Annotated in this window: 48 protein-coding genes, 1 pseudogene and 2 riboswitches (2 of these 51 running past the window's edge); of the genes and pseudogenes, 33 read left to right on the top strand and 16 right to left on the bottom strand. The window is 67.4% G+C overall.

Annotated elements, in window-relative coordinates; all coding sequences use genetic code 11:
• The 4 genes in view from argE to HQN78_RS09405 are tightly spaced (at most 11 nt apart) and all read right to left on the bottom strand, a layout consistent with a single transcriptional unit that may run on beyond the window.
• Positions 1 to 108, bottom strand: the start of a protein-coding gene (argE, locus tag HQN78_RS09420) for an acetylornithine deacetylase (RefSeq protein ID WP_235089165.1). The gene continues 1,074 nt to the left of window position 1, outside the view; the window shows 108 of its 1,182 coding nt (coding positions 1-108); it begins with the start codon at positions 106 to 108; its stop codon lies off the left edge, out of view.
• Positions 105 to 779, bottom strand: a complete 675-nt coding sequence (locus HQN78_RS09415) for a DUF1028 domain-containing protein (RefSeq protein ID WP_235089164.1) — start codon at positions 777 to 779, stop codon at positions 105 to 107. Before HQN78_RS09415 ends, argE begins: the two co-directional genes overlap by 4 nt.
• Positions 776 to 1,198 carry a RidA family protein gene (locus HQN78_RS09410; protein ID WP_107799515.1) on the bottom strand — a complete coding sequence of 141 codons (423 nt, stop codon included), beginning with the start codon at positions 1,196 to 1,198 and terminating at the stop codon, positions 776 to 778. The genes HQN78_RS09415 and HQN78_RS09410 overlap by 4 nt, the downstream gene beginning before the upstream one ends.
• 11 nt (positions 1,199 to 1,209) lie before the next feature.
• Complete coding sequence (locus HQN78_RS09405) at positions 1,210 to 2,478, bottom strand: NAD(P)/FAD-dependent oxidoreductase (protein ID WP_235089163.1); 1,269 nt, start codon at positions 2,476 to 2,478, stop codon at positions 1,210 to 1,212.
• Between the two features lie 97 nt (positions 2,479 to 2,575).
• Here HQN78_RS09405 and HQN78_RS09400 point away from each other — a divergent pair, with 97 nt between their 5' ends.
• Complete coding sequence (locus HQN78_RS09400) at positions 2,576 to 3,478, top strand: LysR family transcriptional regulator (RefSeq protein WP_235089162.1); 903 nt, start codon at positions 2,576 to 2,578, stop codon at positions 3,476 to 3,478.
• Between the two features lie 29 nt (positions 3,479 to 3,507).
• Here HQN78_RS09400 and HQN78_RS09395 read toward each other — a convergent pair whose 3' ends face one another.
• Genes HQN78_RS09395 through HQN78_RS09385 form a run of 3 tightly spaced genes read right to left on the bottom strand, consistent with a single transcriptional unit; the run spans position 3,508 to position 7,895 of the window.
• Positions 3,508 to 4,890: an aspartate aminotransferase family protein gene (locus HQN78_RS09395; protein ID WP_235089161.1), complete on the bottom strand. Its 1,383-nt coding sequence runs from the start codon at positions 4,888 to 4,890 to the stop codon at positions 3,508 to 3,510.
• 54 nt (positions 4,891 to 4,944) lie between these two features.
• Positions 4,945 to 6,351, bottom strand: coding sequence for an APC family permease (locus HQN78_RS09390; protein WP_235089159.1), 1,407 nt, complete (start codon positions 6,349 to 6,351; stop codon positions 4,945 to 4,947).
• Positions 6,352 to 6,395: 44 nt separating this feature from the next.
• Positions 6,396 to 7,895 carry an aldehyde dehydrogenase gene (locus HQN78_RS09385; protein ID WP_235089157.1) on the bottom strand — a complete coding sequence of 500 codons (1,500 nt, stop codon included), beginning with the start codon at positions 7,893 to 7,895 and terminating at the stop codon, positions 6,396 to 6,398.
• Between the two features lie 165 nt (positions 7,896 to 8,060).
• Here HQN78_RS09385 and HQN78_RS09380 point away from each other — a divergent pair, with 165 nt between their 5' ends.
• Positions 8,061 to 8,846, top strand: a complete 786-nt coding sequence (locus HQN78_RS09380) for a LuxR C-terminal-related transcriptional regulator (RefSeq protein ID WP_235089155.1) — start codon at positions 8,061 to 8,063, stop codon at positions 8,844 to 8,846.
• Positions 8,847 to 8,880: 34 nt separating this feature from the next.
• On the opposite strand, the gene HQN78_RS09375 is transcribed toward HQN78_RS09380, so the two are convergent.
• Positions 8,881 to 9,495: a trimeric intracellular cation channel family protein gene (locus HQN78_RS09375; protein ID WP_107801818.1), complete on the bottom strand. Its 615-nt coding sequence runs from the start codon at positions 9,493 to 9,495 to the stop codon at positions 8,881 to 8,883.
• Positions 9,496 to 9,504: 9 nt separating this feature from the next.
• Here HQN78_RS09375 and HQN78_RS09370 point away from each other — a divergent pair, with 9 nt between their 5' ends.
• On the top strand, positions 9,505 to 9,771 hold the full coding sequence (locus HQN78_RS09370) for a hypothetical protein (RefSeq protein WP_235089154.1): 267 nt from the start codon (positions 9,505 to 9,507) through the stop codon (positions 9,769 to 9,771).
• Positions 9,772 to 9,814: 43 nt separating this feature from the next.
• A riboswitch (glycine riboswitch) is annotated at positions 9,815 to 9,997 on the bottom strand.
• 1 nt (position 9,998) lies between these two features.
• A riboswitch (glycine riboswitch) is annotated at positions 9,999 to 10,085 on the bottom strand.
• Positions 10,086 to 10,221: 136 nt separating this feature from the next.
• On the opposite strand, the gene HQN78_RS09365 is transcribed toward HQN78_RS09370, so the two are convergent.
• Positions 10,222 to 12,765, bottom strand: a complete 2,544-nt coding sequence (locus HQN78_RS09365) for a DUF3141 domain-containing protein (RefSeq protein WP_255701226.1) — start codon at positions 12,763 to 12,765, stop codon at positions 10,222 to 10,224.
• Positions 12,766 to 12,859: 94 nt separating this feature from the next.
• Complete coding sequence (gene purU, locus HQN78_RS09360) at positions 12,860 to 13,726, bottom strand: formyltetrahydrofolate deformylase (protein WP_235089152.1); 867 nt, start codon at positions 13,724 to 13,726, stop codon at positions 12,860 to 12,862.
• Between the two features lie 229 nt (positions 13,727 to 13,955).
• Between purU and HQN78_RS09355 the strand changes: the two genes are divergently transcribed.
• The 25 genes and pseudogenes from HQN78_RS09355 (at position 13,956) to fmdA (ending at position 45,343) form a co-directional block, all read left to right on the top strand.
• On the top strand, positions 13,956 to 15,209 hold the full coding sequence (locus tag HQN78_RS09355; RefSeq protein WP_235089150.1) for a sarcosine oxidase subunit beta family protein: 1,254 nt from the start codon (positions 13,956 to 13,958) through the stop codon (positions 15,207 to 15,209).
• 11 nt (positions 15,210 to 15,220) lie between these two features.
• The gene (locus tag HQN78_RS09350) at positions 15,221 to 15,517 is read left to right on the top strand and encodes a sarcosine oxidase subunit delta (protein ID WP_235089148.1); all 297 of its coding nucleotides are present in this window, start codon (positions 15,221 to 15,223) and stop codon (positions 15,515 to 15,517) included.
• Complete coding sequence (locus HQN78_RS09345) at positions 15,514 to 18,531, top strand: sarcosine oxidase subunit alpha family protein (protein ID WP_235089145.1); 3,018 nt, start codon at positions 15,514 to 15,516, stop codon at positions 18,529 to 18,531. Before HQN78_RS09350 ends, HQN78_RS09345 begins: the two co-directional genes overlap by 4 nt.
• Positions 18,524 to 19,216, top strand: coding sequence for a sarcosine oxidase subunit gamma (locus HQN78_RS09340; RefSeq protein ID WP_235089144.1), 693 nt, complete (start codon positions 18,524 to 18,526; stop codon positions 19,214 to 19,216). The genes HQN78_RS09345 and HQN78_RS09340 overlap by 8 nt, the downstream gene beginning before the upstream one ends.
• A gap of 74 nt (positions 19,217 to 19,290) precedes the next feature.
• Entirely contained in the window at positions 19,291 to 20,259 is a 969-nt protein-coding gene (locus HQN78_RS09335) for a dipeptidase (RefSeq protein WP_235089143.1), read from the top strand.
• Positions 20,260 to 20,509: 250 nt separating this feature from the next.
• Positions 20,510 to 21,571 (top strand): haloacid dehalogenase-like hydrolase, encoded by a 1,062-nt coding sequence (locus HQN78_RS09330; protein WP_235089142.1) that lies wholly within the window; start codon positions 20,510 to 20,512, stop codon positions 21,569 to 21,571.
• Between the two features lie 196 nt (positions 21,572 to 21,767).
• Entirely contained in the window at positions 21,768 to 22,616 is an 849-nt protein-coding gene (locus HQN78_RS09325; RefSeq protein ID WP_235089141.1) for a glycine betaine ABC transporter substrate-binding protein, read from the top strand.
• A 326-nt stretch (positions 22,617 to 22,942) separates the two neighbouring features.
• Positions 22,943 to 23,476: a DUF5943 domain-containing protein gene (locus tag HQN78_RS09320; protein WP_107799497.1), complete on the top strand. Its 534-nt coding sequence runs from the start codon at positions 22,943 to 22,945 to the stop codon at positions 23,474 to 23,476.
• A 239-nt stretch (positions 23,477 to 23,715) separates the two neighbouring features.
• Positions 23,716 to 25,775, top strand: a pseudogene (locus HQN78_RS09315) (FAD-dependent oxidoreductase).
• Between the two features lies 1 nt (position 25,776).
• Positions 25,777 to 27,732 (top strand): DUF3483 domain-containing protein, encoded by a 1,956-nt coding sequence (locus HQN78_RS09310; protein WP_235089140.1) that lies wholly within the window; start codon positions 25,777 to 25,779, stop codon positions 27,730 to 27,732.
• Positions 27,729 to 28,826, top strand: a complete 1,098-nt coding sequence (locus HQN78_RS09305) for an electron transfer flavoprotein subunit alpha/FixB family protein (protein ID WP_235089139.1) — start codon at positions 27,729 to 27,731, stop codon at positions 28,824 to 28,826. The genes HQN78_RS09310 and HQN78_RS09305 overlap by 4 nt, the downstream gene beginning before the upstream one ends.
• Complete coding sequence (locus HQN78_RS09300) at positions 28,823 to 29,596, top strand: electron transfer flavoprotein subunit beta (protein WP_235089138.1); 774 nt, start codon at positions 28,823 to 28,825, stop codon at positions 29,594 to 29,596. The genes HQN78_RS09305 and HQN78_RS09300 overlap by 4 nt, the downstream gene beginning before the upstream one ends.
• Positions 29,597 to 29,622: 26 nt before the next feature.
• Positions 29,623 to 30,909 carry an aromatic ring-hydroxylating dioxygenase subunit alpha gene (locus HQN78_RS09295; RefSeq protein WP_235089136.1) on the top strand — a complete coding sequence of 429 codons (1,287 nt, stop codon included), beginning with the start codon at positions 29,623 to 29,625 and terminating at the stop codon, positions 30,907 to 30,909.
• Positions 30,902 to 32,017, top strand: coding sequence for an FAD-binding oxidoreductase (locus tag HQN78_RS09290; RefSeq protein WP_107799493.1), 1,116 nt, complete (start codon positions 30,902 to 30,904; stop codon positions 32,015 to 32,017). Before HQN78_RS09295 ends, HQN78_RS09290 begins: the two co-directional genes overlap by 8 nt.
• Positions 32,018 to 32,460: 443 nt before the next feature.
• On the top strand, positions 32,461 to 33,507 hold the full coding sequence (locus tag HQN78_RS09285; RefSeq protein WP_107799492.1) for a glycine betaine/L-proline ABC transporter ATP-binding protein: 1,047 nt from the start codon (positions 32,461 to 32,463) through the stop codon (positions 33,505 to 33,507).
• 80 nt (positions 33,508 to 33,587) lie between these two features.
• Positions 33,588 to 34,451, top strand: coding sequence for a proline/glycine betaine ABC transporter permease (locus tag HQN78_RS09280; RefSeq protein WP_235089133.1), 864 nt, complete (start codon positions 33,588 to 33,590; stop codon positions 34,449 to 34,451).
• A gap of 118 nt (positions 34,452 to 34,569) precedes the next feature.
• The gene (locus HQN78_RS09275; protein WP_107799490.1) at positions 34,570 to 35,556 is read left to right on the top strand and encodes a GlxA family transcriptional regulator; all 987 of its coding nucleotides are present in this window, start codon (positions 34,570 to 34,572) and stop codon (positions 35,554 to 35,556) included.
• A gap of 134 nt (positions 35,557 to 35,690) precedes the next feature.
• Positions 35,691 to 36,629, top strand: a complete 939-nt coding sequence (locus tag HQN78_RS09270) for a choline ABC transporter substrate-binding protein (protein ID WP_107801816.1) — start codon at positions 35,691 to 35,693, stop codon at positions 36,627 to 36,629.
• A 131-nt stretch (positions 36,630 to 36,760) separates the two neighbouring features.
• A complete protein-coding gene (gene fdhA / locus HQN78_RS09265) occupies positions 36,761 to 37,954 on the top strand; it encodes a formaldehyde dehydrogenase, glutathione-independent (protein ID WP_107799489.1) in 1,194 nt (397 codons plus the stop codon).
• Positions 37,938 to 38,645, top strand: a complete 708-nt coding sequence (locus tag HQN78_RS09260) for a hypothetical protein (RefSeq protein WP_235089131.1) — start codon at positions 37,938 to 37,940, stop codon at positions 38,643 to 38,645. Before fdhA ends, HQN78_RS09260 begins: the two co-directional genes overlap by 17 nt.
• On the top strand, positions 38,636 to 39,121 hold the full coding sequence (locus HQN78_RS09255; RefSeq protein WP_235089128.1) for a formate dehydrogenase subunit gamma: 486 nt from the start codon (positions 38,636 to 38,638) through the stop codon (positions 39,119 to 39,121). The genes HQN78_RS09260 and HQN78_RS09255 overlap by 10 nt, the downstream gene beginning before the upstream one ends.
• Complete coding sequence (locus HQN78_RS09250; RefSeq protein WP_235089126.1) at positions 39,115 to 40,683, top strand: NADH-quinone oxidoreductase subunit NuoF; 1,569 nt, start codon at positions 39,115 to 39,117, stop codon at positions 40,681 to 40,683. The genes HQN78_RS09255 and HQN78_RS09250 overlap by 7 nt, the downstream gene beginning before the upstream one ends.
• Positions 40,680 to 43,553: a formate dehydrogenase subunit alpha gene (gene fdhF / locus HQN78_RS09245; protein ID WP_235089125.1), complete on the top strand. Its 2,874-nt coding sequence runs from the start codon at positions 40,680 to 40,682 to the stop codon at positions 43,551 to 43,553. The genes HQN78_RS09250 and fdhF overlap by 4 nt, the downstream gene beginning before the upstream one ends.
• Complete coding sequence (locus HQN78_RS09240; protein WP_235089124.1) at positions 43,550 to 43,786, top strand: formate dehydrogenase subunit delta; 237 nt, start codon at positions 43,550 to 43,552, stop codon at positions 43,784 to 43,786. The genes fdhF and HQN78_RS09240 overlap by 4 nt, the downstream gene beginning before the upstream one ends.
• A gap of 336 nt (positions 43,787 to 44,122) precedes the next feature.
• On the top strand, positions 44,123 to 45,343 hold the full coding sequence (fmdA, locus tag HQN78_RS09235) for a formamidase (RefSeq protein ID WP_235089123.1): 1,221 nt from the start codon (positions 44,123 to 44,125) through the stop codon (positions 45,341 to 45,343).
• A 114-nt stretch (positions 45,344 to 45,457) separates the two neighbouring features.
• On the opposite strand, the gene HQN78_RS09230 is transcribed toward fmdA, so the two are convergent.
• Complete coding sequence (locus HQN78_RS09230; protein WP_107799482.1) at positions 45,458 to 46,384, bottom strand: LysR substrate-binding domain-containing protein; 927 nt, start codon at positions 46,382 to 46,384, stop codon at positions 45,458 to 45,460.
• A 109-nt stretch (positions 46,385 to 46,493) separates the two neighbouring features.
• Here HQN78_RS09230 and HQN78_RS09225 point away from each other — a divergent pair, with 109 nt between their 5' ends.
• Positions 46,494 to 47,102, top strand: coding sequence for an FMN-dependent NADH-azoreductase (locus HQN78_RS09225; RefSeq protein WP_227103750.1), 609 nt, complete (start codon positions 46,494 to 46,496; stop codon positions 47,100 to 47,102).
• A gap of 128 nt (positions 47,103 to 47,230) precedes the next feature.
• On the opposite strand, the gene HQN78_RS09220 is transcribed toward HQN78_RS09225, so the two are convergent.
• From HQN78_RS09220 to HQN78_RS09200, 5 genes are all read right to left on the bottom strand, one after another.
• On the bottom strand, positions 47,231 to 47,848 hold the full coding sequence (locus HQN78_RS09220; protein ID WP_233246681.1) for a hypothetical protein: 618 nt from the start codon (positions 47,846 to 47,848) through the stop codon (positions 47,231 to 47,233).
• Between the two features lie 72 nt (positions 47,849 to 47,920).
• On the bottom strand, positions 47,921 to 48,709 hold the full coding sequence (locus HQN78_RS09215; protein ID WP_107799480.1) for an ABC transporter substrate-binding protein: 789 nt from the start codon (positions 48,707 to 48,709) through the stop codon (positions 47,921 to 47,923).
• 70 nt (positions 48,710 to 48,779) lie between these two features.
• Positions 48,780 to 49,565, bottom strand: coding sequence for an ABC transporter substrate-binding protein (locus tag HQN78_RS09210; protein WP_235089122.1), 786 nt, complete (start codon positions 49,563 to 49,565; stop codon positions 48,780 to 48,782).
• Positions 49,566 to 49,645: 80 nt separating this feature from the next.
• Positions 49,646 to 51,133, bottom strand: a complete 1,488-nt coding sequence (locus HQN78_RS09205; RefSeq protein WP_235089121.1) for an aldehyde dehydrogenase — start codon at positions 51,131 to 51,133, stop codon at positions 49,646 to 49,648.
• Positions 51,134 to 51,463: 330 nt separating this feature from the next.
• The gene (locus tag HQN78_RS09200) at positions 51,464 to 52,009 is read right to left on the bottom strand and encodes a cupin domain-containing protein (protein ID WP_048412316.1); all 546 of its coding nucleotides are present in this window, start codon (positions 52,007 to 52,009) and stop codon (positions 51,464 to 51,466) included.
• A 211-nt stretch (positions 52,010 to 52,220) separates the two neighbouring features.
• Between HQN78_RS09200 and ald the strand changes: the two genes are divergently transcribed.
• The 4 genes from ald to HQN78_RS09180 form a co-directional block, all read left to right on the top strand.
• On the top strand, positions 52,221 to 53,345 hold the full coding sequence (gene ald / locus HQN78_RS09195; RefSeq protein ID WP_107799477.1) for an alanine dehydrogenase: 1,125 nt from the start codon (positions 52,221 to 52,223) through the stop codon (positions 53,343 to 53,345).
• 19 nt (positions 53,346 to 53,364) lie between these two features.
• Entirely contained in the window at positions 53,365 to 54,159 is a 795-nt protein-coding gene (locus HQN78_RS09190; RefSeq protein ID WP_107799476.1) for a gamma-glutamyl-gamma-aminobutyrate hydrolase family protein, read from the top strand.
• Positions 54,160 to 54,182: 23 nt separating this feature from the next.
• Entirely contained in the window at positions 54,183 to 55,517 is a 1,335-nt protein-coding gene (locus HQN78_RS09185) for a glutamine synthetase family protein (protein ID WP_107799475.1), read from the top strand.
• A gap of 138 nt (positions 55,518 to 55,655) precedes the next feature.
• On the top strand, positions 55,656 to 56,614 hold the 5' portion of the coding sequence (locus tag HQN78_RS09180) for an aspartate aminotransferase family protein (protein ID WP_235089119.1). It continues 424 nt past the right edge of the window; 959 of the gene's 1,383 nt are visible here — the first part of the coding sequence; its start codon is at positions 55,656 to 55,658; its stop codon lies off the right edge, out of view.

The following is a 56,614-nucleotide window of genomic DNA, read 5'->3' as shown; positions in this document are numbered from 1 at the left end:
CAGGTAGTCGCGCACGAAGCGGATCAGCTCCAGGTTGGAGCGGTGGCTGACGGTGTCGAAGCCGACCAGCCGCTCCAGCATGGCCAGCGAGCTGTAGCGTTGCATCATGGATCTCCCGCCACGCCGTAGCTGGGCGCATGCTGCGGGGTCAGCGCCCGGGCAAGGTAGGCGTCCATCTGTGGCTGGTAGCGGCGCCATAGCTCGGCCAGTTCCGCCACCGGCTGGCCCTCGCTCCAATCTATGCGCAGATTGATGGCTGGCCATGCGGTATCGGCTGTGGCGAGCAGGCCGGCGGAATGGATGGGGCCGGCCTCTCCGCCGGCGTCCACCGCGGCTTGCAGCGCCGCCAGCAGGCGTTCCGGCAGGCCGCCGCCGGCTGCCTCGTAGGCGGCCACCATGGCTTGGGGCAGTTCGGCCGTGGCCAGCAGGTTGCCGCCGGCGGCGCAGTCTCGGCCGGTGGCGGCGCCATGCAGGCCCAGCGCGTGCCGGCCGGTGATGACTTGCGGCCGGCCTTGAAGCGGGGCCAGCACCAGTTGCCGCCACTCCAGGTGAGGGTCCGCCGCCAGCAGGCCGGCGCGCAGCGCGTCGTCCGCGCCGCCGGCCGCCATCCGTTCCAGCGCCAGCGGGCCCAGCAGCGGGTTGCTGACGTTCTGGCTCAGCGCGGCGCCCACGCCGGCGCGCACATGGGCGCAACGGCTGGCCACGCAGATGCTGGAGGAGGCGATGGCGACGCCCACCATGCCGCTGTCCCGGCAGCGGGCCGCGATGGAGAAGGTCATCGGCGGCGCTCCTCGGGGATGACGGCGGTGACGTCGATTTCCACCAGCCATTCCGGGCGCGCCAGCGCCGACACCACCAGGCCGGTGGACACCGGGTAGACGCCTTTCAGCCATCGGCCCACCACTAGATAAACGGCTTCGCGGTAGCGCGGGTCGGTGAGGTAGATCACGATTTTGCAGATGTCGCCCAGCTCGCTGCCGGCTTCTTCCAGCAGCAGTTTCACATTGGCCATCGCTTGTTCGGCCTGGGCGGCCACGTCGCCTATGCCTACGGATTCGCGGCTGTCCAGGTCCTGGCCGATCTGGCCGCGCAGGAAGACGAGATTGCCGGCCACCACGGCCTGACACAGATCGTTGTCCAGATTTTGCTCCGGATAGGTTTGCCGGGTGTTGAACGGGCGGATGCGGGTGTGGGTCATGGCGGGCTCTGTTAGGGTTGTGCGCGCTGGTCGGCGTCGCGGTAGGCGGCGTATTGGCGCTGGGTGGCGATGTGATCGGCAATGAAGCGGGCGTCGTGCCATACCCCCCAGAGGAAGGAGGAGCCGCGGTGAGACAGCCAGGGCAGGCCCAGGAAGTAGACGCCGGGTTCGCTGGACACGCCGCGCTGGTGTTGCGGCTGGCCTTGTTCGTTGAAGGCCGGGACTTGCAGCCAGCTGTAGTCCGCGGCGTAGCCGGTGGCCCAGACGATGCTGGCGACGCCGGCCGTGGCCAGGTCCAGTTCCAGGATGGGGCGGGTCACGCATTCCGGGTCAGGCGGTATCTGGCGCGCGGCCGGCTCCTCCGGCAGGTCCAGCCGGTTGCGTTGGATATAGGCGTCCGCCGCCGCCAGCAGGGCGAGGTAGTTGGCGTCGCCGCGGGCGAGGTTGTCGGCCAGGTCCGGGGCGAAACGGGCCATGCCGTGTTCAAACGCTTGGGCGCTGCCCAGCAGGGTGAGGCCTTTATGCGCCAGCGCGCGAAAGTCCACGGTGTGGCCGCCGCGCGCGCCGCTGACGGCGATGGTGACGTGGGCGGCGTCCGGTTTGGGGGCGCTGGCGGTCCATTCGCCCAATACGCCCAGCCACCAGCAGAAGTCGCGCTGGCGGTAGGCCCGCGGCGGGCGGTTGTGCGCGCCCACGGAGAGATAGACGCGCTTGCCGGCGCGCTGTAGTTCGTCGGCGATCTGCACGCCGGAGGAGCCGGCGCCCACCACCAGCACCGCGCCCTCCGGCAGTTGTTCCGGCGCGCGGTAGTGGGCGGAGTGGATTTGCAACAGCGCGTCGTTCTTGGGCGCGATGGCCGGGATGACGGGCTGTTGGAAGGGGCCGGTGGCGGCCACCACGCGTTCGGCCTGGAAGGCGCCGGCCGAAGTTTCTACGATGAAGCCGGACCGGTCCGGGTGGCGGCTGACTTTCAGCACTTCCACCCCGGTGCGGATGGGCGCGTTGATTTTTTGGGCGTAGGCGGCCAGGTAGTCCGCCACGCGTTCCTTGGGCGCGAAGGCGTCCGGGTCCAGGCCGGCGAATTCCAGTCCGGGAAAGCGGTCATGCCAGGCCGGGCCGTTGCAGACCAGTGAATCCCAGCGCTGGCTGCGCCAGCGTTCGGCGATGCGGTGGCGCTCCAGCACGATGTGGGGCACATCGTGGCGGCTCAGGTGTTCGCTGATGGCGATGCCGGCCTGGCCGCCGCCGATGATCAGCGTGTCTGTCTTGTCGATTGCCATCTTGACGCCTCCTGTTGCGTGCTTGACAAGGGCAGTCTACGAAGCCAGTCTGGATACGGAAAATAGTTATATCTTCTGCATTGGATAATTTTTAATTATGCAATACACCCTGAGGCAGTTGGCTTATCTGGTCGCCGTGGCGGATCACGGCAGCGTCACTGAGGCGGCCAAGGCGCTGCACACGTCGCAGCCCGGCGTGTCCAGCGCCATCGCCCAGCTGGAGGAGGTGTTCGGCCTGCAGTTGTTCATGCGTCACCACGCGCGCGGGGTGTCGCTGACGCCGGCCGGGCGCAGCTTCATCGCCGCCGCGCGTCAGTTGCTGAAGCAGGCGGAGGATTTGACGCCGCAGGCGCAGGAGATCAGCCAGTCCTTGCGCGGCCGGGTGACGCTGGGCTGTTTCACCACCATCGCGCCCATCTTGCTGCCGCGGCTGTTGTCCGCTTTGCGCGACGCTCACCCGGAGCTGGAGGTGGATTTGCTGGAGGGCGACGCCCGGCAGCTGCGGGAGGCGCTGGCGGACGGGCGGATCGAGCTGGCTTTGGCCTACGACCTGGGCCTGCCGGAGAGCTTGCACAAGCTGCCGCTGTCCGGCGCGCGTCCTTATGCCTTGGTGGCGGCGGATCATCCGCTGTCCGGGCGCGGCAAGGTGTCGCTGGCGGAGCTGGCGGCGGAGCCCTTGGTGCTGCTGGACCTGCCGCACAGCCGCGAGTATTTCCTGTCCTTGTTCCGGCAGCAGCGGCTGGAGCCGAAAGTGGGGCTGCGCACCATCAATTTCGAGCTGGCGCGCGGGCTGGTGGCGGCGGGCTTCGGCTACGCCTTGCTCAATTTGCGGCCGGAGGTGGACCTGGCTTACGGCGGCGGCAAGCTGGCCTGCCTGGACATTGCCGACGAGGTGCCGCGGCTGCCCATCATGCTGGCCTGGCCGCAGGCCTTGAGGCTGACGCGCAAGGCGGAGGTGGTGCGTGAGCTGTGTTTACGCTTGTTGGGCGACGACGGTTGACCGCCGCGCCCGCGTGTTTATCCATCCCTCTAGCGCAGGCCCATCTCCTCCGCGGTGCGGTCCACGGCGATGCGGGTCTTGTCTATGAGTTCGTCGATCTCGCTCCGGCTGATCACCAGCGCCGGCGCCATGATCATGCGGCCAAGCGTGGAGCGTAGGATCACGCCCTCATCAAAGCCTATGCTGCGGCAGCGCCAGCTGATGTCGGTTTCGTCGGCGAAGCGCTGCCGCGTGGCTTTGTCGCGGCAGAACTGCAAGGCCGCCACCAGGCCGGCGCCCTGGATTTCGCCCACCAGCGGGTGCTGGCCAAACACCTCGCGCAGGCAGGTTTGCAGATAGGGGCCGGTGTCCGTCCTGGCGCGCTCGACCAGTCCTTCGTCTTGCAGCACGCCCAGGTTGGCCAGGGCCACGGCGGCGGCCACCGGGTGGCCGGAGTAGGTCAGGCCGTGGGCGAAGACGCCGCCTTGCTCCACCAGCGTTTCGCCGATGCGGCGCGACAGCACCAGGCCGCCCATGGGGATGTAGCCGGAGGTCAGGCCCTTGGCGATGCTGAGCGTGTCCGGTTGAAAGTTGAAATGCTGGTGGGCGAACCATTCCCCGGTGCGGCCAAAGCCGCCTATCACTTCGTCGGCGCATAGCAGCACCTCGTATTGGCGGCAGATGCGCTGGATTTCCGGCCAATAGCTGTCCGGCGGGAAGATCATGCCGCCGGCGCCCTGGAAGGGTTCGGCCACGAAGGCGGCCACCTTGTCGGCGCCCAGCGCCAGGATCTTGTCTTCCAGTTCTTGCGCGCATTGACGGCCAAACGCTTCCGGGCTCAGCCCGCCGCCGTGGGCGAACCAGTAGGGCTCGCCGATGTGCTCCACGCCGGGGATGGGCAGGTCTCCCATCTCGTGCATGAACTTCATGCCGCCCAGGCTGGCGCTGCCCACGGTGGAGCCGTGGTAGCCGTTGTGGCGGCCAATGAAGATTTTCTTGTCCGGCTTGCCCATCACGTCCCAATAACGGCGCACGCAGCGGATCAGCAGCTCGTTGGATTCGGAGCCGGAGTTGGTGTAGATCACGTGACGGTAGTCGCCGGGCAGCAGGGAGAACAGTCGTTCGGAGAGTTCGTTCACCGCCGGGTGGGTGGTGTGGAAGAACACATTGTAGTAGCTGAGTTGTTGCAGCTGCCGGGCGGCGGCGGCAATCAGCTCCTGCCGGCCGTAGCCCACCTGGGTGCACCATAGGCCGGACATGCCATCCAGATAGCGCTTGCCGTCGGTGTCCCACAGATAGACGCCTCGGCCCTCGGCCATCACCCGCGGGCCTTCCTGGTTCAGGGCTTTCTGATCTAGAAAGGCGTTGATGTGGTGGGCGGCGTCCAGTTGCTGGTAGTCGCGGGTGCTGCGGTGGGGCGCGGAAGCGGTCATGAAGGTCTCCTGCTTGGGGGTGGGGCCGGGCCAGGCCCGGCGTTAGGCGTTTGGCTAGTGCCGGGTCAGCGCCTGGTCCAATGGTTCCGGGCGGAACAGCGGCTTGCGCATCACCAGCTTGATCCACAGGACGGCGATCAAGGACACCAGACCCAGCACGATGCCGGCGCTGGCGAAGATGGCTGCGCTCATGTCCGGGCTGGGCGACACGTGGTAGATGGCGATCAGCATGCCGACGATGCCCAGGCATTGCGGCAGCGGGTAGAACGGGGTTTTGAAGGGGCGGTCCAGCGTGGGGTAGCGGCGGCGCAGGGCGATCACGTCCAGGTGGCAGATGATGTAGGCCAGCAGCCAGGCGATGGCCGCCGCCAGCAACAGCAGGCCTATGGTGTCGGGGTCGTCCCCCATCAGCAGCACCGGCGCGCCGGTGATCAGCGCGACGAAGAGCACCGCCACCCATGGGGTGCGGTAGCGCCGGCTCAGCTGTTTGAACTGAGGAAAGACCTGGCCGTTGCACGCCATGCCGTACAGCATGCGCGGCACCGCCGCCAGGGAGCTGTTGAGCGTGCTGCAGGTGGCGGTGAAGGCGATCACCACCACGGTCAGCTTGCCGGCCTGGCCCAGCAGCGCGGTGGCGTATTGCAGGTGCGGCAGCGGCGCGGCGGTCAGGGCGGCGCGCGGCAGGTGGTAGAGCGCGCCCATGCAGTAGAGGGCGATGGTGATGAAGATCACGCTGAGGCCCAGCATCATCGCCAGCGGGATATCGCGTTGCGGGCGGCGGCTTTCCTCCACCAGCGGGCAGGTGAACTCCGCGCCGACAAAGCCCCAGATCGCCAGCGCTCCCAGCGTCAGCACGCCGGCGCCCAGCGGGTTCCAGTCGCTGTTGGCGGCCTGGGCCAGCGCCGGCGGGCCGCCGCCGCTCAGTGCGGTGCTGCCCAGCGCCAGCAGCGCGACGATCATCACCAGGGCCAGCGCCGATTGCAGGCGGGCGAACACATCGATGCCCAGCAGATTGAGCAGGGTGAAGATCAGCAACACGCCGTAGGCGACGCCGTTGAGGGGAAAGACGCCGGGGTAGACCTGGTTGACGATGCGGTCGAGCAGCAGGAGTTCGGCCGACAGCGCGAACATCGCCACCACCACATAGCCGGAAAAGGTGGCCAGGATGGCGGGGAACTGGCCCAGGGCCACCTCGGTGTAGCTGCTGAGGCTGCCGGCGCGGGGAATCATCAGCGCCAGTTCGGAGAAGGATACGGCGTAGCAGAGCGCCAGCAGGAAGGCCAGGCTCAGCGGGATCAGAAAGCCGATGCCGGCCATGCCGGCGCCTTGCAGCATCAGCACCATCACGCCTTGGGATACGACGAGGCCGATGGCGACGGCGAGCAGCGGGGCGAGGCCCAGGCTGGCGCGAAAAGGGGCGGGGGCCGGCGGCGGAGCAAGGTGGGCTTGCGGTGTGCGCATGGTGGGTCTCCTACTATCTTGTTGTGCCGACTGCGGGGCGGCGCTTATTCGTCTTGCCATTGCACCCAGGTGGTTTTGAGGTGGGTGTAGTGGTCGATGGCGTGCAGCGACAGATCGCGGCCAAAGCCGGATTGCTTGCAGCCGCCAAACGGCAGGCCGGGGTCCAGCGCGTCCACGGTGTTGACCGAGACGGTGCCGGCGCGTAGCCGGCGCGCCACGCGGTGGGCGCGCGACAGGTCCCGGGTCCACACCGAGGCGGCCAAGCCGTAGGGGCTGTCGTTGGCGATGGCCACGGCCTCGGCTTCGCTGTCGAAGGGCATCACCGCCAACACCGGGCCGAAGACTTCCTCGCGCGCCAGCGCCATGTCCGGGCGGACATCGGTGAAGACGGTGGGGCGGATGTAGCAGTCGCCACCGTCCAGGCTGAAGCGCTCGCCGCCGCACAGCAGGCGGGCGCCTTGGCGGCGGGCTTGGTCGATGTGGGCCATGATGCGCTCCGCCTGGCGGGCGTCGACGATGCAGCCGCTGCGGGTGGCCGGGTCCAGCGGGTTGCCCGGTTGCAGCGCGGCCGCCTCGCGCAGCAGGCGTTCCAGGAAGACGTCTTGAATGGAGCGCTGCAGCAAGAGCCGCGAGTTGGCCGAGCACACCTGGCCCTGATTGAAGAAAACGCCGAAGGCGGCGCGCCGGGCGGCGGCGTCCAGGTCGCAGTCGTCGAACACCAGATTGGGGCTTTTGCCGCCGCACTCCAGCGCCACTCTTTTCATATTGGAGTCCGCCGCGTAGCGCAGAAAGGCTTTGCCCACTTCGCTGGAGCCGGTGAAGCTCAGGCAATCCACGTCCGGGTGCAGGCCCAGCGGCCGCCCCACCTCGTCGCCGTAGCCCGGCAAGACGTTGAGCACGCCGTCCGGCAGGCCGGCCTCCTGGGCCAGTTGGGCCAGGCGCAAGGCCGACAGCGGCGATTGCTCGGCCGGCTTCAGGATCACGCTATTGCCGGCCATCAGCGCCGGCGCCAGCTTCCACGCGGCCATGTCCAGCGGGAAATTCCACGGGATCACCGCCGCCGCCACGCCCAGCGGTTCCCGGGTGATCAGGGCCAGCGCGTCGTCGGCGCCGGGGGCGGCCTCGCCGTACAGCTTGTCGGCGGCTTCGGCGTACCAGTCGAACACGCCGGCGGCGCCCGGCACATCGATATGGAGCGCATCGGCAATGGGCTTGCCGATGTCCAGGCAGTCCAGCAGCGCCAGTTCGTCGCCATGCCGGCGGATCAGCGCCGCCAGTTTTTGCAGCACGGTCTTGCGCTGGCGCGGGTGACAGCGCGACCAGACGCCGGATTCGAAGCTGGCGCGGGCGGCCCGCGCCGCCCGTTCGACATCGGCCTCGCCGCAGCGGGCGATCTCGGCCAGGGGCCGGCCGTGGATGGGGCTGATGTCGGTGAAGGTGCGCCGGTCGGCGGCGGGCACGAAGCGGCCGTTGATGAAGGCGAGGCAAGGCGAGCGCAAATCGGCGGCGCGGTCTTGCCAGTAGGACAGATCCTGCGTGGGCATGGCGATCACTCCTGTTCAGGCGGCGCGACGGGGTGGGGGAAGCGCTCACATCACGGCTGGTCTTGTCGCGCAGGCTGGAGCCATACTAGTCAGTCCCCTTGGCGGCGGACATCACGCGAAAGCGTTAGAGCGGAAGGCGGGACTAACCTGATCGGGGTAGCTGGCATGCAGCTGAATGTGGCGGATCTGGTGTTTCACCAGCAATTGGGGCGCTTGTTGGACGGCGTCGACAACGCGGCCTTTTGGCAAGGGTTGGCCGCGTTTCTACGGGAACGCCTGAGTTTCGATACCTGGGTGGCGGTGCTGTTTCGCCAGGAGGCGCCGCCGTGGGTGCTGGCGGATCACGCGGCCAATTACGCCGCCGACGATTTGTTCGCCGACTACCGGCGCGGCCTGTATCTGCTGGACCCGTTTTACGGTTTTGCGCTGAAGCGCCCGGCCGCCGGCGTGTACCGGCTGGACGAGGTGGCGCCGGACCGTTTCCGGGAGACGGAGTACTTTCGCCGTTACTTTTCGCGCAATGTGGTGGCGGATGAAATCCAGTTTCTGCAAGTGTTGCCGGAGGGCGTGCTGTCCCTGTCCCTGGGCAGCAAACGCCGCTTCAGCGAGCAAGAATTGGGCGTTTGCAATCTGTTCGCGCCCTGGCTATTGCCCTTGTCGCGGCTGGCCGCGCGTATGGACGAAGGGCTGCGTCAGCCGGCGGCCAGGGCGGGCAGGCAGAGCCGACGGGAACTGGAGGAGGAGCTGCGCGCGCAGGGCTCCTCGCCGTTGACCAAGCGGGAGGTGGAGGTGGCGCTGCTGATACTCGGCGGCCACTCCACCAAGGGCGTGGCGCGCGAGCTGGGCATTTCGCTGGAAACCGCCAAGGTGCACCGCCGCCATCTGTACGCCAAGCTGGGCGTGTCCAGCCAGGCGGCCTTGTTCCTGCTGCTGGCGGGGATTCAAGCCTGATGCCGCGGCGCGGCGGTGAAACAGCTAGGGTTAGTTAATGCAGGTCGTGCCGATACATGAACACCGGCAGCCTCCATTCGCGCCAGATGGCGGCCAGACGGATGGCGAGGCCGACGGCGAAGCTGGCCAGCACGTTGAGATCGTGCGGCACGCCCAGCTTTATCAGGCCCAGGTAGAGCAGGGCCACGGCGAAGGAGACGCTGGCGTACAGCTCCTGGCGGAAGACCACCGGCACGCGGTTGCACAGCACGTCGCGCAGGATGCCGCCGGCAATGCCGGTGATCATGCCGGCCATCACCACCACCACCGGGTGGTAGTCCATGGACTGGGCCACGCCGCAACCTATGATGGTGAAGGCGATCAGGCCCAGCGCGTCCAGCACCAGGAAGACGCGGCTCAGGCGTTTCATATAGCGGGCCACGAACACAGCGGCCAGGCCGCCGGCGATGACCAGGCCGACATATTCCGGGTGTTGGGTCCAGCCTATCGGGTAGCGGCCCAGCACGATGTCGCGCACGGTGCCGCCGCCCAGGGCGGTGAGGAAGGCGATGACGGTAACGCCGAAGATGTCCATATTGCGGCGGCCGGCCGCCAACGCGCCGGTCATCGCTTCCGCGGTGATGGCGATCAGATAGATCAGGGTAAGCATGTAGTTGCAATGGTCAAACAGGCTGGCGCCGAGATGCGCGGCGAAGCCGGGTGGGAAAATGGGTTGGCAATGGGCGGGCCATGCCAGGTGGCGCGCAGCCTGGGCAAGAGTTTCGAACACGGGTTTTCCTTGAGAGCTGGTGCACGATCTGCTGCGCTGCGACGATACGGCGTTGAAACCCGCTTCGAAATGCTCATGTACCACGAGTACATTCCGCTTTCTCAGCTGTTTTCGCCTTGTCTCGTCCTTGCTCGCGAGATCGTGAGCACGTTCTGAGCACGGCCGGCGGGCCGCGCATGGGCGCGGCGCTGCCGGCATTGCCTCTCCCCTTGTCCTTTTACCTGAGAGTTAGATGACGGGCGCGGCCTGTGTGCGGGCCTTGCCGGGTGTCACTTGCCCCTTCGGTGGGCGGCTAAGGGCCGGTCACATCATCCGACGCGCTCTGGCTGAAGCGTAGCAGATGATGAACGGGCGCTTAGGGCCTCTCTCCAATCGGCTGGTATCCATGGGCTGCGGTACTGTTGCCTGAGCGATTATGGGAGTTTGCGTCTTCGGCGGGGGCGCATGCCCCTCTCTCCCGCAGCAGGCAAGGATATTAGCGTTTGCTGTATTGTTCAGTCAACGACTGTATACATGGGGCGAGGCAAAAATGTTGCAGTGCGATATCAACATGAAAACGCCCGGACGGCGGTTTGGCTGTCCGGGCGCTTTTGCGCTGGCTGATGCTTAGTTGCTCGGCGTTTTGGGCTTGGCCGCGTCCTTGCCGGCGGCGGGTTTGCGCGCGGCCGGGGTTTTGGCTGCGGGGGCTTTGACCACGCTGGCTTTGCCCGCTGGCGCTTTGGCGGTTTTGGCCGCCGGGGGCTTGCCGGGCGCCGGCTTGGCCGCGGCCGGTTTGCTGCTGGCGGGTTTGGCGGCCGGAGCGGGTTTGGCGGCAGCGGCGCTGGGCTTGCCGGCGGTGGGCTTGGACGGGGCTTTGGCGGCCGGCTTGCGCGGCGGCGCCGCTTTCTTGGCGGGCGCGCTGGCCTTGGCGGCGGGGGCCGCGGCGGGAACGGTTGAGGCTGCCGCTATGGCCGGCTCGGCGGGCGGCAGGATGGCCGGCGCCGCCGGCGCGCGCGTGTCCAGTTGCAGCGCGTGGGCCGCTTGGTCCAGCCTGAGCTGTTGTTCCGGGGCGATGTCGCCGCTGAGCGCCAGCAGTTCATGCGCCAGCTGCCAGGCCTGGCGGCGGCGGTGTTCTTCCGGCAGCAGCTTGGGCAGGCCGGCCAGCGCGCGGGCTTCGTCCAGCCGCACCAGGAAAACCTGCTTGCGGGCGATGTCTTTCAGCTCCATCAGGGTCAGCGGGTATTCGTGGCGGATGTCGCGCATGATGCGGCGGATGGCGTTGAACGGGCGCTCGTCTATGATGCCGCGGCCAATCGCCACATAGGTGAGCAAGCGCACGAAGCCGTCGGCCAGGGAGCCGCTTTCGTAAGCGGGGTCCAGCACCTGGCGCTTGAGTTGCAGCCTTTCCTGTTTGTTCCAGCTGTCGCAGCGGGCGGCGCGGGCTTCGCGCGCGGGCTGCACGCCCACGACGGAGGCCAGCCACGGCGACTCGTACACGGCTTTGAAGCAGTGTTCGGTGGCGGCGTCGCGCAGGTCGCGGTAGCGGTCTAGGCTTTGCGTCATCCAGCCGGACCACTGTTCTTGCAACCGCCACAAGGGGTTGTCCGCGCTCACCGGCTGGCGGTGGGCGCGCACGTATTCCGCGGCGGGTTTGAGCCAGCCGAGCCAGGGATTGAGCGGGGAGATCAGCGTGCGTTCCAGCCGCGCCGGGTTGAGCTGGCGCAGCCATTGGGCGCTGGCTTCGTTGCTGACGGCGCGCACGGCCGGGGAAACGAAGCGATTGTAAATGCCCTGGTTGATTTCGGAGACGCGGCGCACCGCTTCAAAGGCGCGTTCGTCTTCGCGGCCGTCGTCCAGCGCCAGGATGTCGGCCACTTCGCGGGCTTCGAAACGGATGATGTAGCGGCCCTTGATGTATTCCTGGCCGGGGGTGCCGGGGGCCACGTCTTCGATGACGGCCTCGTACAGGCCGGGGGCCAGCACGTCGATCAGGTCCAGCGCGCTGGCGAACTCGCTGTGTTCGCGGTTGGCGATGCCGGCGGAGACGAAGATGCCCAGGTGGCCCACCTTGTTGTGCAGGCAGTAAATGATGGTTTGTTCGTTGTCGCGGATGTCTTCCGCGTTGTCGTACAGGTCCGGTATCCAGTTCAGCGCTTGCTGCGGCGGGGTGATGTTGTCGCCCCAGGAGGCGAACACGATGATGGGGGAGCGGATATTGCGCATGTCCACGCGGTGCTGGTCGCTGCTGACGATCTTGCCTTCCACCAGGTGGTTGCCCACGAAGAGCTGCTGGGAAATCCATTCCATTTCCTGCTTGTTCAGCAGGTAGTGGCCGCCCCACCAGCGTTCAAAGCCCAGATAGCGTTCGCGCTCGGTGTCCACCTTGGCGTACAGATTGTAGGGCTTCTTCCACAGGGTGTTGGCCGGGTCCAACTTTTCAAAGTTGTTGACCAGATGGGCGCCGTCGAACTTGCCGTTGCCCAGATCGCCGGCCAGGGAGGCGGTCCAGGTGCCGCCCAGCATGCCGCCGGAGTAGCGCATCGGGTATTTGCCGGTGACGCCGGCCCAGTAGGACAGCGGGGTGCCGGCCAGCAGGATGGGGCCGCACAGCTCCGGCGCCACCGAGGCCAGCATGGCCAGCGCCCAGCCGCCCTGGCAGTTGCCGATGACGAAGGGCTTGCCGTCGCTGTCCGGGTGCAGCTCCCTGACCTTGCCGAGGAAGACGTATTCGGCGCGGCTGACGCTTTCTATGGTCTGGCTGGGCACCGGCTGGGGGAAGAACATGATGAAGTAGCAGGGGTGGCCCTGTTGCAGCGCGATGCCGATTTCGCTGTCCATCTTGAAGCCGCCGATGCCGGGGCCGTGGCCGGCGCGCGGGTCTATCACCACGAAGGGGCGCAGCGCCGGATTGGTGGCCGGGCAGCCGGCCGGCGGCAGGATGGCGGCCAGCGCGTAGTTGGCCGGGTCCGGCAGGCTGCGGCCGTCCAGGATGATTTTGTAGTCGAACACCAAGACCGGCGGCTTGCCGCTTTGCACGTGTTGCAGATAGTCCGCGCCGCGGTCATGCAGCACGTCCCAGTAGAGGATGCTGCGCTCGCAGGCGTCGCGCCAGTAGTCGGCGACCGGGTTGGAGGAGAAGAGCTTGGACCAGACGGCTGTTTGCGACCACATACGGCACCTCTTGGTTGGTATGACGGATAACTGGCTACTGTACCCTGCTTTTGTTGCGTTGCAATAGACAAAGTTCCTGCCAGGCGAACAACTGTCAGCGCAACACCACAGTGCGCCGCTCGGTGATGAAGACGCGCCGCTCCAAGTGGCTGCGCACCGCGCGCGCCAGCGCCTGGCACTCCATGTCGCGGCCGGCGGCCTGCAATTGCTCCGGGCTGTAGGCGTGGTCCACCCGTTCCACCACTTGTTCGATGATCGGGCCTTCGTCCAGATCGTCGGTGATGTAGTGGGCGGTGGCGCCTATCAGTTTGACGCCGCGCTCGTGCGCCTGCTGATACGGCCGCGCCCCCTTGAAGCCGGGCAGGAAGGAGTGATGGATATTGATGGCGCGGCCGGCCAGTTTTGCGGCGGCGGCGCTGGAGAGCACCTGCATATAGCGGGCCAGCACCAGCAGTTCCGCCCGGCTGTCCTCCATCAGCGCCAGCAGCGCGGCTTCCTGGCGCGGCTTGTTGTCCGGGGTGAGCGGCAGATGGTGGAAGGGCAGGCCGTAGGCTTCGGCGATGGGGGCGAGGTCGCGGTGATTGGAGACGACGGCGGCCACCGTCATGTCCAGATCGCCCATCTTCTGGCGATAGAGCAAATCGTTCAGGCAGTGGTCCAGTTTGGACACCATGATCAGCACCCGCGCGCGCTGACGCCGGTCGTGCAGCCGCCATTGCAGGTCTTGATAGTGGCCGCTCATCCGCGCCATGCCGTCGGCCAGCCGTTCCGGGGCGAAGTCCGGCCGCTCCGGGTGGAAGACGCAGCGCACGAAGAAGCGCCGGCTGCGGGCGTCGTCGAACACCGCCAGTTCATCGATATAACAGCCTTGCTGCTCAAGCAAGGCGGAGAAGCCGGCCACCTGGCCGGAGGCGCTGCGGCAGGCGAAGCTGAGCACGTAGGAGGGGGCGTCTGAGGTCATGGCGTGTCCTGTTTGTGGGGCGGCACGGGCCAATCTAGGCCTTGTCCCGCGCGCGCGCTGTCCGCCATGCGTCCGCTTTGCGTGGATTTTGGACATCGCCGTGTCGCGTGCGGGCAAGAGGCCGTCCTTTCCAGCCAAATGCGCCGGCGGCGTCGCCCTGAGAATGAGGCCTTCCTCAACCTCGACAGCAGCGGCGCGGGCCCATGGCGGCCCGGCGGCGGGAGCGCAGATGGCAAACCGATATTCGCTGTGGAGCCTGATCCGGCACGGGCTTGGGCATCACCAGGGCTGGCAGCCGGCCTGGCGCAGTCCGCAGCCGGAAAGCAGCTACGACGTCATCATCGTCGGCGGCGGCGGCCACGGCCTGGCTACCGCCTATTACCTGGCCCGCATGTACGGCGTCCGCAAGGTGGCGGTGCTGGAAAAAGGCTATCTGGGCGGCGGCAACACCGCGCGCAACACCACCATCATCCGCTCCAACTATCTGTGGGACGAGTCTTCGCAGCTGTACGAGCACGCGCTCAAGCTGTGGGAGGGCCTGTCCCAGGAGTTGAACTTCAATGTGATGTTCAGCCAGCGCGGAGTGATGAACCTGGGCCACAGCCTGCAGGACATGCGCGACATCGAGCGCCGGGTCAACGCCAACCTGCTCAACGGCGTGGACGCCGAGGTGCTGTCTCCGCGGGAGATCAAGGAGCGGGTGCCCTTGATCGCCATCGGCGGCGACGTCCGCTACCCGATCCTGGGCGCCAGCTATCAGCCGCGCGGCGGGGTGGCGCGCCATGACGCGGTGGCCTGGGGCTTCGCCCGCGCCGCCAGCGAATTGGGCGTGGACATCATCGAGGAATGCGAAGTGACCGGCTTGTTGATCGAGGGCGGCCGGGTGCGCGGGGTGCGAACCGGGCGCGGCGAGATCCGCGCCGACAAGGTGGGCTGCGTGGCCGCCGGCAACAGTTCCACGCTGGCGCGGATGGCCGGCTTGCGGTTGCCGCTGGAAAGCCACCCCTTGCAGGCCTTTGTGTCCGAATCGCTGAAACCCTGCCTGGACACGGTGGTGATGTCCGGCGCGGTGCACGGCTACATCAGCCAGTCGGACAAGGGAGAGCTGGTGATAGGCGCGGGCATAGACAGCTATCTGGGTTACGGCCAGCGCGGCAGCCCGCATGTGATCGAGCACACGGCGGCGGCCATCGTCGAGCTGTTTCCGTCCTTCTCGCGGCTGCGGATGAACCGGCAGTGGGGCGGCATCGTGGACGTGTCGCCGGACGCCTGCCCCATCATCGGCAAGACCCGGATCCAGGGCCTGTATTTCAACTGCGGCTGGGGCACCGGCGGCTTCAAGGCCACGCCGGGTTCCGGCCACGTATTCGCCCACACCATCGCTCATGACCAGCCGCATCCGCTGAACGCGGCTTTTTCGCTGGAGCGCTTCGCTTCCGGCCGCTTGATAGACGAACACGGCGCCGCCGCCGTGGCGCATTGAGGGAGACGCCGATGCTGCTGATTCATTGCCCGCATTGCGGGGAGGCGCGGGAGGAGGAGGAGTTCGACTACGCCGGGGAGGCCTTCATCGTCCGCCCGGCGGCGCCGGAGCAGGTGGACGACGAGGCCTGGGGCGATTACCTGTTCTGCCGCAAGAACCCGCGCGGCTGGCATTGGGAGCAATGGCAACACGCCGCCGGCTGCCGCAAGGTGTTCGCCGTCCGGCGTCACACCGTCAGCTACGAGATCGCCGGCAGCTGGACGCTGGCCGAGGGCAAGGCCCGTTATTTGCAGGAGGATCAGGCGTGAGCGGCTATCGCATCCATCGTCCCGGCGAGCGCATCGACCGCAATCGGCCGCTGGTCTTCACCCTGGACCGCGCGGCCTATCACGGCTTCGCCGGCGACACCCTGGCCTCGGCGCTGCTGGCCAACGGCGTGCGGCTATTGGGCCGCAGCTTCAAGTACGGCCGGCCGCGCGGCATCGTCGGTTTTGGCGCGGAAGAGCCCAACGCCTTGATCCAGCTGGAAAGCGGCGCCTTGAGCACGCCGGATCTCAAAGCCACCCAGGTGGAGCTGTACCAAGGCTTGCAGGCCTTCAGCGGCTTGGGGGACGCGTCCTGGGGCATGCGGCTCAAGGGCGCGCTGGGCCGGCTGGAGCGTTTCATGCCGCCGGGTTTTTATTACAAGACCTTCATGCAGCCGGCGGGGGCCTGGCCGTTTTACGAGCGCCGCATCCGCGAAGCCGCCGGTTACGGCCAAGCGCCGCGGCTGCCGGACCCGGAGCATTACGATCATCTGCACCACCACGTGGACCTGCTGGTAGTGGGCGGCGGCGCGGCCGGCTTGTGGGCGGCCACGCTGGCGGGGCGCGCCGGCCTGAAAACGCTGCTGCTGGACGAACAGGCGGAGATGGGCGGCTGGCTGCTGAGCGAGCGCCGGCTGCGCATCGACGGCCTGGAGGCGATGGAATGGACGCAGCAGCGCTTGCAGGAGCTGGCGGCGCTGCCCAATGTCCAGCGCTTGCCGCGCGCCACCGTCTTCGCCTTGCATGAGGGCAATCTGGCCTTGGCGGTGGAGTTGTTGCAGGACCACCTGCCGCCGTCGGAGCGCGATCCGGCCCGGCCGCGCCAGCGCCTGCACAAGATACGCGCGGGCCAATTGGTCTTGGCCAGCGGCGCCATCGAACGGCCGCTGGTGTTCGGCAACAACGATCTGCCCGGGGTGATGACCGCCGCCGCCGGCCACAGTTATTTGAACCGTTACGGCGTGGCGGTGGGGCGCCGGCTGCTGCTGCAGACCCAGAACGACGCCGCCTACGACGCGGCGCTGGAGCTGGCCTTGGCCGGGGCGGCGGTGACGCTGGCCGATGCTCGCCCAGCCGGCGCGGCGGCCTGGCGCAGCCGCGCCGCGCAGAATGCCGGCGTGGAACTGCTGGCCGGTTACGGCATCGCCCGGGTGAACGGCGGCGCCGGCGTCAGCGGCGCGGACTTGGTGAAGCTGGCCGCGGATGGCCGGAGCGTGGCCGGCAAGGGGCCGCGGCTGGAGCTGGACGGCGTGCTCTCCTCCGGCGGGCTCAGCGCCACCGTGCATCTGTTCTGCCACAACGGCGGCCGTCCGCTGTGGCGTCCGGACCGTCTGTCCTTCGTTTGCCCGGACGCGGGCCGGCCCGGCGTCGTCTGCGTGGGCGCGGTCACCGGGCGCTGGGAGCTGGGCGAGGCCCTGGCCCAATGCCATGCCGCCATGCTGGCCCAGCTTGGCTGGGGAAGCCAGCGCGGTCTGGGCGCCGCGCCGCGGGTGGAGGCGGAGGAGGTGGCCGCGCCGCGTGAAATCTTCCGCTTGCCGGACGGGCGGCGCGAAGGCGTCGGCGCCAAGGCCTTCGTCGATTTCCAGAACGACGTGGCCGCCGCCGACATCCATCTGGCGGTGCGCGAAAACTACCGCTCCATCGAGCACGTCAAGCGCTACACCGCGCTGGGCTTCGGCACCGATCAGGGCAAGCTGTCCAACGTCAACGGCTTCGCCATCGCCGCCGAGGCGCTGGGCAAGCCCATCTCCGAGGTGGGCACCACCACCTACCGGCCGGCCTACACCCCGGTCAGCTTCGGCGCGCTGGCCGGCGTCCATGTCGGAGAAACTTTCGACCCGCGCCGCTACACCGCCATGCACGACAGCCATACCGCGCGCGGGGCCGAATACGAGCTGGTGGGGCAGTGGCTGCGGCCCTGGTATTTCCCGCGGCCGGGCGAGGACCTGCACGCGGCGGTGCGCCGCGAATGCCGCGCCGCCCGCCAGGGGGTGGCGGTGATGGACGCCTCCACCCTGGGCAAGATCGATGTGCGCGGCCCGGACGCGCGCGAGTTTCTGGGCCGCGTCTACAGCAACGCCTGGAGCAAGCTGGAACCGGGCAAATGCCGCTACGGGCTGATGCTGGACGAAAACGGCATGGTGATGGACGACGGCGTCACCGCCTGCCTGGCGGACGACCATTTCCACATGACCACCACCACCGGCGGCGCGGCCCGGGTTTACAGCTGGCTGGAGCGCTGGCACCAGACCGAATGGCCGGAACTCAAGGTGCGCTTCAGCTCCATCACCGATCACTGGGCCACCACGGCGCTGGTGGGCCCGCAAAGCCGGGAGGTGCTGCGCAAGCTGTGCACGGATATTGATCTCGACCCTCAGGCCTTCCGGTTCATGGAGGGCCGCGTCGGCACCGTGGCCGGCGTGCCGGCGCGGGTGTTCCGCATCAGTTTCTCCGGCGAACTGGCTTACGAGATCAATGTGGACGCCGGCTACGGCCGTTATTTGTGGGAGGAGGCGATGCGGGTCGGGGCCGAGTTCGGCATCACGCCCTACGGCACCGAGGCCATGCACGTCTTGCGCGCCGAGAAGGGCTTCATCATCGTCGGCCAGGACAGCGACGGCTCGATGAGCCCCAACGATCTGGCCATGGGCTGGGCGGTGGGCATGAAAAAGCCGTTCAGCTTCCTCGGCCGCCGCTCCTTGCTGCGCGCCGACACCGCCGGCGCGGGCCGCAAACAGTTGGTGGGCCTGCTGACGGAGGACCCGCGGCTGGTGTTGCCGGAAGGCGCGCAAATCCTCAACGACGGCAAGGACGCCGCGCCGGCTGCGATGCAGGGCCATGTCACCTCCAGCTACCACAGCGAATGCCTGGGCCGCTCCATCGCCATGGCGGTGTTGAAGGACGGCGTCCGCCGCGAAGGCGACACCGTGCACGTGTGGTGGCAGGGCCATAGCGCGCCGGCGCGGGTGGCGTCCGCGGTCTTCGTCGACAAGGAAGGAGAGCGTCAGCATGTCTGAATCCACATTCAAGCCTGTGCTGGAATCGCCCTTGCGGCATCTGGATTTGCCGGAAGCGGCCGAAGCGCGCCGCGCCGACGGCCGCGTCTGGGGCAATGAAGCGCCCAATCTGGGCTACGCGCTGCTGCGCGGCGACGGCGCCGAGGCCGGGTTTTTCGAGCTGACGGCGCGGATCACAGGGCTGGAGCCGCCGCGCCGGCCCAAGACCTTGAGCCAGGGGGAGGGCGGCGCGCTGCTGTGGCTGTCGCCGGACGAATGGCTGCTGATCAGCCGCCGCCAGCGCCTGGCCGGCTGGCTGCCGACGCTGGAGCGGGGCTTCGCCGAGCAGCGCCTGTTCGCCCAGGCGCTGGACGTCAGCGGCGGCTTCACCGCCGTCTACCTGTGCGGCGAGCCGCACCTGGCCGTGCTGCGCCATCTGGGCGGCTACGATTTCGAAGCGCTGCGTCCCGGCCAGGGCGTCGGCACCTTGCTGGGCAAGGCCGCGGTTCAAGTGCTGCGCCTGGACGGCGACGGCGTGTTCGTGGTCTGCCGCCGCAGCTTTGCCGACTACGTCTGGCTGCTGTTGCGGCGCGCGGCGCGGCCTTACGGCTTCGCGGTGTGCGAGCTGCCGGAGGACGCCGGCCATCCGCTGTGGGCGCAACTGGCGCGGCCGGCGTCGGCGGCGGTCCTGAGCGAGAGTTCTTAAAAAATTATTCAAGGTCCGTGGCGCTGTGGCGGGATAGTTGGACCGAGGCGTGGACAAGCTAGAAGGAGATGGCAATGGATTTGCACGCAGACGCGCTGGTGATAGACGGACTGATCATCGCCAAATGGGCGCGGCCGGTGTTCGAGGACATGCGCCGCGGCGGCTTGAGCGCCGCCAATTGCACCGTGTCGGTGTGGGAGGGCTTTCAGGACACCGTGAACAATATCGCCGAGATGAAAGGGCTGATCCGCGAGCACGGCGACCTCTTGACCCTGGTGCGAGGCGTCGAGGATATCCGCCGCGCCAAGGCGGAGGGCCGCACCGGCGTCATCCTGGGTTTTCAGAACGCCCACGCCTTCGAGGACAGGCTGGAGTCCATCGAAGCCTTCGCCGACATGGGCGTGCGCGTGGTGCAGCTGTGCTACAACACGCAAAACCTGATCGGCACCGGCTGTTACGAACGCGACGGCGGCCTGTCCGGCTTCGGCCGCGAAGTCATTGCGGAAATGAACCGCGTCGGCCTCATGGTGGACCTGTCCCATGTGGGTGGCCTGACTTCGCGCGAAGCCGTTCTGGAATCGAAAAAGCCGGTCTGTTACTCCCATTGCCTGCCCTCGGGCCTCAAGCCGCATCCGCGCAACAAGAGCGACGAGGAGCTGCGCTTCATCGCCGATCACGGCGGCTTCATCGGCGTCACCATGTTTCCGCCCTTTCTGCGCCGCGGCATCGAAGCCACCGTGGACGACTACGTGGAAGCGATGGATTACGTGATCGCGCTGGTGGGCGAAGACTGCGTCGGCTACGGCACCGACTTCACCCAGGGCTACGATCAGGGCTTCTTCGACTGGATCACCCACGACAAAGGCCGGTATCGCCGGCTGACCGATTTCGGCACCATCCTCAACCCGGAAGGCATTCGCACCATAGGCGAAACGCCCAATCTGACCGCGGCGATGCAGCGGGCCGGCTGGCCTGAGCGCAAGATCCGCAAAGTGCTGGGCGAGAACTGGTTGCGGGTGTTCGGCGAGGTATGGGGGGCTTAGCCCCCGGCCACAGCCCTGATCCCGCGTTGAGCCTCCTCGCGCGCAAGCGGCGCATGGGTATTTCTTAAAGAGCCGTTCAAAGTCTCGCGAGCAAGGGCGAGACAAGGCGAAAACAAGCGAAAAAGCGGAATGTACACGTGGTACATGAGCATTTTGAGCTGGTTTTCAACGCCGTATCGCTGAAGCGCAGCAGACTTTGAACAGGTTCCAAGGCGGGCCCGCCGCATCCGAAGCACATTCAGGAGGACTTATGAAGCAAGTTAAAGTATTGGGGGCTTTGCTGTTGTCGGCCGCGCTTTGGACCCAGCCGGCGGCGGCGGAGACCGAGCTGAAGCACTGGCCGCCCAAGATCGCGGAACGGCTGAACGCCATGATCAAGGCCAATGCCCATAAGGGCGAATACGCGGTGTTCGACATGGACAACACCAGCTATCGCTACGATCTGGAAGAAGCGCTGCTGCCTTATATGGAGGCCAAGGGCTTGCTGAGCCGCGAGCGGCTGGACCCGTCCTTGAAGCTGATCCCCTTCCGCGACGAGCCGGACCGGCCGGAAAGCCTGTACAGCTACTATCTGCGGCTGTGCGAGATAGACGAACTGATCTGCTACCCCTGGGCGGCGCAGGTGTTTTCCGGACTGACGCTGCGCCAACTCAAGACCCAGGTGGACGCGCTGATGGCCAGCGGCGCCCCGGTGCCGGTCAGGTACTTCCATCAGGGCAAGCCGGTGGAGGGCAGCGTGCCGGCGCCGCGCGTGTTCACCGGCATGGTCGAGCTGTACGCCAAGCTGCAGGAGAACGGCATCGCCGTCTACGTGATGACCGCGGCCAGCGAAGAACTGGTGCGCATGGTGGCCAGCGATCCGCGCTACGGCTACCGGGCGCCGCCGCAAAACGTGCTGGGCGTCAACCTGCTGCTGAAAGACCGAACGAACGGCGCGCTGACCACCTCGCGTTTGCAGATCAAGCGCGGCGGCTATGAGCCGGAACGCAATCTGGACCTGGAACTGACCCCCTATCTGATGAACCCGATGACCTGGTACGAGGGCAAGGCCGGGACCATCCTGGGTTGGATAGACCAATGGCGCAAGCCGGTGCTGGTGGCCGGCGACACGCCGCAGTCCGATGGCTACATGCTGCTGAACGGCACCGACACGGCCAAGGGCGGCTTGCGGCTCTGGGTAGACCGCAAAGCGGGCTATTGGGATCAGATCCGCAGCTGGAGCCGGGAAGCGGCCAGGCAGCAGCGCAAGCTGGGCCTGCGGGCGACGGCGGACCGCAACTGGCTGGTGGTGAAGCCGGAGCAGATTCAATAAGCGCTGGAAGACGCGGAATGGGGCGCATGGGCATTCTCACGCCGCTGGCAAGCTTGTATCAGACCTTGAACCGCTTTAGCGCCGCTAACAAAACCTCGTAGAGACGCTGGGCCAAGGCGCGCCGACGCAGGCAGTACCAGCAGGCGCAACGCAGGGTCGGGGGTTGGCTTAGCGGGTCTTAAGGGAGGAAACGAATATGTTGAGGCAATGGTGTTGCATCCTACTGCTGCTCTTGTGCATGCCGGCCCACGCGGCCGAGGCCACGCCCGGCAAACCGCTCATCAAGATCGGCTACGTCGAAGGCTGGGCGGACAGCGTGGTCACCACCCAGGTGGCGGCCCAGATCATTCGCGGCCGGCTGGGCCACCCGGTGGAGCTGATGCCGGTGGCCGCCGGCATCATGTGGCAGGGCGTGGCGCGCGGCGATCTGGACGCCACGCTGTCGGCCTGGCTGCCGGTGACCCAGGGCGCGTATTACCGGCAGTTCAAGGACAAGGTGCTGGACCTGGGGCCCAATTACGTCGACGCCCGCATCGGCCTGGTGGTGCCGGACTATGTGGCCGCCCGCGCCATAGGGGATCTCGACGCCGAGCGCGCGGCGTATCAGGGGCGCATCGTCGGCATAGACGCCGGCGCCGGGGTGATGCAAAAGACCGAGGCGGCGATCAAGGCCTACCGGCTGAATTTGACGCTGATGCCCAGTTCCGGGCCGGGCATGACGGCGGAACTGGCGCGCGCGATCAACGCCCGCAAGCCCATCGTGGTGACCGGCTGGGTGCCGCACTGGATGTTCGCCAAATGGAAGCTGCGTTTTCTCGACGACCCGCAAAAAGTGTTCGGCGAGGCCGAGCACGTCAACAACGTGGCCCATCCCGGCCTGAGCGCCAAGGCGCCGCGGGTGCTGGCCTTCCTGCAGCGCTTCCGCTGGCGGCCGGAAGAGATCGGCCCGCTGATGCTGGCGGTGGAAACCGGCGCCAAACCCGCGGCGGCGGCGGCCTCCTGGATTCGGGCCCATCCGGAGCGGGTGGCGGAGTGGGCGCCCTGAACCACTGCGTGTTCAATGTCATGCCTCCCATTGGCGGACCGCGGTCCGCCTTTTTTGCGCCCGCGCCGCGCGGTGTCGGCAATGGGCAAAAACCGGTCGCGCCGACGGCTCCGGCCCGGAATGGCCTGCGGCAAGATGCCGGCAATGACGGGCTGCGCCCGACTTGCTCAGAGCCGGTTCACCGTCTGGCGAGCAAGGGCGAGACAAGGCGAAAACCGCTGAGGAAGCGGAAGGGTCATGCGGCATATGGGCATTCTGAAGCCGTACTCACCACGCCATGTCCGACGAAGCGCAGCAGACCTTGAACAGGCTCTCAGGAGAACGGCATGCAACCGCAACTTCCCATCGACGTGGACCCCGACAGCGGCGTCTGGCGCACCAACGGCCTGCCCATGTTGTATGTGCCGCGTCATTTCTTCATCAACAACCACCTGGCCATGGAGGCGGCGCTGGGCCGTTACCAGTACGCGGACGCGCTCTACCAGGCCGGCCATCGCTCCGCCCACTTCTGGTGCGCCAGCGAGGCGGCCACCCACGGTCTGGCCGGCCTGGCCGTGTTCGAGCACTACCTGAGCCGGCTGTCCCTGCGCGGCTGGGGCCGCTTCCGCTTTTTGGAGGCCGACGTGGCCAGCGGCAACGCCCATATCCGGCTGGACCACTCCTGTTTCGTGCTGGCCCAGGGCGAGGCCGGCGCGCCGCAAAGCGAGCACATGGCCTGCTATCTGTTCGCCGGCTGGTTCGCCGGCGCGATGGACTGGGTGGGGGAAAGCCTGGGGCGCGACTACCGCACCGTCTGCCGCGAAAGCCAGTGCGCCGGGCAGGGCGCGCCGTACTGCGCGTTCACGGTCCATCCCTTGTAGTCAGGGTCTGTTGACGTATGTTTTACCGCTGCGTTCGTCCCCAGCCGGATGCGGCGGCCGACAAAGCGAGGCACCGGCTGGGGATGAACCCGGAGGGCTGACCGAGGAAAGCCCCCTCTACGGCGTTGTCAGGCTTGGCCTTGGTTTACCAAGGCCTGCGCCCTCCGCCTTGTAGAGCGCACTTTTCTCGGTCAGCGCGGCGGGGAAAACATACGTCAACAGACCCTTAGGAGCCGGCCATGTCTTACCCGCATTTGTTCGAACCCATCACCCTGAACCGGCTGACCTTGCGCAACCGCATCGTCAGCACCGCCCACGCCGAGGTCTACGCCGAAGCCGGCGGCCTGCCGGGCGAGCGCTACATCCGCTACTACGAAGAAAAAGCCAAGGGCGGCCTGGCGCTGGCGATTTGCGGCGGTTCCAGCCCGGTGTCCATCGACAGCCCGCAGGGCTGGTGGAAATCGGTGAACCTGGCCAGCGACGCGGTGATAGAACCGCTGGCGCGGCTGGCGGAAGCCATGCACCGCCACGGCGCCAAGATCATGATACAGGCCACCCACATGGGGCGGCGCTCCAGCTATCAAGGCGAACACTGGCCGCATCTGCTCAGCCCCTCCGGCGTGCGCGAGCCGGTGCACCGCGGCAACGCCAAGATCATGGAGACGGAGGACATCCATCGCGTGATCGCGGATTTCGCGCTGGCGGCGCGGCGGGTCAAGGCCGCCGGCCTGGACGGCATCGAGATTGCCGCCGCCCACCAGCACCTGATCGACCAGTTCTGGAGCCCGCGCACCAATCAGCGCGAGGACGAATGGGGCGGCAGCCTGGACAACCGGCTGCGCTTCGGCATGGAGGTGCTGCAGGCGGTGCGCGCCGAGGTGGGCGCGGACTTCTGCGTCGGCCTGAGAATGAGCGGCGACGAATTCCACGAAGACGGCCTCAGCCACGACATGCTCAAGGAGATTGCCGCCGCCATGTCCGAAACCGGGCTGATCGACTACCTGTCGGTGATAGGCTCCGGCGCGGACACCCACAACAGCCTGGCCAACTGCATGCCGCCGATGGCGCTGCCGCCCGAGCCTTTCGTGCATCTGGCCGCCGGCATCAAATCGGTGTCCAAGGTGCCGGTGATGCACGCGCAGAGCATACGCGATCCGGTGCAGGCGGAACGCATCCTGGCCGCCGGCATGGTGGACATGGTGGGCATGACCCGCGCCCACATGGCCGACCCGCATCTGGTGATCAAGATCCGGGACGGCAAGGAAGACCAGATCCGCCAGTGCGTGGGCGCCAATTACTGCATAGACCGCCAGTACTACGGCCAGGACGTGCTGTGCATCCAGAACGCCGCCACCAGCCGCGAGTCCACTATGCCTCATCTGATCTCCCGGGCGGCGCGGCCGCGCCGGGTGGCGGTGGTGGGCGCCGGGCCGGCCGGGCTGGAGGCGGCGCGAGTGGCGCGCGAGCGCGGCCACGAGGTGGTGCTGTTCGAGCGGCAGCCGCAGGTGGGCGGTCAGATTCTGCTGGCGGCGCGCGCGCCGCAGCGTGAACAGATGGCCGGCATCGTGCGCTGGCTGGACATGGAAACCCAGCGCCTGGGCGTGGACCGCCGGCTGGGCGCGGCGGCGGACCGCTCCATGATCATGGACGAGCGGCCGGATATCGTGGTGCTGGCCACCGGCGGCCGGCCGCACACCGGCCAGGTGCCGGCCTGGGGCGTGGCGGAGGGGCTGGCCGTCAGCAGCTGGGACATCCTGTCCGGCCAGGTGGAGCCGGCCCGCAACGTGCTGGTCTACGACGCGCTGAGCACCCACGCCGGCTTCGGCGTCGCCGACTATCTGGCCAGCCGCGGCAGCACGGTGGAAATCGTCACGCCGGACGTGAAGGTGGGCGACGACACCGGCGGCACCACCTTTCCCATCTTCTACCGCCGCCTGTACGCCCAAGGCATCATCCCCACCCCAATGTCTGGCTGGAGGCGGTTTACGCCGAAGGCGACAAGAAAATCGCCGTGCTGCGCAACGAATACACCGAAGCGCTGGAAGAGCGGGCGGTGGACCAGGTGGTGATAGACAACGGCGTGCTGCCGGACGACGCCCTGTACGGGCAATTGAAGCCCTTGTCGCGCAACCGCGGCCAGACCGATGTGCGGGCGCTGTTCGCCGCCGAGCCGCAGCCCTGTCTGGACTGGCCGCTGGCGGCCGGGGAATTCCTGCTGTTCCGCGTCGGCGACTGCGTTTCCATGCACAACATCCACGGCGCGCTCTACGACGCGCTGCGGCTGGCCAAGGATTTCTGACATGAGTTTTCCCTACCTTCTCAGCGGCCTGTTCTGGTTGGGCGCGCTACTGCTGAGCGCCGGGCTGCTCCGGCGCGCGCGGCTGTGGCGGCGGGGGCGCGCCGCGCCGGCGTCCTGGCGCGGCCTGCTGGCCGCGCCCAAGCGTTACTTCGTGGACCTGCACCGCGTGGTGGCCCGCGATCCGGCCGCGGCGCGCGCCCATGTGGCGGCGGCCGGCGGCGGGACGGCGGCGCTGCTGCTGATCGCGCTCAATTACGGCCTGCTGTTGCATCAGCGCTGGCTGGACCTGCTGCTGGCGGCGTCGGCCGTTCTGATGCTGATCGGCGCGGCCTTGATGCGCGCGCGTCGCCGCGCGCCGCCGGCCCGGCTGTCGTTGGGAGAATGGCAGCGGCTGCCGGCGCGGCTGGCCTGTTTCGCGCTGGGCGCGCTGCTGGTGGCGGCGCTGGCCGGCGGCGAGGTCTGGCTGAGCGCCGCCGGGCAAGGGCTGGCCGCCGTCGCGTTGTCGCTGCTGGCCTTGGGCGGAGCGGAGCTGGCCCTGGGCATAGGCCTGGGCCGGCCGATGAAGCACGCGGTGGCCGGTTTGCTGCACCTGGCCTTCCATCCGCGCGCCGAGCGCTTCGCCGGCAAGTCCGCCGATCTGAAGCCCTTGAACCTGGCCGCCGGCGAGTTGGGCGTGGCGCGGGCGGCCGATTTCGCCTGGAACCGGCTGCTGTCCTTCGACGCCTGCGTGCAATGCGGCAAATGCGAAGCCGCCTGTCCGGCCTTCGCCGCCGGCCAGCCGCTCAATCCCAAGCGTCTGATCCAGGACCTGGTGGCGTCCATGGGCGGCGGCGGTCCGGCCTACGCCGGCAGCCCGCATCCGGGCCGGCCGGCGGCCGCGGCCGCGAGCGCGGACCGGGACATCGTCGGCGGCGTGTTGGCGGCGGACACCTTGTGGTCCTGCACCACCTGCCGCGCCTGCGTGGAAAACTGCCCGATGCTGATCGAGCACGTCGACGCGGTGATCGATCTGCGCCGGCACCAGACCCTGACGCGGGGCGAACTGCCGGGCAAGGGCGCGGCGGCGCTGGCCAATCTGCGCCATACCGACACTGTCGGCGGCCATCCGCTGCGCGCGCGCTACCACTGGGCGGCGGACCTGGACCTGCCGCTGCTGCGGGAGGGCGAGTCCGTCGATTGGCTGTTGCTGGCGGGCGAGGGCGCTTTCGACATGCGCTATCAGCGCGCCTTGCGCGCCCTGCTGACCGTGCTCAAGGCCGCCGGCCTGCGCGTGGCGGCGCTGGGCGAAGCCGAGCGCGACTGCGGCGACCTGGCGCGCCGCCTGGGCGACGAGGCGGGTTTTCAGCGGCTGGCGCTGGCCAATATCGCCACGCTGGGCCGCTATCGCTTCACCCGCATCGTCACGCCGGACCCGCATGTTTTTCATTGCCTGGCCAATGAGTACCCGGCGCTGGGCGGACATTACGAAGTCTGGCATCACAGCCGGCTGCTGGACCAACTGCTGGAGACGCGGGCGATCCGCGTGCGCTCCCGCGACTCGGCCGAGCCGCTGAGCTATCACGACCCCTGTTATCTGGGCCGCTACAACGAGGGCTACGGCGCGCCGCGCCGCGTGCTGGCCGGCATCGGCATCCAGGTGGTGGAGATGAGCCGCTCCGGCCGCGACGCTCGCTGCTGCGGCTGGGGCGGCGGGGCGGCCTTTACCGACGTGCCCGGGCCGCGCCGGATTCCGGACATGCGCATGGATGACGTCCGCGCCGCCGGCGCCGGCCGCGTCGCGGTGGCTTGCCCCAACTGCACCGCGATGCTGGAAGGCGTCAGCGGCGCGCGGGCGGAGGTGGTGGAATTGGCGGAACTGGTGGCGGAGCGTCTGGAGACCGGCCCGGAGGCCGGGCAAGAGCGGGGCGATGTGCGGCGCGCGGCGGCGCAAGGCCGGCTGGCGAAGGAGGAGGCATGAAGATGAAGCAGACCGCGCCGCGGGTGGACCCGCGCCGGCCCTGGGTGCGCTCGCCGGACGGGCTCAAGCGCATCGTGCTGGGCGAGAATGGCGGCCTGCGCGACGCGCCGCCGGCGAGCGCGGCCAAGCTCAAGCCGCTGCGCAGCGCCGGGCCGTTCGATGGACGGCTGTTGGTGGTGGCGCACGCCGAGCGCGGTCAGCTGGACGAGGCGGCGCGCGAGGCCATCGCCGCCGCTGCCCTGCTGGCCGGCCCGCGCGAGGAGGTGCTGGCGGTCTTGTTCGGCATGGAAGGCTGCGCCGACGCCGAATTGGCGGAACTGGCCTTGGACCGCGTCTTGACGCCGGCCGATCCGGGCTTTGCGCCGGAAGCCAAGCTGGCCTTGTTGCGGCGGCTGTGGCGGCGGGAGCAACCGCGCCATGTGCTGTTCGCCGACCGCGGCGAGGACGCCGACCTGGGCCGGCGCTTCGCCTGCCGCGAGCGCCTGTCGGTGCTGACCGACGTGATGGAAATCGCCGCTGACGGCGTGCGCCGCCGCCGGCCGGGCGCGGGCTTCAGCGTGCACCCGCGCGCCCAGGCGCTCTTGCTCGCGCGCGGCGTGGCCGATGTCCGCCTGCCCTTCGTCGGGCGCGGGCTGCGGCAGGCTTGCGCGCCGGAGGCGGCGGCGGAGCGGGTGCGGGACCTGGGCGGCGTCGCCAGCCCGGCCTCGCAACTGGCGCTGGAAGAGGCGGACCTGATCCTGGCCGCCGGCAACGGGGTCAGCGACGTGCCGGCCTTCCTGCGGCTGGCGGAATCCATGGGCGCGGCGGTGGGCGCCTCGCGGGTGGCGGTGGACGACGGGCGTTTCCGCCGCGACCAGCAAGTGGGCGCCACTGGCCGCAGCGTGCAGGCCAGCGCCTATCTGGCGCTGGGCATTTCCGGCGCGGTGCAGCACCTGCAAGGCATCAAGGCCTGCCGCCATGTGATCGCGGTCAATCTGGACGCGGCCGCGCCCATGGTCAAGCGCGCGGACCTGAGCGTGATCGACGACTGCCAGTCCTTCATTCAGGCCTTGCAGGCCTTGCTGGAGCTTGAGAACAAGGAGATCGGACCATGAGCGAGACGGCGCTTTCCGCCGGAACGGCGGCGAAAACGGCGGTGCTGGTGGCCCCGGCGCCGCATCCGGTCAGCGGGCGGCCCTGCGCCGGCCCGGGCGATCTGGCGGCGCTGGCGCTGGCGCGCCGGCTGGGCCGAGCCTTCGTCGTCTTGCACGCCGGGGACGCGGACAAGGAGGCGCTGGCCGACTACCTGGCTCAGGGCGCGGCGGCCATCGCCGTGTTGCAGCCGCCGGCGGACAGCGACCCGACGCCGGCGCTGATCGCCGCGCTGTGCGATTTCGAACTGATTCTGTGCGGCGAACGCTCCGGCGGCGGCGAGGCGTCGGCGCTGCTGCCCTATCTATTGGCCGAAGGCCTGGACCGTCCGCTCTTGCCCGGCGTGCTGTCCTTGACGGAGGAGGGCGGAGAATGGCGGGCGCTGCAAGGCCTGGCCAGGGGGCGGCGGCGGCGGCTGGCGGCCCAGGCGCCGCTGCTGGCCAGCGTCAAGCCGGACGGCGCGGAGCCGCGCTGGTCCTGGGCCGGCTTGCAACGCGGCGTGGTGACGCGCCGCGCGGCGGCGGGGGAGCCCGTGCCCGCGCCCAGGCTGGAGCCGGCGCGGCGCGCCCGGGCGCTGGCGGCGCAGCGCGGCAGCGGCCTGGAGCGCCTGCTGGGGGCGATTGCCGGCGACGACGCGGCCGCCGGGGGGCGCGTCGTAAAACAGGGGGATTCCGTCGAGAAAGCGCAAGCGGTGCTGGATTACCTGCGTCAACATCGGCTCGTCGATTTTTGAGCCGCCCGTCATCAAAGGAGCGAGACATGTCCCACAGCGTCATTCCCTTCCCGGCAGCGGCGACGGCCCCGCTGCGCGAACTGCTGGCCCGCCGCCGTCCCGGCCACAGTCTGGAAGCGCCGTTCTACCGCTCGCCGCAGGTGTTCGAGGCCGATCTCGAATACATCTTCCGCCGCCACTGGATCTATGTCGGCGTCAGCGCGGAAATACCCGAACCGGGCGACTACCTGACCGTGGAGCTGGGGCGCGATCCCATCCTGATCCTGCGCGACGACGACATGGCCATACGCGCCTTTCACAATGTCTGCCGCCACCGCGGCTCGCGGCTGTGCGCCGAGCGTCAGGGCTCGGTGGGCAATCTGGTCTGCCCCTACCATCAATGGACTTACGACCTGTCCGGCCGGCTGATCTTCGCCGACCACATGGCGGACGGCTTCGACCCCTCGCATCACAGCCTCAAGCCGGTGGCGCTGAAAAACCTGGAAGGGCTGCTGTTCATCTGCCTGGCCGAGCGGCCGCCGGAGGACATCGACGAGATGATGGCGCGGATGGCGCCCTATATCGCGCCGCACCGCATCGACGATTGCAAGGTGGCGGCCCAGGTGGACATCGTCGAGGCGGGCAACTGGAAGCTGACCATGGAGAACAACCGCGAGTGCTATCACTGCACCGCCAACCATCCGGAACTGACCGTCTCGCTGTACGCCTACAGCTACGGCTTCGCGCCCCGGGCCGAGCAGACCTCCGGGCTGGCCGATTACCAGCGCGTCGTCGCCGAGCACCACGCGCGCTGGGAGGCCGGCGGTTTGCCCTCGGCCGAGATCGAGCGCCTGTCCGAGGTGTCCGGCTTCCGCGCGATGCGCATGCCGCTGGACCGCAAGGGCCAGTCCCAGACCGTGGACACCGGCGCGGCCTGTCGCAAGCTGCTGGGCGATCTGCGCGACCCGGCGTCCGGCGGCCTGTCGTTCTGGACCCAGCCCAACTCCTGGCACCATTTCATGGCCGACCACATCGTCACCTTCACCGCCTTGCCGCTGTCGGCGGAAAGCACGCTGGTGCGCACCACCTGGCTGGTGCGCAAGGACGCGGAGGAGGGCGTGGACTACGAGGTGGACAACCTCACCCGGGTATGGAAAGCCACCAATCAGCAGGACCGCCGGCTGGTGGAGGAGTCGCAGCGCGGCATCAACGGCTCCGCCTATCGGCCCGGTCCTTATTCGCCCTACACCGAGGCCTTGGTGGAGAAATTCACCCACTGGTACGCGCAGCGGCTGGGCGACGGCCTGGAGCGGGAACGGCGCGACCATGAATAGCGCGCCGCCGGCCAGCCCATTGGATGATCTCCCGTCAGCCGCCGACCTGCCGTTGTGGCGGGCCGGCGAGGACAGCCTGCTCGTCTGCGTTCAGGCGCGGGAGGAAACCCACGATGTCAAAACCTTCGTGTTCCGCGCCGAGCCGCCGCGCCGCTTCCCTTATCTGCCCGGCCAGTTCATCACGCTGGAACTGGACATCGACGGCGCCGCGGTCAACCGCTGTTACACGCTGTCGTCCACGCCCACCCGGCCGGACCGGGTGTCCATCACCGTCAAGCGCATTCCCGGCGGCGTCGTTTCCTCTTGGCTGCACGAGCATCTGCGCCCGGAAATGGCGCTGCGGGTCTTGGGGCCGGCCGGCGAGTTCAGCTATGCGCGCCACGCCGCTTCGCCCTATCTCTTTCTGTCCGCCGGCAGCGGCATCACCCCGCTGATGTCGATGACCCGGGCGCTGACCGATCTGGCCTCCGGCGCCGACATCCTGTTCGTGCACAGCGCGCGCTCGCCGCGCGACATCGTGTTTCGCAAGGAATTGAGCCTGCTGGCCAGCATCCACCCCACTTTCAGCCAGGCGGTGATTTGCGAAAACCGGGCGGGAGAGCCGGATTGGGCCGGCCTGATCGGCCGGCTGGACCGGACGCTGATAGAACGCATGGCGCCGGATCTGCACGCGCGCCAGGTGTTCTGCTGCGGCCCCGCGCCCTATATGGCCGCGGTGCGCGAGCTGCTGCGCCAGTGCGGTTTCGACATGAGCCGCTATCACGAGGAAAGCTTCAATTTCGCCGAACTCAGCGCGGCGCCGCCGGACGAGGCGGTGCGGACGCCGCCGCCCGGCGTCGAGGGCCGCGGCTTCAATGTGCGCTTCGCCAAAACGGGGGACGATTTATCGGTGGCGCCGGGGCAGACGGTGCTGGCGGCGGCGCTGGCCAAGGGCATGCGCCTGCCGGCCTCCTGCACCCGCGGCGTGTGCGGCAGCTGCAAGAGCCGTCTGCTGGAAGGCCGGGTGGACATGCGGCACCAGGGCGGCATCCGGCCGCGCGAAGTGGAGCAGGGTTATTTCCTGCCTTGCTGCAGCTTGCCTTTGAGCGATCTGGTGGTGGATCGCTGAGCGCCTGTCCAAAGTCTCGCGAGCCAGGGCGAAACAAGGCGAAAACGAGCGAAAAAGCGGCATGTACAAGCGGCATTGCGCGTTTTGAGCGGGTACTCACCGTACAACGCTTCACGAAGCGCAGCCGTCTTTGACCGCTTCCGCGCGCGCGTCCGTCGCCTCCCCGTCCTTCACGCCTGCCCGGCCGCGGCCGGCGTTTTTGTTTTTGCCGCCGGCGGTGGATTGCGGTTTTTTTACGACACAGGCCGGCCGGGCCGGAGACGAAAGCCGGCGCTGGATTTGGCGGCCAGGCCTATGCCGGCCGGTTTTGCGCGCGGATGTCGGATTTGGACGGCTTGTTGTCGGAATACCCTTACTTGGCCCAGCCCTTCCTTCCTATCTTGAACCTTGATTTACATTAAACATTCTTCGAATTGTCAGCGGCCGCGCCGAAGGGAGCCGGGATGCAAACGATCAAGGTCGAGGTCAGAAACCTCCACAAGGTGTTCGGCGGCAAGCCGGCGGAAGTGATGTCCTTGCTGCGGGCCGGCGAGAGCAAGGACGAGGTGTTTCGGCGCACCGGGGCGGTGGTGGGCGTCAACGACGTGTCGTTCTCGGTGCGCGCCGGCGAAATCTTCGTGCTGATGGGCCTGTCCGGCTCCGGCAAATCCACGCTGATCCGCCTGATCAACCGCTTGCTGGAGCCCAGCGCCGGCCAGATCCTGCTGGACGGCCAGGACCTGACCCGGCTGTCGCCCAGGCAATTGGTGGCCTTGCGCCGCCGCGACATGAGCATGGTGTTCCAGAGCTTCGCGCTGATGCCGCACCGCACGGTGCTGGACAACGCCGCCTTCGGCCTGGAAGTGGCCGGCCTCGGGCGCAAGGCCCGCGAGGCGCGGGCGCGGGAAGTGCTGGAGCAAGTGGGGCTGGCCGCCTTCGCCGGCAAGTATCCGCATCAGCTCTCCGGCGGCATGCAGCAGCGGGTGGGCCTGGTGCGCGCGCTGGCGGTCAATCCCTCGCTGATGCTGATGGACGAGGCCTTCTCGGCGCTGGACCCGCTCAAGCGCGCCGAGTTGCAGGACTTGCTGCTGCAATTGCAGCGCGAGCAGCGCCGCACCATCGTCTTCGTCTCCCATGATCTGGAAGAGGCGCTGCGCATCGGCAGCCGCATCGCCATCATGGAGGGCGGCCGGCTGGTGCAGGTGGGCAGCCCGCGCGAAATCATCGAATGCCCGGCCGACGACTATGTGCGCAACTTCTTCAAGAGCGTGGACACCTCGCGCTATCTGCAGGCCAAGGATCTGATCGAAGCCGCGCCGCCGCCGCGCGCGACGGCCGCTCCGCACGTGGAGCCGTCCTGTAGCCTGTCCGATGTGCTGTTGCGGCTCCAGGGGCAGGCCGAACCGCTGCAGGTGCGCGACGACGACGGCCGCTGCCTGGGCGTGATCACCCCCAGCAGCGTGCTCAACAAGCTGTCCCAGCACCGCCCTAGCGCGGCCGCCCACCACTGAACCCCAACGGGCGTCGCCGGCGCGGGGGCGTGTGGCTCTCGCCGTCCTGAGCGCGTCCGGCGAGACGAGGAGCACGCCGCATGGCCGACACCAGTCCCCAATCCCCGCTGCCGATAGGCAGCTGGGTCAACCAGATCATCCATTTTCTGCTGGAAAACAACGCCGGGGCCTTCGACGCCGTCGGCGGCGGCATCGACTGGTTCGCCACCCAGGTGGAGGCCTTGCTGCAGGGCGTGCCGCCATGGGCGCTGGCCGGCGTGTTCGCCGGCGTCGGCCTGTGGCGGCTGGGCTGGAAGTTCGCCGTCTTCGTCTGCGCGGCGCTGGGTCTGATCTGGGCCACCGGCTTCTGGAGCCAGACCGTCGCCACGCTGGCGCTGACCCTGTCCGCCACCTGCGTCAGCCTGATGCTGGGCGTGCCGCTGGGCATCTGCTGCGCGCGCTGGCGCTGGGTCAACGCCCTGGTCCGGCCGGCGCTGGACTTCATGCAGACCATGCCGGCTTTCGTTTATCTGATTCCCGCGGCAATGTTCTTCGGACTGGGGCGGGTGCCGGGCATCCTGGCCACGGTGGTGTTCGCGGTACCGCCGGCGGTGCGCTTGACCAATCTGGGCATCCGCCAGGTGAACCGGGAGCAGGTGGAGGCGGGCAACGCCTTTGGCTGCACCTCTTGGCAATTGCTGTTCAAGGTGCAGCTGCCCATCGCGCTGCCGTCCATCATGGCCGGGGTCAATCAGACCATCATGATGGCGCTGTCCATGGTGATCATCGCCTCCATGGTGGGGGCCGGCGGCCTGGGCAACGATGTCCTGGCCAGCATACAGCGGCTGGACGTCGGCCTCGGTTTCGAGAGCGGGCTGGCGGTGGTGCTGCTGGCCATCATCCTGGACCGGATCACCGAAAGCTTCGGTCGCGCGCCGGAAGCGGGCGCCGCGGCCGACGGCTGAGGATGAAACAGGAGGAAACCAGGGACGAAACAATACCTGCGCAACGGTTTTCAAGGCCGGCTGCGAACCGCTTCGGAGCAGAACAACAATCCTCGCAACGCACACATTGGAGGTCGTGATGGGACCGCAACAGATCGCCTCGTTGTCGCATATCGCCTTTTTGCTGCTGGACCGGTTTTCAATGATCGCGTTCTCCAACGCGGTGGAGCCGTTGCGCATGGCCAACTACCTGTCGCGCAAGAAGCTGTACCGCTGGAGTCTGCTGTCGGCGGATGGCGAGCCGGTCAGCGCCAGCAACGGCCTGAGCCTGTCGCCGATCTCCGCGCCGGGCCCTCCGCAACAGTACGACATGCTCATCGTCTGCGGCGGCTGCCAGGTGCGCGAGGCGGCCACCGACAAGGTGCAGGCGCTTATCCGCCGCTTCGCCGCCCAGGGCGTGCCGCTGGGATCGATCTGCACCGGCACCTTCGCGCTGGCCCGGGCCGGGGTGCTGAACGGCTACCGCTGCGCCATCCATTGGGAAAACCTGCTGTCCATCAGCGAGGAATTCCCCCGCACCCGGTTCACCTCGGACCTGTTTGTGCTGGACCGGGACCGCTTCACCTGTAGCGGCGGCACCGCGCCGCTGGATTTCATGTGCCATCTGATCCGCCACAAGGGCGGCAAGAGCCTGGCGGCCGACGTCTCGGTGCAATTCATCGTGGACCGGCTGCGCGACGACGGCGACCGCCAGCACATCCCGCTGCTGGCGCGCATCGGCACTGGGCACGAAGCCTTGCTGGACGCCGCCTTGTCGATGGAGAGCAATATCGAGAACCCGCGCTCGCTGGAACATCTGGCGGCGGAGCTGGGCGTGTCGCTGCGCCATCTGGAGCGCTTGTTCAAGCGTTATCTGAGCACCACGCCGGCGCAATACTATTTGGATCTCCGCCTGCGCCGGGCGCGTGAACTGCTGCTGCAAACCAATATGAGCGTGATGGAAGTCACCGTGGCCTGCGGTTTTCTGTCCTCCTCGCATTTTTCCAAGTCCTACCGCGGGCTGTTCGGCTACCCGCCCAGCCGCGAGCGGCAGCAATACCTGGTGGCGGCTGGGGCCATCGCCTGAACGCCTGTTCAAGGCCGGCCGCGCCTTGTCTCGTTCCGGCTCGCGAGACCTTGAACGGGTGCTGGAAACCAATTGGCGGCGCGGCAGCGGCCGCCGGGCGGACTCTCGCCATCATCGCTGCCCGGGAGGAAGGGATGAATCGATTCAAAGCAATGTCCGCGGCGCTGCTGCTGGCCATCGCCGGCAGCGCGGCGGCACGGGAGCCGGCCGCCTGCCGCAATGTGCGTTTCGCCGATGTCGGCTGGACCGACATCGCGGCCACCACCGGCATGGCCAGCGTGGTGTTGGAGGCGCTGGGCTACCGCCCCAGCGTGACCATGGCCTCGGTGCCCATCGCCTTCTCCGGGCTGAAGAGCCGGCAGATCGACGTGTTCCTCGGGTATTGGAGCCCGTCGATGACGCCGTTGATCGAACCCTATCTGAAAGCGGGCCAGATCAAGGTGCTGACCGAGCCCAATCTGAGCGGGGCCAAGTACACGCTGGCGGTGCCGGACTACGTGGCCGCCGCCGGCCTGCGGGATTTCAAGGACATCGCCCGTTTCAAGGCGCAGCTGGACGGCAAGATCTACGGCATTGAAGCCGGCAACGACGGCAACCGCCTGATCGACGACATGATCCGCAAGCAACAGTACGGCTTGGGCGGCTTCAAGCTGGTGGAGTCCAGCGAGGCCGGCATGCTGGCCGAACTGGAACGCGCCGAGCGGCGGAAGAAATGGATGGTGTTCCTGGCCTGGGAGCCGCACCCGATGAACGTCAGGCACAAGCTGCGCTATCTGTCCGGCGGCGACGCGGTGTTCGGCCCCAATTTCGGCGCGGCCAGGGTCTTCACCGCGCTGCCGCCGGATTACGAAGCGCGTTGCGCCAATGTCGGCCGCTTGCTGCGCAATCTGCGCTTCAGCACCGATATGGAAAACCGGGTGATGGGGCCGATCATGGACAAGATCAGGCCGGAGGTGGCGGCGCGGGAGTATTTGAAAAAGAACCCGGCGGTGCTGACGAGCTGGCTGGCGGGAGTGGACACCTTCGACGGCCGGCCTGGGCTGAGCGTCGTCGGCCAGGCGCTGGCGCGCTGAGAACCTGTTTACGATCGTGGCGCGTTTGATCGCAAAGGGGTCGCTTTGACTCAAGGCCGGCGTCGCTTTCTTTCCTAGCATCGGGAGCAGATGTCGCCGGTATCCGCCGGCGCGGCAGCGAGGAGACGATGATGACAGGCAATCGCGGAGTGGTGTACCTGGCGCCGGGCCAGGTGGAAGTGCGGTCCATACCCTTTCCGGAACTGGCGTCCCCGGCCGGGCGCAAGCTCGGCCACGGCGTCATTCTCAAGGTGCTGAGCACCAATATCTGCGGCTCGGACCAGCATATGGTGCGCGGCCGCACCACGGCCCCGGCTGGTCTGGTGCTGGGGCATGAAATCACCGGCGAGGTGATAGAGACGGGCGGCGATGTGGAAACGCTGCGCATCGGCGATCTGGTGTCGGTGCCGTTCAATGTGGCGTGCGGACGCTGCCGCTGCTGCAAGGAGCAGGATACCGGCGTGTGCCTGTCGGTGAACCCGGCGCGGGCCGGCGGCGCTTACGGCTACGTCGACATGGGCGGCTGGGTGGGCGGCCAGGCGGAATACGTGATGGTGCCTTACGCCGACTTCAACCTGCTGAAATTTCCGGACCGGGATCAGGCGCTGGCCAAGATTCGAGACCTGACCTGCTTGTCCGACATCCTGCCCACCGGCTATCACGGCGCGGTGTCGGCCGGCGTGGGGCCGGGCAGCACGGTCTACGTGGCCGGCGCGGGCCCGGTGGGTTTGGCGGCGGCGGCTTCCGCGCGCCTGCTGGGCGCGGCGGTGGTCATCGTCGGCGACGTCAATCCGGCGCGGCTGGCCCATGCCCGCGCCGTCGGCTTTGAAACCGCGGATCTGTCGCAGGACGCGACGCTGGGCGAGCAGATCGCCGCCATCCTGGGCGTGCCGGAGGTGGATTGCGCGATCGACGCCGTCGGTTTCGAGGCGCGCGGCCACGGCCACGCGGCCTCGCGGCAGGAGGCGCCGGCCACCGTGCTCAACGCCTTGATGGAAGTGACGCGCGAGGCCGGGCGCATCGGCATTCCCGGGCTCTACGTGACCGACGACCCCGGCGCGGTGGACGAGGCGGCCAAGCAGGGCAGCCTGTCGGTGCGCTTTGGCCTGGGCTGGGCCAAGTCGCACAGCTTCTTCACCGGCCAGACTCCGGTGATGAAGTACAACCGCGCGCTGATGCAGGCGATTCTGTGGGACCGCATTCCCATCGCCGAAGTGGTGGGCGTGGAGATCATCAGCCTGGACAACGCGCCCAGAGGCTACGCCGAGTTCGACGGCGGCGCGCCGAAGAAATTCGTCATCGATCCGCATGGGCAGTTGCGTTAGCCTGCTCTGTTGGCTGGGCATGGGCGGCCTGGTCCTGGACGCGCAGGCTTGGGATGTGTCCGCGACCAGCCCGCTGCCCGGCGGCATCGCGCCGGGGCAGCGCATGGTGGCGCCCAGGTCGAGCCTGGGTCCCGGGCTGCCGTCAACGTCCTTGACGAGCGACGTCTCTCCGCCGGAGGACGAAGCCGCGCTGCTCTCCAGCGCCTGTCGGAACCGCCACTTGAACCCCGAGGCGATTCGGGCGCATGCTAAATCCCGGCTCAGCGACATCAGCGCCAGCGAGTTGAGCGCTTACCGCCTTGAAGGCATCGTGCCGCAGGGGCCGAACCGGCGCGGGCCCTGGAGCAGCTTCGACTGGGTGTTCACCCGGCCCGACGGCGTGTTGCTGGTGTTGAGCGAATGGGATTTCGTCGCCGACGGCGGCGGCGTGCTGGCGCTGCGGGAAGACATGAATATGAGCGTGCGGGGCCATCCGGCCCGTTTTCAGCTCAGGAGCACGCCCTCCGGCAAGCCGGTGTCCGAGCTGAGCTGGGCCAGCCGGCAAAAGCTTTACAGCCTCAAAGTATGGGACGAGGTCGGCCCCGATGCGTGGCAAACCTATAATTCGGCTTGGCTGCTGCGTTTGGCCGAGCAGATCAGGGAAGCGAAGCGGGGGCCTGTTTGCACTCACTGGGAATCTCCATGTCCTTGACCGCGGAACAACAGGCGCGCATCGCCGCGCTGGTATCGGATCATCAAACGCAGCCGGGCGGTTTGCTGCCCTTGCTGCACGCCGTGCAGGACGAGTTGGGCCATGTGCCGGACGCCGCGACGCCGGACATCGCCCGTGCCTTCCGCCTGAGCCAGGCCGAAGTGCGCGGCGTGCTCAGCTTCTACCACGACTTCCGCGACGAGCCGCCGGCGCGCCATGAGCTGCGGCTATGTCGGGCGGAGGCCTGTCAGAGCATGGGTTCGGAGGCGCTGGCGCAAAGGCTGCGGGCGCGCACCGGTCTGGACGACGCCGGCCGCAGCGCCGACGGCGGCCTGGAACTGCGGCCGGTGTACTGTCTGGGCGCCTGCGCCTGCGCGCCGGCCTTGCTGCTGGACGGCGAATTGCACGCGCGGATCGACGCCGCCGCGTTGGACGCCTTGCTGGCCGGCTGTCTGGAGGAGGGCGGCGCATGCTGACCTTCCATCTACCCTGTGATTCCGCGGCGCGGGCGCTGGGCGCGGACCGGACCGCGCGGGCGCTGGCCGAGGCGGCGGCGCGACGCGGCCTGGAAGTGGACATCCGGCGCAATAGTTCGCGCGGCCTGTACTGGCTGGAGCCCTTGCTGGAAATGGACACGCCGCAAGGCCGCGTCGGCTTCGGGCCCTTGACGGCGGCGCAGGCGGACAGCGTGCTGAGCGCCGTGCTGGAGGCGGACGGCCAGCATCCGCTGGCGCTGGGCTTGCTGGAGCGCCTGCCCTATCTGGCCGGCCAGCAGCGGCTGTTGTTCGCGCGCGCCGGGCTGACCCGTCCCTTGTCGCTGGACGATTATCTGGACCACGGCGGCTATCGCGGCCTGGCCCACGCGCTGGAACTGGGCGGCGAGGGCACGCTGGACTGCGTGCTGGAATCCGGCCTGCGCGGCCGCGGCGGCGCGGCCTTTCCCGCCGGTATCAAATGGCGCACGGTGCGCGAGGCGGCGGCGGACGGCAAATACGTGGTGTGCAACGCCGACGAGGGCGATTCCGGCAGCTTCGCCGACCGCATGCTGATGGAGGGCGACCCCTTTTTGTTGATCGAGGGCATGACTATCGCGGCGCTGGCGGTGGGGGCGACCCGCGGCTACCTCTATGTCCGCTCCGAGTACGCCGCGGCGGCGGAGACGCTGCGGCGGGCGCTGGAGATCGCCCGCCGGCGCGGCTATTTGGGGCCCGATCTGCAAGGCAGCGGCCGCGAGCTGGAACTGGAGCTGCGCCTGGGCGCGGGCGCGTATATCTGCGGCGAAGAAACGGCCATGCTGGAATCGCTGGAGGGCCGGCGAGGCGAAGTCCGGGCCAAGCCGCCGCTGCCCGCGCTCAGCGGCCTGTTCGGCCGTCCCACCCTGGTGCACAACGTGTTGACCCTGGCCTCGGTGCCCACCATCCTGGCCCGCGGCGCGCCGTATTACCGCGATTTCGGGGTGGGCCGCTCGCGCGGCACCATGGCGTTCCAGCTGGCCGGCAATGTGCGGCGCGGCGGCCTGGTGGAGCGCGGCTTCGGCCTGAGCCTGCGCGAGTTGATCGAGGACTACGGCGGCGGCTGCGCCAGCGGCCGGCCGGTCAAGGCGGCGCAGGTGGGCGGGCCGCTGGGCGCCTGGCTGAGCCCGGCGCAGTTCGACACCGCGCTGGACTACGAGGCTTTCGCCGCCGTCGGCGCCATGCTCGGCCACGGCGGCGTGGTGGTGTGCGACGACAGCGTCGACATGGCGCGCATGGCGCGCTTCGCCATGCGGTTTTGCGCCGAGGAGTCTTGCGGCAAGTGCACGCCCTGTCGCATCGGCTCCACCCGCGGCGTGGAGGTGATGGACCGGCTGTTGGCGGCCGGCGACGCCGCGGAGCGGCGCCGGCATTGGACCCTGTTGCGGGATTTGTGCGAGACCATGCGGCACGGTTCGCTGTGCGCGCTGGGCGGTTTGACGCCCTTGCCGGTGCTGAGCGCGGCGCGGGGTTTCCCCGCGGATTTCGGCCTGGACCCGGCCATCGTCGAGGAGGACGCGCCATGAGCTGCCAGTTTGACCCCAAGCCGGTCCCGACGGCGGACCTGGGCACGCCGGCGCGCGAGGGCGCGCCGGTGAGCCTGAGCATAGACGGCGTCGAGATCACCGTGCCGGCCGGCACCTCGGTGCTGCGCGCCGCCGCGCTGCAGGGCGCGCGCCTGCCCAGGCTGTGCGCCACCGACAGCCTGGAGCCGTTCGGCTCCTGTCGCATGTGCCTGGTGGAAATAGACGGCCAGCGCGGCTATCCGGCCGCCTGCACCACGCCGGTGAGCGCGGGCATGGCGGTGCGCACGCAGAGCGAGGCCTTGGCCAGGCTGCGGCGCGGCGTGATGGAACTCTATGTGTCCGACCACCCGCTGGATTGCCTGGGCTGCGCCGCCAACGGCAATTGCGAACTGCAGACCGTGGCCGGCCAGGTGGGGCTGCGCGAAGTGCGCTACGGTCTGGCCGGGGCCAATCATCTGGCCGATGCCAAGGATGAGTCCAATCCTTATTTCGATTACGACCCGGCCAAGTGCATTGTCTGCAACCGCTGCGTGCGCGCTTGCGAGGAAACCCAGGGGACTTTCGCGCTGAGCATCGTCGGCCGCGGCTTCGATTCCCGCGTCCGCGCCGCCGGCGGCGCGGACTTCCTCGGTTCGGAATGCGTGTCCTGCGGCGCCTGCGTGCAAGCCTGTCCCACCGCCACGCTGGTGGAGAAAAGCGTGGTCGCGCAGGGGCAGCCGGAGCGCAGCGTGGCGACCACCTGCGCTTATTGCGGCGTGGGCTGCGGCTTCCGCGCCGAACTCAAGGGCGAGCGCGTGGTGAGAATGACGCCGGACCGGGACGGCCGCGCCAATCACGGCCATTCCTGCGTCAAGGGCCGCTTCGCCTGGGGCTACGCCACCCATCCGGACCGCATCGTCAAACCCATGCTGCGCGCCGGCATCCACGAGCCCTGGCGGGAGGTGAGCTGGGAACAGGCGCTGGAGCATGTGGCCGGCGAGTTCCGCCGCCTGCAGACGCGCTATGGCCGCGACGCCGTCGGCGGCATCAGCTCCAGCCGCTGCACCAATGAGGAAACCTATCTGGTGCAGAAGCTGGTGCGCGCCGCCTTCGGCAACAACAATATCGACACCTGCGCCCGCGTCTGCCACTCGCCCACCGGCTACGGCCTCAAGCAGACTCTGGGCGAATCCGCCGGCACCCAGGATTTCGATTCGGTGCTGAGCGCCGACGTGATCCTGGTGATAGGCGCCAATCCCAGCGACGCCCACCCGGTGTTCGGCTCGCTGCTGCGGCGACGGCTGCGCGAGGGCGCGCGGCTGATCGTCATCGACCCGCGCCGCATCGATCTGGCCGATTCGCCGCACGCGGCGCCGGCGCTGCATCTGGCCTTGCGGCCCGGCAGCAATGTGGCCGTGCTCAACGCGCTGGCCCATGTGCTGGTGAGCGAAAACCTGTTGGATCAAGACTTCATCGCCCAGCGCTGCGAGACCGAGGCCTTCCGGCTCTGGCGCGACTTCGCCGCCGAAGCGGACAATGCGCCGGAGCGCATCGCCGAGGCCAGCGGGGTGCCGGCGGCGCTGATCCGCGAGGCGGCGCGGCTGTACGCGGGCGGCGGCAACGCCGCCATCTACTACGGCCTGGGCGTCACCGAACACAGCCAGGGCAGCACCGCGGTGATGGCCATCGCCAATCTGGCCATGGCCACCGGCAATCTTGGCCGCGCCGGCGTCGGCGTCAACCCGCTGCGCGGCCAGAACAATGTGCAGGGCTCCTGCGACATGGGCTCTTTCCCGCATGAACTGCCCGGCTACCGCCATGTGTCCGACGACGCGGTGCGCGCGCGCTTCGAGGCGGACTGGGGCGTGGACTTGCAGCCGGAGCCGGGGCTGCGGATTCCCAATATGCTGGACGCGGCGCTGGACGGCGGTTTCAAGGGCCTGTACTGCCAGGGCGAGGACATCGCGCAGAGCGACCCCAACACCCAGCACGTGGCCGCCGCGCTGACGGCGATGGAGTGCGTGGTGGTGCAGGACCTGTTTTTGAACGAAACCGCCAAATACGCCCATGTGTTTCTGCCCGGCAGCTCCTTCCTGGAAAAGGACGGCACCTTCACCAATGCCGAGCGGCGCATCTCGCGGGTGCGCCGGGCGATGCGCCCGCTGGCCGGCATGGCGGACTGGGAGGTGACCGCGGCGCTGGCGGCGGCGCTGGGTTATCCGATGGCTTATGCGCACCCTTCGGAAATCATGGACGAGATCGCGCGGCTGACGCCCAGCTTCGCCGGGGTCAGCTACGCCAAGCTGGACCGGCTGGGCAGCCTGCAATGGCCGTGCAACGAGGCGGCGCCCGAGGGCACGCCGGTGATGCACGTCGACCGTTTCTCCCGCGGCCTGGGGCGCTTCGTCGTCACCCGCTACGTGGCGACTTCGGAGCGGGCGGGCAAGCGCTTCCCGCTCTTGCTGACCACCGGGCGGATTCTCAGTCAGTACAATGTCGGCGCGCAGACCCGGCGCACCGAAAACCGGCTCTGGCACGCCGAAGACAGGCTGGAAATCCATCCGGCCGACGCCGAGACGAGGGGCGTCGTCGACGGCGACTGGGTGGCGGTGCACAGCCGCGCCGGCGACACCGCCTTGCGCGCCAAGGTGACCGAACGGGTGGCGCCGGGCGTGGTGTACACCACCTTCCACCACCCGGAGTCCGGCGCCAATGTGGTGACCACCGACAACTCGGATTGGGCCACCAACTGTCCGGAGTACAAGGTCACCGCGGTGGAGGTGAGGAAGACCGCGCGGCCATCGGAGTGGCAGCGCCGTTTCCATGGCTTCGGCGATGAGCAGCAAAGACTGCTGGCCGCCGGGCGGCGGACGGGGAGCCAGACGGAATGAGGCCGGAGCCGCTGGTGAAGATGGTCAACGAGATCGCGCGCTTCTTCGAGGACGCGCAGGGGGAGGACGCGGCGGTCGAAGTCGCCCAGCATCTGCGGCGTTTCTGGACGCCGGCGATGCGCGCAGGCCTGCTGACGCATTGGCGGAGCGCCGGCGCGGCAAGCGGGCTGGTTCCGCTGGCGGCGCGGGCCTTGGGCTGTTTGGAGCAGATGTCCAACAAGGCCGCTGGCTAAGAGTCTGTTTACGATCTGCTGCGCTTGGCGAGACGTCTCAGGGTGAGTACCGCTTCGAAACGCTGATGTACCACGAGCGTATTCCGCTTCTTCGCTCGTTTTCGCCTTGTCTCGCTTTTGCTCGCGAGACTTGGAACAGGCTCTTAAGAGCTTGTTCAAGATGGCCGGCGCGGCCTGTCGGGCGGCGCCGGCGATACGCAAAAACACGCGGCGCAGGCCGCGGATCGCCGCGGCGTCAGCGTCGCCGGCGCGGGGACGGGCCACAGCCGGCGGCGGCCGGTTGCGGACTTTCGCAAGCGGGGCCCGCGTGGTCCCGACCGTGCCGGAGCAAGCGCCATGACGACTACCCTGATCAAGATCGATCTCGATCAATCCCCTTACGACAATCCGCAGATCCACAACCGCTGGCATCCTGACATCCCCATGGCCTGCTGGGTGCTGCCCGGCGACGACTTCGTGCTGGAGTGCTACGACTGGACCGGCGGCCAGGTGCGCAACGACGATTGCGCCGAGGACATCCGCGACCTGGATCTGAGCGCCGTGCATTTTCTGTCCGGCCCGGTGGGCGTGGCCGGCGCGCAGCCCGGCGATTTGCTGGTGGTGGATTTGCTGGACATCGGCGCCTTGCCGGAGCGGCAATGGGGTTTCAACGGCATTTTCTCGCGCAGCAACGGCGGCGGTTTTCTCAGCGAGCATTTTCCGCACGCGCAAAAGACGATATGGGATTTCCAGGGGCTTTACGCCCGCAGCCGCCATATTCCCGGCGTCCGTTTCGCCGGGCTGATCCATCCCGGCCTGATAGGCTGCCTGCCCAGCCGGCCGTTGCTGGAGGAGTGGAACCGGCGCGAGGCCGAATTGCTGCGCGAGAATCCGCGCGCGGTGGCGCATCTGCCTTTCGCGCCCAGCGCGCATATGGGGCGCTTGGGCGGCGAGACGGCGCGGCGCGCGGCGGAGGAGGCGGCGCGCACGGTGCCGCCGCGCGAGCATGGCGGCAATTGCGACATCAAGGACTTGTCGCGCGGCGCCCGCGTGTTTCTGCCGGTCTATGTCGACGGCGCCGGCCTGTCGGTGGGCGATCTGCACTTCAGCCAGGGCGACGGGGAGATCACCTTTTGCGGCGCCATCGAGATGGCGGGTTGGGCGCATCTGAAGGTGGATCTGATCAAGGGCGGGGTGGCGGCCTACGGCATCCGCAATCCGGTGTTCCAGCCCAGCCCGCTGGCGCCGCGTCACGGCGATTACCTGATTTTCGAGGGCGTGTCGGTGGACGAGCATGGCGGCCAACACTATCTGGATGTGCAAGTGGCTTATCGTCAGGCCTGCCTGAACGCCATCGACTATCTGGGCAAGTTCGGCTATTCGCGCGCCCAGGCCTACAGCATTCTCGGCTGCGCGCCGGTGCAGGGGCATATCAGCGGGGTGGTGGACGTGCCCAACGCCTGCGCCACGCTGTGGCTGCCGACGGACATCTTCGATTTCGACATCCGGCCGCAAGCCGGCGGGCCCCGGCCGCAGCCGCTGGACGGCGTGCCAGTGCCCTTATCCTATGATCTGTAAGAGTCTGGCAATGTCTGCTGCGCTTCGGCGATACGGCGTTGGAAACATCCTCAAAATGCTCATGCGCCGCGCCTACCTTCCGCTTCTTCGCTAGTTTTCGCCTTGTCTCGTCCTTTAAGGCGCGACTTGATAGACCGGGTGGTCCGGCGGAATCAGCTCGGTGGCGAGGAAATCGATGAAGGCGCGCACCGCCGGCAGCAGGCCGCGGCGGGTGGGGAAGGCGGCGTGCAGAATGCCCCAGGGAATGTCGTAGTCCGGCAGCAGCCGCACCAGCTGGCCGGCCTGCAGCGCCTCGTGGCAGACCAGTTCCGGCAGCGCGGCCACGCCCAGGCCGGCGATGGCGGCGTCGCGCAGCACGATCAGGTCGTCGGTCATCAGCCGGGGGCTGTCTATCTGCACGGTGTAGGCGTGGCCGGCCTGATCCAGCAAGGCCCATTGGCCGCGGCCGTCGGGCCGGCTCATGGTCAAGGCCGGCCAGCCGGCCATGTCGGCCGGATGCCTGGGGGCCGGGCGCTCGGCCAGCAAGGCCGGGCTGGCCACCAGGGAGGTCTGGGCGGTGGCCAGCCGGCGCACCACCAGATTGGCGCTGTCCTCGATCACATTGCGCACGCGGATGGCCACATCCACTCCTTCTTCTATCAGGTCCACGCGCCGGTTGCTGGAATCCAGCTGCACCCGCAGCAGCGGGTGGCGGGCCATGAAGCGGGGCAGGGCCGGGGCCAGCAGGGTCTTGGACAGCAGTTCCGGACAGCTGACCTTGATCAGGCCGCGCGGCTCGGCGCTGCTGCGGGCGATGGCCTCGTCGGCGGCTTCGGCTTCCTCCAGCATCGCCTGACAGTGTTGGTAGTACTGCTGGCCGATCTCGGTCAGCGACAGGCGGCGGGTGGTTCTTTGCAGCAGGCGCACGCCCAGCCGCTGCTCCAGCTCCGCCACGCGGCGGGACAGCCGGGATTTGGGGATGCCCAGCACGCGGCCGGCGGCCATGAAGCCGCCGTGCTCAACCACTTTGGCGAAGTAGAGCAGATCGTTCAGGTCCTGCATGATTGTCTCGCTGATGGAACAATGTTTCCGATTTTTGCAGTCTAGTGCGGATTGGTTCGGAAAACTATCATGCAATCACTTTCTCTACCCAGACACCAAGGACCCGACCATGAAACTGTTGCATCTCGACTCCAGCATCCTCGCCGCCAACTCGGTTTCCCGCCAACTGACCGCCGTTGTCGCCGACACCCTGCGCCAGCGTCACGCCAATGTGGAAACCGCTTACCGCGATCTGGCCGGCCAGCCCATCGCCCACCTGTCCGGCGAAATCATCGGCGCCAATTTCACCGCCGAGGCGGACTGGACCGCCACCCAGCGCAGCGAAGCCGCGCTGAGCAATGAGCTGATCGAAGAATTCCTGGCCGCGGACGTGGTGGTGATCGGCGCGCCGATGTACAACTTCTCCATCCCGTCGCAATTGAAAGCCTGGGTGGACCGCGTGGCCGCGTCCGGCCGCACGTTCAAATACACCGAGAACGGCCCGGTGGGCCTGGCCGGCGGCAAGAAGGTGATCGTGGTGTCCTCGCGCGGCGGCGTTTACAGCACCGAGCAGGGCCAGCTGATGGACTTCCAGGAAGACTACCTGAAGACGGTGATGGGCTTCCTGGGCGTGAACGACGTGGCTTTTGTCCGCGCCGAAGCGGTGAATATGGGCGAAGACAAGCGCGCCACCGCCATCCACGCGGCCAAGGACGCCATCGCCAAACTGGCGCTGTAATTCTCCTGCCGCAAACGAAGACAGCCGGCCCTTGATGGGCCGGCTGTTTTGCGTCTGGCGCGAGCGGAGAATCTGCTCAATGCCTTTGTCGGGTTAGCCCGCCGACGCGCAGCAGATCGTAAACGTTCTCAGGGCAGCTTGCAGCTGTCCGACAGCTTGTCCAGCCCCTGCTGCTCGTGGCGGAAACTGGCCTTGGGCGGCGTGTGGCTGTAGTCGAGGGTGACGACGTAGAGGCTGTCGAAGTCGTTCTTGTCCCATTTGGGCACCTTGTCCGCCGAGCCCTTGTCGCCGTAATCCTGCATCAGACTGACGGCGAGTTCGCGCAGCAGCTTGTGCTCCCAGGCGATGTAGACGGTTTTGCCGTGCTGCAGCGGGTTGACCAGTTGCTGTTGCAGCGCGTCGATGGCCTCCATGTCGAAGTTGCTGTTCACCGGCAGGCCCAGGGAGATGGCGGTGGGCTCGATGGTGGCCAGCGGGCGGATGTAGTTGAAGGTGCCGGCGGGGTCCCGGGTCTGGCTGGCGGTGGAGGGCGCGAAGATCTGGTCGGCCCGTCCGTATTTTTTGGGCAGCAGCTTGGCCAGTTCCAAAGAGCGGTTGAAGCCCTTGCAATTGAGCTGGCCGTAGCCGCCCTCGGGTTTTTCACCGTGGCGCAGCATGACCAGCGTCTGGGTCTGCGGCGCCGGGGCGGCGTGCAGCAGGGGGCTGGCCAGCATGGCCAACAGCAGGCTGAGGCGGGAGAGTTTCATCGCGGGGTCCGTTGAGTCGAAACCCGCTCAGTGTCCCGCAGCGGACGGCGGCGGCGCAAGCTGGAACAAGGATCAGGGTTGCAGCTGCAATTGGGCCACGCTGTCCGCGCTCAGGTATTTGCCGAAGATCTTGCGCAGGGCGCCGTCCTTGAGCATTTGCTGCAGCTGGGCCTGCCATTGTTCCGCCTGCTGCGGGCTGAAGGCGCTGTGCGCCAGCATCAGGCCGCCGGCGATGCGTTCCGAGTTGGGGAACAGGTCCAGCACCGTCACCTGGCCGGACAGGGCCGGGGAGTTGAGCCAGCTGTCGTAGCTGAAAGGGTGGGCGAAGGCGGCGGTGACGATGCGTTGGGACAACATGGCGTAGAGGTCGCGTTCGTCGTTGGCCATCACCACCTTGCCGCGTTTGGCCAGTTGTTCGATGAAGGCGTCTTGCTCCGGGCTGTGGCGGTAGCCGCGGATCACGCCCCATTTGACCGCCGGTTCGGCCAGCAACTGCTCCAGGGTGCGCGCGCCGATCTGCTTGGACAGCAAGATCATGTTCTTGCTGTAGAAGTAGGGATAGATCCAGGCGTATTTGCGGCGGTCAGCGGTGGGGATGGTGGAGGTGCCCAGATTCAATTGGCCGTGCTCCAGCATTTTCAGCACGCGGATGCGGGGATAGACGTCTTCCTGGACGATATTGCAACCCAGCCGGCGCGCCAGCTCGTGCACCAGGTCCACGTCATAGCCGTGGCCGTTTTCATAGGCGCTGCCAATCAGGTAGTAACCCACTTTCAGGCCGTCGGCCGGGCAGGGTGAATCGCCCAGCGCCGCCGCCGATGCCAGCGCGCCGCCCAGCAGCGCCGCCCAGTGTGCTTTCATGCCGTTCTCCCGTACGCGTTCCGTTTAGCTATAGCCGGATTCGTCGGGTCTTGCCGCATGCGAGTGATTGTTATTCCAGCATGCCGCGCACGCTGTCTTCGCTCAGGTATTTGCGCAGAATGCGCTGCAGGCTGCCGTCCGCGCGCATCGCGTCCAGTTCCGTCCGCCAGCGGCGCATCTGGGGTTCGCTGAAGCTGCGGTGGGACAGCACCAGGCCGTTCTCCAGGCTGCTGTCGCGGAAGGGGTCCATGACCTTGACTTGCAGCCGGGCGTGCGGCTGGCCGTTGAGCCAGTGGTCGTAGACCTGGGGCTGGGAGAAGGCGGCGGAAATGGAGCCGCTGCGCAGCATGTCCAGCAGGTCTTCCTCGTTGGCGGCGCAGATCAGTTTGTCGCGCTTGGCCATCTGCTGCAGGAAATAGTCCTGCAAGGGGCTGTTGCGGTAGCCGATGACGGCGCCCCATTTCAGCTTGGGGTCGTTCAGCCATTGCTCAGGCGTCTTGCCTTGCACCGCCGGGCTGAGCAGGGTCATGTTGCGGTCGCGGGTATAGGGCAGCACCCAGGCGTAACGCAGCCGCTTTTGCAGCGGGATGGTGGAGGTGGCCAGATTGAGCTTGCCGTGTTGCACCAGCAGCAGCACGCGCAGGCGCGGGTATTCGCGTTCTTCGCGGATCTTGCAGCCCAGCCGGCGCGCCAGTTCGTGGACCAGGTCCACGTCGTAACCCTTGCCGCCTTCATAGGCGGTGGTCGTCGGGTAGTATCCAACCTTCAGCCCCTCCGCCGGACAGGCGGGCGCGGCGGCGCCGGCCTGCGCCGCAGCGGCGCAAAGGCAGAGGAGGGCGGTCAGGTGCTTGCTCATGGCGCTTCCTTTGCCGAGGGTGGACGAAAACAAGACAGGCTGCCGGAAGGGCAGCCTGTCGGCGGCGCTGTAAACGCGGTTTACAGCTTGATCAGCGTGCTCTTCAGCTCAGTGTATTTTTCCAGCGCGTGCAGCGACTTGTCGCGGCCGTTGCCGGATTGCTTGAAGCCGCCGAAGGGGAAGTTCATGTCCCCGCCTTCATCATAGCAATTCACCCACACCGTGCCGGCGCGCAGGCGGCGCGACACCTGGTGCGCGGTGCTGACGTTGGAGGTCCACACCGCGGCCGCCAGGCCGTATTCGGTGTCGTTGGCGATGCGGATGGCGTCTTCCACGTCGTCGAAGGTGATGACGGACAGCACCGGGCCGAAGATCTCCTCGCGGCAGATGGTCAGATCGGCGCTGGGGCAGTCAAACGCCGTCGGTTCGATGAACAGGCCGGTGTCGGCGTGGGCCGGTTTGCCGCCGAACAGCTTCTTGGCGCCCTCGCTGTCCCCCTTGCCGATATAGGACAGCACCTTGTCGTACTGGATGCGGTCCACGATGGCGCCCATATTGGTGGCCGGGTCCAAGGGGTCTTGCGGGTAGTAGCGGGCCGCGGCCGCTTCCAGCTCCTGCAGGAAGCGCGCCTTGATGTCGCGGTGGACCAGCACGCGGGAGCCGGCGGTGCAGACTTCGCCCATATTGTAGAAGATGCCGCCGGCGGCGGCGCGCGCCGCCTGGGCGACGTCCGGGCAGTCCGGCAGGATGATGTTGGGCGATTTGCCGCCCAGCTCCAGCCAGACGCGCTTGAGGTTGGATTGCGCGGCGTAGCCGGCGATCAGCTTGCCCACGCCGGTGGAGCCGGTGAAGGCGACGCAGTCCACGTCCATGTGCAGCGCCAGCAATTTGCCCACGTCGCCGGCGCCGGGCAGCACCTGGAACACGCCGTCGGGAATGCCGGCCTGTTTGGCCAGCGCCGCCAGGCGGATGGCGGTGAGCGGGGATTTTTCCGAGGGCTTGATGATCACCGGGTTGCCGGCCGCCAGCGCCGGGCCAAACTTCCAGCTGGCCATCATGATGGGGTAGTTCCACGGCACGATGGCGGCCACCACGCCGATGGCTTCGCGGGTGACCAGGCCCACCACCTTGGGGTCCACCGGCGCCACTTCGCCGCCTATCTTGTCTATGGCTTCGGCGAACCATTCCACGCAATAGGCGCTGCCGGGCAGGTCCACGCTGAGGGTGTCGCTGATGGGCTTGCCCACGTCCAGGGTTTCCAGCAGGGCCAATTCATCGCCGTGCTCGTAGATCAGCGCGGCGAAGCGCTTGAGGATGCGGCCGCGCTCGCGCGGCGGCAGGCCGGACCAGGCGCCGGAGTCGAAGGCTTGGCGCGCGGCGCGCACCGCGCGCTCCACGTCGGCCTCGCCGCACCAGGCCACGTCGGCCAGCTTCTCGCCGTTGGCGGGGTTGTTGCAGGCAAAGCTTTTGCCGTCTTGCGCCGCGCAGTACTCGCCGGCGATGAAGGCGCGCCCTTCGATCTTCAGTTGAGCGGCGAATTGCTTCCATTCGGCATGCGTTCTAGCCATTTACTCTCTCCTTTGATGATCCTGCGCCGTCCGTTGGCGGCGCCGGTATCGCTTGACGCGGGTTTGACTGCTTTGTCGTCTGTCGTGGGCTTGGAGCCGGCGGGGCGGGCAAAGCTCCCCGGCCTGGCCTTATGGCCTGCTGGTCGCCGGATGCGGTCTTGCCGGCGCTTCTTGTTCTTAATGGTTCTTAGAGCCTGTTCAAAGTCTCGCGAGCAAGGGCGAGACAAGGCGAAAACGAGCGAAAAAGCGGAATGTACTCGTGGTACATGAGCATTTTGAGCTTGTTTTGAACGCCGTATCGCCGAAGCGCAGTAGACATTGAACAGGTTCTTAGAATGTGGGCGGCGAACTGGCGCTGACCACCTCGCAGGTTTCGGCGCCGACGTTGCGAAAGCGATGGGGCAGCCGGCTGTCGAAGTAATACGCGTCGCCCGGCCCCAGGATGCGGCTCTCGTTGTTCACCGTCACTTCTATACTTCCTTTGATGATGACGCCGCCTTCCTGGCCGTCGTGCGTCAACATGTCCGGCCCGGTGTCGGCGCCGGTTTCGTAGACTTCGCGCAGGATGGCGATGTCGCGCTTGTCGTGGGCGGTGCCCACCAGCAGCAGCCGGATCTGCTCATTGCCCAGATTGGGTAATTCGTGGGCCTGGTAGAACACGCGCGCCTGTTCCGGGTCGGAATCAAAGGTGAAAAAATCCGCCAGCGTCATCGGCAGCCCTTCCAGCACCTTTTTCAGCGAGCTGACCGATGGGCTGACCCGATTTTGTTCGATCAGCGAAATGGTGCCGTTGGTGACTCCGGCTCGTTTGGCCAGTTCCCGCTGCGACAGCCCGAAACGATCCCTGACCATGCGTAATCTCGCGCCAACGTCCATGGATTCCTGCTCCGTCAGTATGTTAATAATTTTAGACGCTTTATGATAATTATTTTGTACGGACTCTGCACTACTTGCTGCGACGCAAAATCGAATATCTTTGCATCGGTGGGGTTTATAGTCAGAATCAGAAACAAGGGGCAAGCGTATTGTGAATTTTCTTAAACGCTTGCGCGGCACTTCCGCAACAAATCTAAGTGAGGAGAGCGACATGCTGATCGGTGTTCCCAAGGAGATCAAGAACCACGAGTATCGTGTTGGCCTAACCCCGTCTGGAGTCCGGGAGTTAGTCGCCAACGGTCACAAGGTTTTGGTCCAGACCCAGGCCGGCCTCGCCATCGGTTTCACCGATGAACAGTATATCCAGGCCGGCGCCTCCATTGCCTCCAGCGCCGAAGAAACCTTCGAACGCAGCGACATGATCGTCAAGGTGAAAGAGCCGCAGCCGGTGGAATGCCGGATGCTGCGCCGGGATCAGCTCCTGTTCACCTATCTGCATTTGGCGCCGGACCCGGAGCAGACCAAATTATTGCTGGAATCGGATGCCATCGCCATCGCTTACGAAACCGTCACCGACGAGCGCGGCGGCCTGCCGTTGCTGGCGCCGATGTCGGAAGTGGCCGGCCGCATGGCGATACAGGCCGGCGCGCACGCGCTGGAAAAGGCCCAGGGCGGCCGCGGCGTCTTGCTGGGCGGCGTGCCGGGCGTGGCCCCGGCGCGGGTGGTGGTGATAGGCGGCGGCGTGGTGGGGCTGAACGCCGCGCGCATGGCCATGGGCGCCGGCGCCGAGGTCACCATTCTGGACAAATCGCTGCCGCGCCTGAAGGAAATCGACATGGTGTTCGGCGGCCGCATCAAGACGCTGGTGTCCAACTCCGCCAATATCGAAGACAGCCTGCGCGAGGCGGACCTGGTGATCGGCGCGGTGCTGATTCCGGGCGCGGCGGCGCCCAAGCTGGTGACGCGGCCGATGCTGAAAATCATGAAGCCCGGCGCGGTGCTGGTGGATGTGGCGATAGATCAGGGCGGCTGCTTCGAGACCAGCCGGGCCACCACGCACCAAGACCCCATTTACGTGGTGGACGGCATCGTCCATTACTGCGTGGCCAATATGCCCGGCGGCGTGGCGCGCACCTCCACCCAGGCGCTGACCAACGCCACCTTGCCGTACACGCTGGAGCTGGCCAACAAGGGCTGGCGCCAGGCTTTGCTGGACAACGCCCATCTGCGCAACGGCCTCAACGTCTGCCGCGGCCGGCTCACTTACCAGGCGGTGGCCCAGGCGCTGGGCCACCCGTTCATCGACCCGATCGAAGCCATCAAGGCGGCTTCCTGACCCGTATCAAGGATTCGAAATGTTGCAAGCTATCATCGGCATACCCTGTGACATCAAGATGGTAGGCCCGCTGCCCTTCCACTCCGTGGGCGAGAAATACATCGCCGCCGCGGCCGGCGGCGCCGGCGGCGTACCGGTGCTGCTGCCGGCGCTGGGCGACAAGACCGCGCTGAGAGACGTGCTGGAACTGGTGGACGGCGTGTTGCTGCCGGGCTCCCTGTCCAATGTCGAACCGCACCGCTACGGCGGCGCGCCCAGCCGGCCCGGCACCATGCACGACCCCATGCGCGACGCCACCACGCTGCCGCTGATCCAGCAAGTGCTGGAGCAGGGCATTCCCCTGCTGGGCATCTGCCGCGGCTTCCAGGAAATCAATGTGGCGATGGGCGGCGAACTGTACCAGCACGTGCAGGAAGAAGAAGGCAAGCGCGACCACCGCGAGCCGGACACGCCGGACCTGGACGCGATGTACGCCCTGTCCCACCCGGTGCGCTTCGCCGAGGACGGCCTGCTGCGGCAATGGACCGGCCAGGAGTCCGCCATGGTCAACTCCCTGCACCAGCAGGGCATCAAGCGGCTGTCCGATCGCCTGATCTGCGAGGCCGTCGCCGACGACGGCCTGGTGGAGGCCTACCGCGTGCGCGACGCCAAGGGCTTCGCCTTCGCCGCGCAATGGCATCCGGAATGGAAGTACTGGGACAACCCGCTGTCCATGGCCATCTTCAAAGCATTTGGCGACGCCTGCCGCCAACGCCGCGAACAGCGGCAACGCGGGCCGCAATTAACCGAGACCTTGTGTCACCACTCGGAATAACACACACAGAGGAAGAGAACATCATGACCCATCAGATCAATGAATGGCTGCGAGAGCACCGGATCACTGAAGTCGAGTGTATCGTCCCCGACATGACCGGCGTGGCGCGCGGCAAGATCGTGCCCAAGGACAAGTTCGTGTCCGACCCGGAAATGCGCCTGCCCGAAGTCGTGCTGATCCAGACTGTGACCGGGGACTACCCCGACGACAGCATGCTGGACCTGACCGACCCGGACATGGTGCTGGCGCCGGACCCGAACACCCTGCGCTTCGTGCCCTGGGCCGTGGATCCCACCGCTCAATTGATCTACGACTGTCTGCGCGCCGACGGCAGCCCGGTGGACGTGGCGCCGCGCAATGTGCTCAAGCGCGTGATCGGCCTGTTCGACGAGATGGGTCTGGAGCCGGTGCTGGCTCCGGAAATGGAATTCTACCTGCTGTCCCCCAATCCGGACCCGGACATCCCGCTGGCCGCGCCGGTGGGGCGAACCGGCCGCGCCGAGTTCGGCCGCCGCTCCTACTCCATCGACGCGGTCAACGAGTTCGACCCGCTGTTCGAAGACATCTACGACTACTGCCATGCGCAGAATCTGGAAGTGGACACCCTGATTCACGAGGTGGGCACCGCGCAGATGGAAATCAACTTCCTGCACGGCAACCCGCTGGAACTGGCCGACCAGGTGTTCCTGTTCAAGCGCACCGTGCGCGAGGCGGCGTTCCGCCACAATATGTACGCCACCTTCATGGCCAAGCCGATGGAGAACGAGCCGGGCTCCGCCATGCACATGCACCAGAGCCTGGTGGACAAGAACACCGGCCGCAATGTGTTCACCAATGAGGATGGCAGCCCGTCCGACCTGTTCTTCCACTACATCGCCGGCCTGCAGAAATACGTGCCCAAGTCCATGCCGCTGTTCGCGCCCTACGTGAACTCATTCCGCCGTTTGTCGCGCTACACCGCGGCGCCGACCAACGTCGAATGGGGTTACGACAACCGCACCGTGGGCCTGCGCGTGCCGCATTCCTCGCCGGCGGCGCGCCGCATCGAAAACCGGGTGCCGGGCGTGGACGTCAATCCCTATATCGCCATGGCCGCGACGCTGGCCTGCGGCTACCTGGGCATCATCAACAAGCTGCAGCCCAGCGAGCCGCGGCAGACCGACGCCTACGAGCTGCCTTACCAGTTTCCCAATTCCTCGGAGGAGTCCTTGCAGCAGCTGGCGTCCTGCAAGGAAATGGCCGAGGTGCTGGGCGAGCGCTTCGTCAGCATGTACGTGGGCATGAAGGAGAAGGAGTTCTCCGAATACTTCCGCGTGATCAGCCCGTGGGAGCGCAAGTTCCTGCTGCTGCACGTGTGATTTAGCTATGACATTGGGCTGATTTGTCCGTTAGAATCAGCCCGGACAGCCAGGATAAGCACTGAAAATACGCCAATGGCGAAGGAGGGGCGGCAGAGAACATCTCCGCCCCGTTGGAGAATACTGGAAGGAAGTCCTATGCAGAATCAACAACGCACGACCGAACAATGGCGCCAACTGGATGCAGCGCATCATCTGCATCCGTTTACCGATACCCAATCGTTGAACCAGCAGGGCGCGCGGGTGATGACTCGCAGCGAGGGGATTTACCTGTGGGATTCCGAGGGCAATAAGATCATCGACGGCATGGCCGGCCTGTGGTGCGTCAATATCGGCTACGGCCGCAAGGAACTGTCCGACGTGGCCAAGAGCCAGATGGACGAACTGCCCTTCTACAACACCTTCTTCAAGACCACCCACCCGGCGGTGGTGGAACTGTCCCACCTGCTGGCGCAAGTGACGCCGGCCGGCTACGAACATGTGTTCTACACCAACTCCGGCTCCGAGGCGGTGGACACCATGATACGCATGGTGCGCCATTACTGGGACGTGCAGGGCAAGAAGGAGAAGAAAACCCTGATCGGCCGCTGGAACGGTTATCACGGCTCCACCATCGGCGGCTCCAGCCTGGGCGGCATGAAGTATATGCACGAGCAGGGCGACCTGCCGATTCCGGGCATGGCCCACGTTGAGCAGCCGTGGTGGTACAAATACGGCAAGGATCTGAGCCCGGACGAGTTCGGCGTGGTGGCCGCGCGCTGGGTGGAAGAGAAAATCCTGGAAATCGGTCCGGAAAAAGTGGCCGCCTTCGTGGGCGAACCCATCCAGGGCGCCGGCGGCGTGATCATCCCGCCGGCCACTTACTGGCCGGAAGTGGAACGCATCTGCCGCAAATACGATGTGCTGCTGGTGGCCGACGAAGTGATCTGCGGCTTTGGCCGCACCGGCGAGTGGTTCGGCTTCGAGCACTTCGGCTTCCGTCCGGACATCTTCACCACCGCCAAAGGCCTGTCCTCCGGCTATCTGCCCATCGGCGCGGTCTTCGTGGGCGAACGCGTGGCCCAGGGCCTGATCGCCGGCGGCGACTTCAACCACGG

Origin of the sequence: Chromobacterium sp. Beijing, assembly GCF_021496765.1 — a bacterium.
Classification (GTDB): Bacteria; Pseudomonadota; Gammaproteobacteria; order Burkholderiales; family Chromobacteriaceae; genus Chromobacterium.
The sequence above is the reverse complement of the archived record's forward strand: the minus strand, read 5'-3'. Positions and strand labels throughout refer to the sequence as shown.

Bases quoted from the DNA above. Each gene is read 5' to 3' on its own strand.
- HQN78_RS09415 (WP_235089164.1), bottom strand. From the start codon at position 779: ATGACCTTCTCCATCGCGGCCCGCTGCCGGGACAGCGGCATGGTGGGC.
- HQN78_RS09410 (WP_107799515.1), bottom strand. From the start codon at position 1,198: ATGACCCACACCCGCATCCGCCCGTTCAACACCCGGCAAACCTATCCG.
- HQN78_RS09405 (WP_235089163.1), bottom strand. From the start codon at position 2,478: ATGGCAATCGACAAGACAGACACGCTGATCATCGGCGGCGGCCAGGCC.
- HQN78_RS09400 (WP_235089162.1), top strand. From the start codon at position 2,576: ATGCAATACACCCTGAGGCAGTTGGCTTATCTGGTCGCCGTGGCGGAT.
- HQN78_RS09395 (WP_235089161.1), bottom strand. From the start codon at position 4,890: ATGACCGCTTCCGCGCCCCACCGCAGCACCCGCGACTACCAGCAACTG.
- HQN78_RS09390 (WP_235089159.1), bottom strand. From the start codon at position 6,351: ATGCGCACACCGCAAGCCCACCTTGCTCCGCCGCCGGCCCCCGCCCCT.
- HQN78_RS09385 (WP_235089157.1), bottom strand. From the start codon at position 7,895: ATGCCCACGCAGGATCTGTCCTACTGGCAAGACCGCGCCGCCGATTTG.
- HQN78_RS09380 (WP_235089155.1), top strand. From the start codon at position 8,061: ATGCAGCTGAATGTGGCGGATCTGGTGTTTCACCAGCAATTGGGGCGC.
- HQN78_RS09375 (WP_107801818.1), bottom strand. From the start codon at position 9,495: ATGCTTACCCTGATCTATCTGATCGCCATCACCGCGGAAGCGATGACC.
- HQN78_RS09370 (WP_235089154.1), top strand. From the start codon at position 9,505: ATGGTCAAACAGGCTGGCGCCGAGATGCGCGGCGAAGCCGGGTGGGAA.
- HQN78_RS09365 (WP_255701226.1), bottom strand. From the start codon at position 12,765: ATGTGGTCGCAAACAGCCGTCTGGTCCAAGCTCTTCTCCTCCAACCCG.
- purU (WP_235089152.1), bottom strand. From the start codon at position 13,726: ATGACCTCAGACGCCCCCTCCTACGTGCTCAGCTTCGCCTGCCGCAGC.
- HQN78_RS09355 (WP_235089150.1), top strand. From the start codon at position 13,956: ATGGCAAACCGATATTCGCTGTGGAGCCTGATCCGGCACGGGCTTGGG.
- HQN78_RS09350 (WP_235089148.1), top strand. From the start codon at position 15,221: ATGCTGCTGATTCATTGCCCGCATTGCGGGGAGGCGCGGGAGGAGGAG.
- HQN78_RS09340 (WP_235089144.1), top strand. From the start codon at position 18,524: ATGTCTGAATCCACATTCAAGCCTGTGCTGGAATCGCCCTTGCGGCAT.
- HQN78_RS09335 (WP_235089143.1), top strand. From the start codon at position 19,291: ATGGATTTGCACGCAGACGCGCTGGTGATAGACGGACTGATCATCGCC.
- HQN78_RS09330 (WP_235089142.1), top strand. From the start codon at position 20,510: ATGAAGCAAGTTAAAGTATTGGGGGCTTTGCTGTTGTCGGCCGCGCTT.
- HQN78_RS09325 (WP_235089141.1), top strand. From the start codon at position 21,768: ATGTTGAGGCAATGGTGTTGCATCCTACTGCTGCTCTTGTGCATGCCG.
- HQN78_RS09320 (WP_107799497.1), top strand. From the start codon at position 22,943: ATGCAACCGCAACTTCCCATCGACGTGGACCCCGACAGCGGCGTCTGG.
- HQN78_RS09310 (WP_235089140.1), top strand. From the start codon at position 25,777: ATGAGTTTTCCCTACCTTCTCAGCGGCCTGTTCTGGTTGGGCGCGCTA.
- HQN78_RS09305 (WP_235089139.1), top strand. From the start codon at position 27,729: ATGAAGATGAAGCAGACCGCGCCGCGGGTGGACCCGCGCCGGCCCTGG.
- HQN78_RS09300 (WP_235089138.1), top strand. From the start codon at position 28,823: ATGAGCGAGACGGCGCTTTCCGCCGGAACGGCGGCGAAAACGGCGGTG.
- HQN78_RS09295 (WP_235089136.1), top strand. From the start codon at position 29,623: ATGTCCCACAGCGTCATTCCCTTCCCGGCAGCGGCGACGGCCCCGCTG.
- HQN78_RS09290 (WP_107799493.1), top strand. From the start codon at position 30,902: ATGAATAGCGCGCCGCCGGCCAGCCCATTGGATGATCTCCCGTCAGCC.
- HQN78_RS09285 (WP_107799492.1), top strand. From the start codon at position 32,461: ATGCAAACGATCAAGGTCGAGGTCAGAAACCTCCACAAGGTGTTCGGC.
- HQN78_RS09280 (WP_235089133.1), top strand. From the start codon at position 33,588: ATGGCCGACACCAGTCCCCAATCCCCGCTGCCGATAGGCAGCTGGGTC.
- HQN78_RS09275 (WP_107799490.1), top strand. From the start codon at position 34,570: ATGGGACCGCAACAGATCGCCTCGTTGTCGCATATCGCCTTTTTGCTG.
- HQN78_RS09270 (WP_107801816.1), top strand. From the start codon at position 35,691: ATGAATCGATTCAAAGCAATGTCCGCGGCGCTGCTGCTGGCCATCGCC.
- fdhA (WP_107799489.1), top strand. From the start codon at position 36,761: ATGACAGGCAATCGCGGAGTGGTGTACCTGGCGCCGGGCCAGGTGGAA.
- HQN78_RS09260 (WP_235089131.1), top strand. From the start codon at position 37,938: ATGGGCAGTTGCGTTAGCCTGCTCTGTTGGCTGGGCATGGGCGGCCTG.
- HQN78_RS09255 (WP_235089128.1), top strand. From the start codon at position 38,636: ATGTCCTTGACCGCGGAACAACAGGCGCGCATCGCCGCGCTGGTATCG.
- HQN78_RS09250 (WP_235089126.1), top strand. From the start codon at position 39,115: ATGCTGACCTTCCATCTACCCTGTGATTCCGCGGCGCGGGCGCTGGGC.
- fdhF (WP_235089125.1), top strand. From the start codon at position 40,680: ATGAGCTGCCAGTTTGACCCCAAGCCGGTCCCGACGGCGGACCTGGGC.
- HQN78_RS09240 (WP_235089124.1), top strand. From the start codon at position 43,550: ATGAGGCCGGAGCCGCTGGTGAAGATGGTCAACGAGATCGCGCGCTTC.
- fmdA (WP_235089123.1), top strand. From the start codon at position 44,123: ATGACGACTACCCTGATCAAGATCGATCTCGATCAATCCCCTTACGAC.
- HQN78_RS09230 (WP_107799482.1), bottom strand. From the start codon at position 46,384: ATGCAGGACCTGAACGATCTGCTCTACTTCGCCAAAGTGGTTGAGCAC.
- HQN78_RS09225 (WP_227103750.1), top strand. From the start codon at position 46,494: ATGAAACTGTTGCATCTCGACTCCAGCATCCTCGCCGCCAACTCGGTT.
- HQN78_RS09220 (WP_233246681.1), bottom strand. From the start codon at position 47,848: ATGAAACTCTCCCGCCTCAGCCTGCTGTTGGCCATGCTGGCCAGCCCC.
- HQN78_RS09215 (WP_107799480.1), bottom strand. From the start codon at position 48,709: ATGAAAGCACACTGGGCGGCGCTGCTGGGCGGCGCGCTGGCATCGGCG.
- HQN78_RS09210 (WP_235089122.1), bottom strand. From the start codon at position 49,565: ATGAGCAAGCACCTGACCGCCCTCCTCTGCCTTTGCGCCGCTGCGGCG.
- HQN78_RS09205 (WP_235089121.1), bottom strand. From the start codon at position 51,133: ATGGCTAGAACGCATGCCGAATGGAAGCAATTCGCCGCTCAACTGAAG.
- HQN78_RS09200 (WP_048412316.1), bottom strand. From the start codon at position 52,009: ATGGACGTTGGCGCGAGATTACGCATGGTCAGGGATCGTTTCGGGCTG.
- ald (WP_107799477.1), top strand. From the start codon at position 52,221: ATGCTGATCGGTGTTCCCAAGGAGATCAAGAACCACGAGTATCGTGTT.
- HQN78_RS09190 (WP_107799476.1), top strand. From the start codon at position 53,365: ATGTTGCAAGCTATCATCGGCATACCCTGTGACATCAAGATGGTAGGC.
- HQN78_RS09185 (WP_107799475.1), top strand. From the start codon at position 54,183: ATGACCCATCAGATCAATGAATGGCTGCGAGAGCACCGGATCACTGAA.